General features: G+C 50.8%; 53 protein-coding genes and 1 tRNA gene (1 of these 54 running past the window's edge). 25 read left to right on the top strand and 29 right to left on the bottom strand.

All coding sequences use genetic code 11. The annotated features are described in order from the left end of the window. Nucleotides 1-76 precede the first annotated feature (76 nt). The 4 genes from DEV76_RS19610 to DEV76_RS19595 all read left to right on the top strand — a co-directional run bounded on the left by DEV76_RS19610 (nucleotide 77) and on the right by DEV76_RS19595 (nucleotide 3,459). The gene (locus tag DEV76_RS19610) at nucleotides 77-1,030 is read left to right on the top strand and encodes a glycoside hydrolase family 43 protein (protein ID WP_109699618.1); all 954 of its coding nucleotides are present in this window, start codon (nucleotides 77-79) and stop codon (nucleotides 1,028-1,030) included. Between the two features lie 220 nt (nucleotides 1,031-1,250). Continuing rightward, complete coding sequence (locus DEV76_RS19605) at nucleotides 1,251-2,102, top strand: YeiH family protein (protein ID WP_232826995.1); 852 nt, start codon at nucleotides 1,251-1,253, stop codon at nucleotides 2,100-2,102. Nucleotides 2,103-2,200: 98 nt separating this feature from the next. Next, entirely contained in the window at nucleotides 2,201-2,668 is a 468-nt protein-coding gene (locus DEV76_RS19600) for a DsrE family protein (protein ID WP_109699668.1), read from the top strand. Nucleotides 2,669-2,778: 110 nt separating this feature from the next. Beyond that, nucleotides 2,779-3,459, top strand: coding sequence for a DUF1826 domain-containing protein (locus DEV76_RS19595; RefSeq protein WP_232826994.1), 681 nt, complete (start codon nucleotides 2,779-2,781; stop codon nucleotides 3,457-3,459). Nucleotides 3,460-3,461: 2 nt separating this feature from the next. Here DEV76_RS19595 and DEV76_RS19590 read toward each other — a convergent pair whose 3' ends face one another. The 3 genes from DEV76_RS19590 to DEV76_RS19580 form a co-directional block, all read right to left on the bottom strand. Then, nucleotides 3,462-3,911 carry a GNAT family N-acetyltransferase gene (locus DEV76_RS19590; RefSeq protein ID WP_109699615.1) on the bottom strand — a complete coding sequence of 150 codons (450 nt, stop codon included), beginning with the start codon at nucleotides 3,909-3,911 and terminating at the stop codon, nucleotides 3,462-3,464. 125 nt (nucleotides 3,912-4,036) lie between these two features. Next, nucleotides 4,037-4,110, bottom strand: a tRNA-Pro gene (locus DEV76_RS19585). Between the two features lie 108 nt (nucleotides 4,111-4,218). After that, the gene (locus DEV76_RS19580; RefSeq protein ID WP_109699614.1) at nucleotides 4,219-5,445 is read right to left on the bottom strand and encodes an MFS transporter; all 1,227 of its coding nucleotides are present in this window, start codon (nucleotides 5,443-5,445) and stop codon (nucleotides 4,219-4,221) included. 140 nt (nucleotides 5,446-5,585) lie between these two features. Here DEV76_RS19580 and DEV76_RS19575 point away from each other — a divergent pair, with 140 nt between their 5' ends. Then, complete coding sequence (locus tag DEV76_RS19575) at nucleotides 5,586-6,485, top strand: LysR family transcriptional regulator (protein WP_109699613.1); 900 nt, start codon at nucleotides 5,586-5,588, stop codon at nucleotides 6,483-6,485. Between the two features lie 21 nt (nucleotides 6,486-6,506). Here the strand turns inward: DEV76_RS19575 and DEV76_RS19570 are convergent, their stop codons facing one another. Both DEV76_RS19570 and DEV76_RS19565 read right to left on the bottom strand, forming a co-directional pair. Next, nucleotides 6,507-6,953, bottom strand: a complete 447-nt coding sequence (locus DEV76_RS19570; protein WP_109699612.1) for a hypothetical protein — start codon at nucleotides 6,951-6,953, stop codon at nucleotides 6,507-6,509. Between the two features lie 40 nt (nucleotides 6,954-6,993). After that, nucleotides 6,994-7,869: a DMT family transporter gene (locus DEV76_RS19565; RefSeq protein WP_109699611.1), complete on the bottom strand. Its 876-nt coding sequence runs from the start codon at nucleotides 7,867-7,869 to the stop codon at nucleotides 6,994-6,996. A 72-nt stretch (nucleotides 7,870-7,941) separates the two neighbouring features. Between DEV76_RS19565 and DEV76_RS19560 the strand changes: the two genes are divergently transcribed. Continuing rightward, nucleotides 7,942-8,571 (top strand): hypothetical protein, encoded by a 630-nt coding sequence (locus DEV76_RS19560; RefSeq protein WP_109699610.1) that lies wholly within the window; start codon nucleotides 7,942-7,944, stop codon nucleotides 8,569-8,571. Nucleotides 8,572-8,573: 2 nt separating this feature from the next. On the opposite strand, the gene DEV76_RS19555 is transcribed toward DEV76_RS19560, so the two are convergent. From DEV76_RS19555 to DEV76_RS19545, 3 genes are all read right to left on the bottom strand, one after another. Then, on the bottom strand, nucleotides 8,574-10,160 hold the full coding sequence (locus tag DEV76_RS19555) for an ABC-F family ATP-binding cassette domain-containing protein (RefSeq protein WP_109699609.1): 1,587 nt from the start codon (nucleotides 10,158-10,160) through the stop codon (nucleotides 8,574-8,576). A 158-nt stretch (nucleotides 10,161-10,318) separates the two neighbouring features. After that, nucleotides 10,319-10,951, bottom strand: coding sequence for a DUF4253 domain-containing protein (locus tag DEV76_RS19550; protein ID WP_109699608.1), 633 nt, complete (start codon nucleotides 10,949-10,951; stop codon nucleotides 10,319-10,321). Nucleotides 10,952-11,216: 265 nt separating this feature from the next. Beyond that, nucleotides 11,217-12,191, bottom strand: coding sequence for a phosphatidylinositol-specific phospholipase C (locus tag DEV76_RS19545; protein WP_109699607.1), 975 nt, complete (start codon nucleotides 12,189-12,191; stop codon nucleotides 11,217-11,219). 254 nt (nucleotides 12,192-12,445) lie between these two features. Here DEV76_RS19545 and DEV76_RS19540 point away from each other — a divergent pair, with 254 nt between their 5' ends. Together DEV76_RS19540 and DEV76_RS19535 are read left to right on the top strand one after the other, a co-directional pair. Next, a complete protein-coding gene (locus tag DEV76_RS19540) occupies nucleotides 12,446-13,423 on the top strand; it encodes a 3-keto-disaccharide hydrolase (protein ID WP_109699606.1) in 978 nt (325 codons plus the stop codon). A 148-nt stretch (nucleotides 13,424-13,571) separates the two neighbouring features. Continuing rightward, nucleotides 13,572-14,312, top strand: coding sequence for an SDR family oxidoreductase (locus DEV76_RS19535; protein ID WP_109699605.1), 741 nt, complete (start codon nucleotides 13,572-13,574; stop codon nucleotides 14,310-14,312). A gap of 51 nt (nucleotides 14,313-14,363) precedes the next feature. Here the strand turns inward: DEV76_RS19535 and DEV76_RS19530 are convergent, their stop codons facing one another. The 7 genes from DEV76_RS19530 to DEV76_RS19500 form a co-directional block, all read right to left on the bottom strand. Beyond that, nucleotides 14,364-15,404 carry a Gfo/Idh/MocA family protein gene (locus DEV76_RS19530; protein WP_109699604.1) on the bottom strand — a complete coding sequence of 347 codons (1,041 nt, stop codon included), beginning with the start codon at nucleotides 15,402-15,404 and terminating at the stop codon, nucleotides 14,364-14,366. 111 nt (nucleotides 15,405-15,515) lie between these two features. Further along, entirely contained in the window at nucleotides 15,516-16,094 is a 579-nt protein-coding gene (locus tag DEV76_RS19525; protein WP_157963003.1) for a hypothetical protein, read from the bottom strand. Nucleotides 16,095-16,173: 79 nt separating this feature from the next. Next, a complete protein-coding gene (locus tag DEV76_RS19520; RefSeq protein WP_109699602.1) occupies nucleotides 16,174-16,560 on the bottom strand; it encodes a DoxX family protein in 387 nt (128 codons plus the stop codon). Nucleotides 16,561-16,659: 99 nt separating this feature from the next. Continuing rightward, entirely contained in the window at nucleotides 16,660-17,994 is a 1,335-nt protein-coding gene (locus DEV76_RS19515) for a metal-dependent hydrolase family protein (protein WP_109699601.1), read from the bottom strand. 66 nt (nucleotides 17,995-18,060) lie between these two features. Continuing rightward, entirely contained in the window at nucleotides 18,061-18,588 is a 528-nt protein-coding gene (locus DEV76_RS19510) for an anthrone oxygenase family protein (protein WP_109699600.1), read from the bottom strand. Next, the gene (locus tag DEV76_RS19505) at nucleotides 18,551-19,189 is read right to left on the bottom strand and encodes an NAD(P)-dependent oxidoreductase (protein ID WP_109699599.1); all 639 of its coding nucleotides are present in this window, start codon (nucleotides 19,187-19,189) and stop codon (nucleotides 18,551-18,553) included. Before DEV76_RS19505 ends, DEV76_RS19510 begins: the two co-directional genes overlap by 38 nt. A gap of 80 nt (nucleotides 19,190-19,269) precedes the next feature. After that, the gene (locus DEV76_RS19500; protein WP_109699598.1) at nucleotides 19,270-20,082 is read right to left on the bottom strand and encodes a helix-turn-helix transcriptional regulator; all 813 of its coding nucleotides are present in this window, start codon (nucleotides 20,080-20,082) and stop codon (nucleotides 19,270-19,272) included. Between the two features lie 97 nt (nucleotides 20,083-20,179). On the opposite strand from DEV76_RS19500, the gene DEV76_RS19495 reads away from it, so the two are divergent. The 5 genes from DEV76_RS19495 (at nucleotide 20,180) to DEV76_RS19475 (ending at nucleotide 24,940) form a co-directional block, all read left to right on the top strand. Next, nucleotides 20,180-20,818, top strand: coding sequence for a Type 1 glutamine amidotransferase-like domain-containing protein (locus DEV76_RS19495; RefSeq protein WP_109699597.1), 639 nt, complete (start codon nucleotides 20,180-20,182; stop codon nucleotides 20,816-20,818). A gap of 66 nt (nucleotides 20,819-20,884) precedes the next feature. Next, nucleotides 20,885-21,673, top strand: coding sequence for a HipA family kinase (locus tag DEV76_RS19490; protein WP_109699667.1), 789 nt, complete (start codon nucleotides 20,885-20,887; stop codon nucleotides 21,671-21,673). Beyond that, nucleotides 21,651-22,031, top strand: a complete 381-nt coding sequence (locus DEV76_RS19485; RefSeq protein WP_109699596.1) for a DUF3037 domain-containing protein — start codon at nucleotides 21,651-21,653, stop codon at nucleotides 22,029-22,031. The genes DEV76_RS19490 and DEV76_RS19485 overlap by 23 nt, the downstream gene beginning before the upstream one ends. Nucleotides 22,032-22,093: 62 nt before the next feature. After that, the gene (locus DEV76_RS19480; RefSeq protein ID WP_109699595.1) at nucleotides 22,094-23,959 is read left to right on the top strand and encodes an ABC transporter ATP-binding protein; all 1,866 of its coding nucleotides are present in this window, start codon (nucleotides 22,094-22,096) and stop codon (nucleotides 23,957-23,959) included. Between the two features lie 180 nt (nucleotides 23,960-24,139). Next, complete coding sequence (locus tag DEV76_RS19475) at nucleotides 24,140-24,940, top strand: glycosyltransferase family 2 protein (protein ID WP_109699594.1); 801 nt, start codon at nucleotides 24,140-24,142, stop codon at nucleotides 24,938-24,940. Here the strand turns inward: DEV76_RS19475 and DEV76_RS19470 are convergent. Then, nucleotides 24,925-26,046 carry a glycosyltransferase family 2 protein gene (locus DEV76_RS19470; protein WP_109699593.1) on the bottom strand — a complete coding sequence of 374 codons (1,122 nt, stop codon included), beginning with the start codon at nucleotides 26,044-26,046 and terminating at the stop codon, nucleotides 24,925-24,927. The genes DEV76_RS19475 and DEV76_RS19470 overlap by 16 nt on opposite strands. A 203-nt stretch (nucleotides 26,047-26,249) precedes the next feature. On the opposite strand from DEV76_RS19470, the gene DEV76_RS19465 reads away from it, so the two are divergent. Next, a complete protein-coding gene (locus DEV76_RS19465; protein ID WP_109699592.1) occupies nucleotides 26,250-27,065 on the top strand; it encodes a universal stress protein in 816 nt (271 codons plus the stop codon). 69 nt (nucleotides 27,066-27,134) lie between these two features. Here the strand turns inward: DEV76_RS19465 and DEV76_RS19460 are convergent, their stop codons facing one another. Continuing rightward, nucleotides 27,135-29,525, bottom strand: a complete 2,391-nt coding sequence (locus tag DEV76_RS19460; protein WP_198652133.1) for an ABC transporter permease — start codon at nucleotides 29,523-29,525, stop codon at nucleotides 27,135-27,137. Between the two features lie 339 nt (nucleotides 29,526-29,864). Here DEV76_RS19460 and DEV76_RS19455 point away from each other — a divergent pair, with 339 nt between their 5' ends. The 3 genes from DEV76_RS19455 to DEV76_RS19445 all read left to right on the top strand — a co-directional run bounded on the left by DEV76_RS19455 (nucleotide 29,865) and on the right by DEV76_RS19445 (nucleotide 33,031). After that, on the top strand, nucleotides 29,865-30,506 hold the full coding sequence (locus DEV76_RS19455) for a MarR family winged helix-turn-helix transcriptional regulator (protein ID WP_109699590.1): 642 nt from the start codon (nucleotides 29,865-29,867) through the stop codon (nucleotides 30,504-30,506). A 76-nt stretch (nucleotides 30,507-30,582) separates the two neighbouring features. After that, the gene (locus DEV76_RS19450) at nucleotides 30,583-32,391 is read left to right on the top strand and encodes a sensor histidine kinase (protein ID WP_198652132.1); all 1,809 of its coding nucleotides are present in this window, start codon (nucleotides 30,583-30,585) and stop codon (nucleotides 32,389-32,391) included. Between the two features lie 4 nt (nucleotides 32,392-32,395). Further along, a complete protein-coding gene (locus tag DEV76_RS19445; protein ID WP_109699588.1) occupies nucleotides 32,396-33,031 on the top strand; it encodes a response regulator in 636 nt (211 codons plus the stop codon). Here the strand turns inward: DEV76_RS19445 and DEV76_RS19440 are convergent. Continuing rightward, nucleotides 33,023-34,174 carry an AGE family epimerase/isomerase gene (locus DEV76_RS19440; RefSeq protein ID WP_157963002.1) on the bottom strand — a complete coding sequence of 384 codons (1,152 nt, stop codon included), beginning with the start codon at nucleotides 34,172-34,174 and terminating at the stop codon, nucleotides 33,023-33,025. The genes DEV76_RS19445 and DEV76_RS19440 overlap by 9 nt on opposite strands. Nucleotides 34,175-34,189: 15 nt before the next feature. Next, nucleotides 34,190-34,720, bottom strand: a complete 531-nt coding sequence (locus DEV76_RS19435; protein ID WP_157963001.1) for a hypothetical protein — start codon at nucleotides 34,718-34,720, stop codon at nucleotides 34,190-34,192. Between the two features lie 341 nt (nucleotides 34,721-35,061). Here DEV76_RS19435 and DEV76_RS19430 point away from each other — a divergent pair, with 341 nt between their 5' ends. From DEV76_RS19430 to DEV76_RS19410, 5 genes are all read left to right on the top strand, one after another. Further along, nucleotides 35,062-36,648: an FMN-binding glutamate synthase family protein gene (locus DEV76_RS19430; protein ID WP_109699585.1), complete on the top strand. Its 1,587-nt coding sequence runs from the start codon at nucleotides 35,062-35,064 to the stop codon at nucleotides 36,646-36,648. Between the two features lie 600 nt (nucleotides 36,649-37,248). Continuing rightward, on the top strand, nucleotides 37,249-37,767 hold the full coding sequence (locus DEV76_RS19425; RefSeq protein ID WP_109699584.1) for a class I SAM-dependent methyltransferase: 519 nt from the start codon (nucleotides 37,249-37,251) through the stop codon (nucleotides 37,765-37,767). A gap of 25 nt (nucleotides 37,768-37,792) precedes the next feature. Further along, a complete protein-coding gene (locus DEV76_RS19420) occupies nucleotides 37,793-39,037 on the top strand; it encodes a DEAD/DEAH box helicase (RefSeq protein ID WP_109699583.1) in 1,245 nt (414 codons plus the stop codon). 37 nt (nucleotides 39,038-39,074) lie between these two features. Next, nucleotides 39,075-39,860, top strand: coding sequence for a 3-keto-disaccharide hydrolase (locus DEV76_RS19415; protein ID WP_109699582.1), 786 nt, complete (start codon nucleotides 39,075-39,077; stop codon nucleotides 39,858-39,860). 224 nt (nucleotides 39,861-40,084) lie between these two features. Continuing rightward, nucleotides 40,085-40,648: a lipoprotein gene (locus DEV76_RS19410; RefSeq protein WP_109699581.1), complete on the top strand. Its 564-nt coding sequence runs from the start codon at nucleotides 40,085-40,087 to the stop codon at nucleotides 40,646-40,648. A 73-nt stretch (nucleotides 40,649-40,721) separates the two neighbouring features. On the opposite strand, the gene DEV76_RS19405 is transcribed toward DEV76_RS19410, so the two are convergent. Beyond that, entirely contained in the window at nucleotides 40,722-41,282 is a 561-nt protein-coding gene (locus tag DEV76_RS19405) for a 5' nucleotidase, NT5C type (RefSeq protein ID WP_109699580.1), read from the bottom strand. 95 nt (nucleotides 41,283-41,377) lie between these two features. Here DEV76_RS19405 and DEV76_RS19400 point away from each other — a divergent pair, with 95 nt between their 5' ends. Next, nucleotides 41,378-42,124 (top strand): DeoR/GlpR family DNA-binding transcription regulator, encoded by a 747-nt coding sequence (locus DEV76_RS19400; RefSeq protein WP_109699579.1) that lies wholly within the window; start codon nucleotides 41,378-41,380, stop codon nucleotides 42,122-42,124. On the opposite strand, the gene DEV76_RS19395 is transcribed toward DEV76_RS19400, so the two are convergent. The 5 genes from DEV76_RS19395 to DEV76_RS19375 all read right to left on the bottom strand — a co-directional run bounded on the left by DEV76_RS19395 (nucleotide 42,111) and on the right by DEV76_RS19375 (nucleotide 50,367). Next, entirely contained in the window at nucleotides 42,111-43,076 is a 966-nt protein-coding gene (locus DEV76_RS19395; protein ID WP_109699578.1) for a YihY/virulence factor BrkB family protein, read from the bottom strand. The genes DEV76_RS19400 and DEV76_RS19395 overlap by 14 nt on opposite strands. Nucleotides 43,077-43,184: 108 nt before the next feature. Continuing rightward, a complete protein-coding gene (locus DEV76_RS19390) occupies nucleotides 43,185-44,864 on the bottom strand; it encodes a SusD/RagB family nutrient-binding outer membrane lipoprotein (RefSeq protein WP_109699577.1) in 1,680 nt (559 codons plus the stop codon). A 24-nt stretch (nucleotides 44,865-44,888) separates the two neighbouring features. Continuing rightward, the gene (locus DEV76_RS19385; protein ID WP_198652131.1) at nucleotides 44,889-48,602 is read right to left on the bottom strand and encodes a SusC/RagA family TonB-linked outer membrane protein; all 3,714 of its coding nucleotides are present in this window, start codon (nucleotides 48,600-48,602) and stop codon (nucleotides 44,889-44,891) included. 64 nt (nucleotides 48,603-48,666) lie between these two features. After that, entirely contained in the window at nucleotides 48,667-49,704 is a 1,038-nt protein-coding gene (locus DEV76_RS19380; RefSeq protein WP_109699576.1) for a FecR family protein, read from the bottom strand. A 78-nt stretch (nucleotides 49,705-49,782) separates the two neighbouring features. Continuing rightward, the gene (locus DEV76_RS19375) at nucleotides 49,783-50,367 is read right to left on the bottom strand and encodes an RNA polymerase sigma factor (RefSeq protein WP_109699575.1); all 585 of its coding nucleotides are present in this window, start codon (nucleotides 50,365-50,367) and stop codon (nucleotides 49,783-49,785) included. Nucleotides 50,368-50,427: 60 nt separating this feature from the next. Between DEV76_RS19375 and DEV76_RS19370 the strand changes: the two genes are divergently transcribed. Continuing rightward, complete coding sequence (locus DEV76_RS19370) at nucleotides 50,428-51,474, top strand: NADP-dependent oxidoreductase (protein WP_198652130.1); 1,047 nt, start codon at nucleotides 50,428-50,430, stop codon at nucleotides 51,472-51,474. Between the two features lie 71 nt (nucleotides 51,475-51,545). Here DEV76_RS19370 and DEV76_RS19365 read toward each other — a convergent pair whose 3' ends face one another. Next, nucleotides 51,546-52,673 carry an aldose epimerase family protein gene (locus DEV76_RS19365; RefSeq protein ID WP_109699574.1) on the bottom strand — a complete coding sequence of 376 codons (1,128 nt, stop codon included), beginning with the start codon at nucleotides 52,671-52,673 and terminating at the stop codon, nucleotides 51,546-51,548. Nucleotides 52,674-52,820: 147 nt separating this feature from the next. Between DEV76_RS19365 and DEV76_RS19360 the strand changes: the two genes are divergently transcribed. Beyond that, complete coding sequence (locus DEV76_RS19360) at nucleotides 52,821-53,531, top strand: NUDIX hydrolase (protein WP_232826993.1); 711 nt, start codon at nucleotides 52,821-52,823, stop codon at nucleotides 53,529-53,531. Here the strand turns inward: DEV76_RS19360 and DEV76_RS19355 are convergent. The 3 genes from DEV76_RS19355 to pepE form a co-directional block, all read right to left on the bottom strand. Then, the gene (locus DEV76_RS19355; protein ID WP_198652129.1) at nucleotides 53,528-55,243 is read right to left on the bottom strand and encodes a DUF885 family protein; all 1,716 of its coding nucleotides are present in this window, start codon (nucleotides 55,241-55,243) and stop codon (nucleotides 53,528-53,530) included. The two genes, DEV76_RS19360 and DEV76_RS19355, sit on opposite strands and share 4 nt — an antisense overlap. 76 nt (nucleotides 55,244-55,319) lie before the next feature. Then, nucleotides 55,320-56,783, bottom strand: a complete 1,464-nt coding sequence (locus tag DEV76_RS19350; protein WP_109699573.1) for a Gfo/Idh/MocA family protein — start codon at nucleotides 56,781-56,783, stop codon at nucleotides 55,320-55,322. Between the two features lie 187 nt (nucleotides 56,784-56,970). Beyond that, on the bottom strand, nucleotides 56,971-57,671 hold the 3' portion of the coding sequence (pepE, locus tag DEV76_RS19345) for a dipeptidase PepE (protein ID WP_109699572.1). 4 nt of this gene lie beyond the right edge of the window; 701 of the gene's 705 nt are visible here — the last part of the coding sequence; its start codon lies off the right edge, out of view; the stop codon is at nucleotides 56,971-56,973.

Below are 57,671 nucleotides of genomic sequence, written 5' to 3'. Positions count from 1 at the left end.
TTCTGGCCAGTAACTATCTATGGTAACAAGACACTACACTCGGAAACCCATGATTAATTGTCTATATTGGGTTACTATGCTTCAATTTAAAACCCTCTTCCATACTGCCGCATTCATGGCTGCCACACTCCCCGTTGCAGCACAACAACCATCTGTGTTCCTTGCTGACCCCACTATCTTTTCTGATAAAGGGAAGTACTACATGTACGGTACCGGCAATAGCCAGGGCTTCATGGTGCATGAATCTACCGATGCAAAAAGCTGGCGCCTGCCAGATGACAGTACAAAGCGGTTTGCCTTGAAAAAAGGTGATTCCTATGGTACCAGTGGCTTCTGGGCACCGCATGTGTTTAAATACCGGGGCAGCTATTACATGGCCTATACTGCCAATGAACAGATCGCTATTGCAAAGGCGGCCGGTCCTGCAGGGCCTTTTATACAGGAGAAGCTTGTGGCAATTAGTGGCTCGGGGAAGCAGATAGATCCGTTTGTATTTTTTGATCCGGGAGGGAAGGTGTACCTCTACCACGTTAAACTCCAGAACGGCAACCGCATCTTTGTATCAGAAATGAAACCCGATTTATCGGACGTGATACCCGGAACTGAAAAAGAATGCATCGCCAGTACCAAAGGATGGGAAAACACCGCCAATGCGGAATGGCCGGTGGCTGAAGGGCCTACTGTGCTGAAGCATAACAACACTTACTACCTTATTTATTCCTCCAACGATTTCCGGAATAAGGATTACGCTGTGGGATATGCAACCTCAGCATCACCTACCGGCCCGTGGAAGAAGTACACCGGCAATCCCATCATCAGCAGGCATACCGTTGGCCAGAATGGCGCCGGGCATGGCGATGTGTTTTATGATAAAGCCGGTAAGATGTTTTATGTACTGCACACCCACCGTTCGGAAGAGCGCGTGGCGCCAAGGGCAACTGCGGTAGTGGCACTGAAGTGGCGAAAGGTTAAGGATGGAGAAGATGTATTGGAAGCGGATGGAAAATCGTTCGAATGGCTGCGGTTATAACCACAGGTAATGATACATTCCAAATTACAATTTCCCGGGTGATGAGATTTGAGGGAGCTTTGCACCAGCAAAACGGACATCATACATCATGGAAAAGTTACTGAGAACAAGCACAGTGCAGGGCGGAAAAGCAAAATTCCTGGATAGAAGTATCACTACGAGAGAATTGATTTTTATACTGGCAGTAGTTTTCTGCTTATCGCCATGGATTACACCCCCTATGGCATTATTACTGGGGTTGGTCATCGCGCAGTTCATCGGCCATCCTTATCTTCACCTCAACCATAAAGCCACCCATCTGATGTTACAAATATCTGTAGTGGGCCTTGGCTTCGGCATGCATGCAGGTAATGCTATACAGGCAGGCAAATCAGGCTTGTTGTTTACGGTCATTTCTATTGTCGGCACCATGATAACCGGGTATTTCTTAGGAAAATGCTTCCGGATCGACAAAAAGACATCTTACCTTATCAGTACAGGTACGGCCATTTGCGGCGGCAGCGCCATAGCCGCGGTTTCTCCGGTAATCGCAGCGGAAGAAAAACAGATTTCCGTTGCCTTGGGTACCGTGTTCATTCTAAATGCTGCTGCACTCTTTATATTCCCTTTAATTGGCCATGCCTTACAGCTATCGCAGATACAGTTCGGCATGTGGAGCGCCATCGCAATTCATGATACCAGTTCAGTAGTGGGCGCAGCCGGAAAATACGGCGCTCAGGCCCTGGAAGTAGCTACCACCGTAAAACTCGCAAGAGCATTATGGATTATACCAGTAGCCTTCCTATCCACCTATATTTTCAGGAACAGGAATGTGAAGGTCAAAATCCCTTACTTTATCGGCTTATTTGTACTGGCAATGCTTGCCAACACTTATGTACCGTTCATCCATCAATACAGTACATACCTTACAGGCCTGGGTAAAGCAGGATTAACACTAACCCTCTTCCTCATCGGATGCGGACTGAACCGCAAAGTGTGGGCCGAAGTAGGACTTACACCCATTCTGCAGGGCATTCTGCTGTGGGTACTGATCTCCGCCGCCGCACTAAGGGCCGTTATGAGCCTGGCCTGATGCTGATATCCGGCCTGCATTCATCCATAAAAACTTGGGCATCCGGACAGGCTGACTTATTATTGACCCGTACATCCAGCCATTTAAAAGCACAATACATGAAAAAAGCGACACTGCTTCTCATCAGCAGCTTCCTGATTACTTTGTCGGCATCCGCCCAATCTGCCGGCGGAGCATTGGAAAAGAACCGCACGTACACAGGAGCGAAGGCGGGTAAAAAGGCTTACCATGCCATTTACCAGTTAGATGTAAATGATCCGAAAAGAATTGAAAAAGCGATCCGGAATATCAATAACGCATTAAACGATCCCCGGCTGGCCGGGAAATTAACCATAGAGCTGGTCGCATTCAGTGGGGGGACAGACGCTTTCCTGAAAGGCGGCAAATACGAGCAGGACCTGATTGCACTGGTGGAGAGGGGCGTAATTGTAGCGCAATGTAATAATACACTGAAGGAAAGGAAGATTACCCGGGAAGATCTCTATGACTTCATAGCCATTGTACCCAGCGGGAATGGGGAACTCATTCTCCGGCAGGCAGAAGGGTGGTCGGTCGTTAAGCCATAATAACGATATTATGCAATAAAAAAGGCTACGTGGTGCAGCCCTTTTATTAACATTACCGTACTTCGTAGTCAATTGATTTTACAAAAACTATTATGATAGGGCTATCTCATATGGAGAAACAAATTCACTGTGTCACGAATTTTCAGGATCTGGTTTCTACCCCATATAAAGGAGAAATCAATGCAATATGCTGGACGCGTAATTTGAAAGGTGATTTTTCAGAGATAGTAAGAAAAGTAGCGCTCAACGGGAATATAACGACCATAGAACCAGTCGATCTCCATGAACTTCAGCTGAGCGAGCAAGGGCAACTTGCCCGTGAAATACTTTTAAGCGACCTGGAGCTACTAAAAGCACACGGTGCATCTCCCACCCTTAATGTGATCAGTCACTATGACCGCGATGATACTTTCCCGCTATTACCCACCGATGTCTACTCCTGGCACGTAGACCGCTCCCCCATTCCAACCCACACCTTTTTATGCACCTACTATGGTGCATCCAGTGATATATTGTCCAATGAACAGGGCAAAAAGAAAATCCTGATTCCGGAAATACGTGATGAACTTAAAAAACTATATGGTAGCGCGGATGAAGGCTTTGAAGCATTCCTGAGTGAACACTTCTTTGATTTGCACTATCAGGCTGATCCTGACGCACAGCCCATCAATTTAGGCCTGGGTCACCTGTGGAGGCTGGCGGTTGATCATCCCGGAAGCCAGGTTCCGCCCTGTATTCACCGGGCACCTGTGGAAAAACCCGGAGAGAGCAGGCTGTTGCTGATTTGTTGAAATCAATCCCTTGTCATTAAGAGGCAAGGTTTTAATCCCATGTTTAAAATTGGATACGCTTTGCCCTGTCCATCTAATGCATTTCTGCTTAATACACGAAACCCAACGTGTTTATAGAATTCAACTGCATGGGCATTTTGCTCATTCACATCTACTTTGGAAATCTTTAACTGATCTATCCCATACGAAACCAGCTTTTTCCCAATTCCTTTGCCGCGAAAATCGTTGTGAATGAAAAGCATTTCAAGATTCTCTCCTGCAACGCCTATAAACCCAATTAAAGCTCCATTTTCTTCATACCCAAACAAAGTAACATGTTCAAAGTATGTAGGAATATGCACCTTGTAATAGTGAAAATCTTCTTCTTTCAGGAAATCGTGCGTACTGCGCACTGCACTCTCCCAAATATCTATCAGGTTTTGATAATCTGATTCTTCAATTTTTCTAATCATAACTGTAAAATTTCATCTGCGCAAATTGCTGCAGATACCTATCGTCACTCAGACATTTATTAAACGAAAAAGCCCGCAAAACTTATGTCTTGCGGGCTTTTTCGTTTTTTGGATTTCTCCGAAAGTCGGGATGACTGGATTCGAACCAGCGGCCTCGTCGTCCCGAACGACGCGCGCTACCGGGCTGCGCTACATCCCGTACGGGGTCGCAAATCTACATTTTTATATCAAAATCCAAAAATATTTCTGATCCATTAAGACTGAATCGTTTAAAATCAGTCAGCCGTTTTTATGACAAATGAGCCCCTTATCTCCTGCTGATACGGGCGCTATACAAAGTCACCAGCACAGCCAGCAATACGAACAACGCCCCAACCCATGGCGTGGCTTCCAGTCCGAGGGGTGATACCACTACCAGTCCGCCTACGTAAGCTCCGATGGCGATACCGATATTGAAGGCTGCGATGTTGAAGGCGGAGGCCACATCCTCCGTACCGGGAAGATACTTTTCCGCCACCTGCACCACGTACAACTGCAACCCGGGCACATTGGCGAAGGATAAGCCCCCCAGTGCAAAAAGCGTTACAATACTCCACACTTTATCATGGGCTGTAAACGTGAAAATAAGCAGCACTACCGCCTGTAATACGAACATCCACAGCAGGGCCTTTAAAGGGTTCTTATTGGCCGCCTTACCGCCTGCCAGGTTCCCTATGGCAATGGCAATACCATACAACAGCAGGATCAGGCTTACGGCAGATTCACCCAAGCCGGTCACTTCCTGCAGAATGGGCGATAGGTAGGTGAATGCCACAAAAGTCCCCCCATATCCGAGTGCCGTCATCAGGAAGGCCAGTAACAGCCGCTTATTGGCCAGTACTTTCAACTGATCGGTGAGGGTAGCGGATTCGTTATTCTTCAGGTTATTGGGAACGAGGGCCGCGCTGGCTATCAGCCCTACCACTCCCAGTAAAGCCACGCCAATGAAAGTGGCCCGCCAGCCGAAATGCTGGCCTATGAATGTACCCAGTGGCACGCCAGTTACGATGGCCAGCGTAAGCCCCGCAAACATGATAGCAATGGCCGTGGCGCGCTTTTCCGGTGCAACCATCGCCGCCGCAATGGTAGCCCCTACTGCAAAGAACACCCCGTGCGCAAAGCCCGTTACAATACGGGCAAGCACCAGTGTATAGAAGCCCGGGGCTATGGAAGCCAGGCCATTCCCCAGAATGAAAAGTGCCATGAGGGAAATCAGTAACGTTTTTCTGGGGATACGGCTGGTAAGTGCGGTAAGTATTGGGGCGCCAACCGCTACCCCCATTGCATAAAGGCTCACCAGCAATCCTGCCGATGGAATGGTAATAGCCAGGTCCTCCGCAACGGTGGGTAGTAAACCCACAATCACGAATTCGGTGGTGCCGATGCCGAAAGCGGCTATAGTTAGCGCCCATAAAGCGGCCGGCAATCTGGTGCCTTTACTGACGGAAGATATTGGTATTGCCACTGCTTCGGGCTTTCCAGTAATGGTTTGCATATCTGATGATTTAACAGCTGCCGTTCAGTCATTACCTGCGTAAAACAGCATTTGATAATTTAACTGGACAAAATTCAGCCTATTTATAACCTCATCCTAATTATATAAATGATACCTTTACATCATCAAACTGATAGATTATGGCACTTAACCTGGAGTGGCTTCGTACTTTCAAAGCCATTTACGAGCTGGGCACCCTTACACAGGCAGCGGAAACGCTATTTATTTCCCAGCCGGGCGTGAGCCTGCACCTCAATTCACTGGAGACTTTTACGGGTTATAAATTGTTCGACCGCTCTGCCCGGCGGATGGTGCCTACAGAAAGGGGGAAGATCCTGTACAACTTTGTATTGGAACCACTCAGCAAACTGGAAACTGCAGAACAGATGTTCAGCCGCAGCTCCCGTTCGGAACGCTCTACCATCAGCGTAGGTATGTGTTTCGAAACGTTTCAGTATACATTGGAAGAGCACATTTCCCGGCTGCCATTCAATCTCATCATCAAATTCGGTGACTATCCCGAAATGCAGCACGATCTCGATAAAGGAGTGCTTGACATGATCGTTACACCACAAACGGGCGATCAGAAGAACCTGGAATATCAGCCCTTCTCCAAAGAACGCATCGTGCTGGTTGGTGGCCCGGACGTTGAGCTAAAGCCATTCCACGCATTGATTAAAAAGAAAGATGTAAAGGGTGCCATTGCATGGCTGAAGGAGCAATTGTGGTATAGCACAGCAGCCGATATGGAACACCTGAAGCGATTCTGGCAAATCAACTTCCAATGTCAGCTAGAGTTCAAGCCTAACTTCATTGTGCCAAATATCAGCTCTATAGTACGTTGCCTCGGTAGTGGTAACGGGCTGGCAGTAGTTCCCGACTTTTTATGCCGGGAAGAAATGAATGCGGGTAAAGTGAAACTTGTATGGGAAGGATATCATCCGATAGAGAACACACTGTATTTCGGTACGCGGAAGAAAACGATTTATGCAAAAGAAATAGAACAGATCAGAGACATCTTTCTCCACCGGATGCAATAATTGTATTTGCCACCCCGCAGGTTAAAGACCAAAAATATTTTTGCGCCTGAGCGTAGTTAAAATCTGATGAACATCATTGACCTGCTCAATCCGGGGAGATTCCGAACAAATAAAAGTGGAGAAAATAAAGTCTTTCCCGTTCGTTAGATGCCACACGGCTATGTAAGGGAAATCAGGTCTGCCGAACTGGACAAATCCATATTTGCCGAAACGGCAATTGCCTGATTCTTCATGGTTATGTTTCCCAAAATCATGCGTAATTCCTGCCTTCCTTGATAATCCGAGCAATGTATTATTATCAGCATCCGGCAACTCTCCGGATAAATATGCTGCAGTTGAAATTTGCAATACGCCGGAAGGCCTGATCAGCTCGTTAATAAAAGTAGGAGGACCATCAGGGTTCTCTTCAGAAACATTCACCCAGCCTTTGGGAAAACTGATTATGAACTTTTTAAGTCTATGATCCATACAATACTGTTGAGTCTGTAATTAAAACGTCCGCGCTCTCCTACTTCCTTAAACGCTGCACCATATAGAGTCCGCCTACTACCAGCAGTATACCTGCAAGGGTATAAAAACTGAGGGGTTCGTGCATGATAGCCGCGGAAATGGCGAATCCGAAAACCGGGCAGAGAAAGAGCCAGAAAGATGCTCTTACAGGATTATCCTTCAGCAAAAACAACCACAGTAATACCGCCACAATCGAAACGGGGCCCACCAGCCATAATGTGGAAAGCAGCCAGGCCAGGTTAAAATCATTCTTCGCAGGATCATACCATACAGCCATCAATGGCAGCAAAAAAATCCCCCCGAAAAGTGTTTGCCATCCGTTGATGGTAAAGATGTGCAGATCATCCCATTTACTGACGGAAAAATAGATCGCCCCTACGGAATAAGTAACCATACTAAACAGCACAAGTCCCAGCCCAAACGGCGTTGCATAACTATCTGCCAGCAACGGCCAGGCAGCCACGCCAATACCTGCAAGGCATAATACAAGACTTAATACCGTAACCGGCTGCAATGGTTTGCGCAGCCAGAAGGTACTGATCAGGCTTATAAATACCGGGTTGGTAGCCGTGGCAAGGGCGCCCAGTCCGGCAGACACTTCCATCATCCCCACCACATAAATCCCGAGGTAAAGGGATACGTTGAATAAGCCGTACACCGCGGTTTGCATCCACTCCTTTCCTTTCGGCATCCGCTTCTTCAGTAACACGTGCGATACAAACAACATAATGCCTGCAGCGAGGAAAAAGCGCGGCACAAATAATACGAAAGGCTGAACCGCTCCTAATCCTATTTTGGTAGCGGCAGCAGCGGAAGCCCAGAGGAAGGCAAAGATGATCCCTGCCAGAATAAGTTGAATACGACGGTTTTGCACAGCAGGGTAAAGCTAGAAAACGGTTTCCGGAAAAAAACCGGTATTTTAGGCAGAATTACGATCTCCAAACCTATGCGCATCTTCCTTTTATCCCTGATGATGCTGGTGTTTTTGCAGGTACAGGGCCAACACCGCAAGACCTATTTTCCACTCTGGACCTACCACCAGTCTGACATCCGTATTTATGGCGTGGGCGTTGGCTGGCTACCCATCTACGAAACCGTCAATACGACCACCACCGGTCTCCGGCTGGAAGTACCCGGGCCCGGACTGTTCCTTGCATTTATACCCCGTGCTCCCTGGGATACCGCGCACGGAAATACGAATCCTGCACCGCCTGCGAATAAGCAACCTGAAAAAGTGAACGGACTCAATCTCTCCGCATTGGGTTCTATGTGTTACAGGGTAAACGGTATTTCGCTGGGTGCCATCGGGCAGATCAACTGGCGCGTGAACGGCATATCGGTTTCCGGAGGCATGAATATCGCGGAAAAACATAACGGCATACAGGTGGCCGCTGCGTCTCTCAGTGAGGAAATGCATGGACTGCAGATCGGTATCAGTGTAGCATCAGAAACTATGCGTGGCATACAGATCGGGTTCATGACTTCCAGCAAAAACACCCGTGGTTTACAATTCGGTTTATGGAATAAAAATGAGAAGCGGAAACTGCCTTTTATCAACTGGAATTTCAAATCCTGAAGCTACAGCTCAATCTCCCCGTCTACACCCAGCATCTCCAGAAACTCCGTGTCGTGCGATACTACGATTAACGTACCGTCGTATCCGTTCATGGCAGCGGTGAGAATCTCCACATTCTGCATATCGAGGTTATTAGTAGGCTCATCGAGAATAATGACATCGGGCGCTTTTGTTCCGATCCCTAATACGCATAGCAGCAGGCGCATCCTTTCCCCGCCGCTAAGGGCGGAAGATGGCTTGTTCCAGTCTGCCGGTCCGAATAAAAACCTATAGAGCCGTGTTTTAATCTCATGCTCTTCCAGATGCCCGGGGTTGTGTTTCTGCGCCTGCTCATACACGGTTAATCCGCCGTCGATATAGGAGTAATCCTGATCAATATACACCGCACTGAAATCCGCATGCGTCAGCGCTCCTTCGGAAGGTTTCATTTCACCGAGCAGCAGCCTGATGAGCGTGGTTTTCCCGGAACCATTACCACCCCGGATGGCCAGCCTGTTGCCACTGCGTATCTGGAAGGTCAATCCTTCATCCCAGAGGCGCCTTTCCCCGAAACGGTGGTTGAGTTCTTCCGCAGTTACCAGCACTTTGCCTTTATGCAATGCAGAATCATCCACATTTAGTTTCATCTTATCGATATCCGGCAATGCCTTGCGTAAGCGGTTCACTTCATCTGCAATACCATCCATCTTTTCAGTATGTACTTTTTTCAGGCTGGCAGCACTCTTCTCTGCTCCGTTACGGAGCGTATTCAGCATGATAGTGGGTACGCCTGATTTCTCCTGCTTCTTCCTGCCACGGGCATCCAGCTTCTGCTTACGCTCCATTGCCTCCCGTTCCGTTTCCCGTGCTTTGCGCAGGGCTTTTTCCTGGCTGCGCAGATCCTGGTGCAGGGCTTCCTGCTCCAGTTCTTTCTGTGCTTTGTAGAAATCGAAATCGCCGCCATATACGGTTATCCCCTTCTTACCCAGCTCATATACTACAGGCAGCAGGCGTAACAGCGATGCATCGTGGCTCACCAGCACTAAAGTCTGGCGCCAGCCGGAGATGAGTGTACGCAGTAATCCGCGGCCTTCAGCATCGAGGTGGTTGCCCGGCTCGTCGAGTAACAGAAAAGAGGGCTGGTTTACCGTAATACCGGCAAGGAATACACGCGTTTTTTGTCCACCGCTCAGGCCAGCCAGCTTCTGATCCAGAGACAGGCCTGCCAGTTGCCAGTGAGCGAGGGCTTCTTCACAGCGTTCCTCGATGGTCCAGTCGTCGTTCAGGTCAGCCATGAGGTCATCGGTTACGTTGCCCGCAAGTATTTCGCGGAGGGCATGCAGGCGCTTCCCCGCACGCAGGGCCTCGCCTACCGTTAGTTCATCGAACTGCCCGAAGTGCTGTGGAATGTAATACGGGGGCTCTTCCCGGCGGATGGTGCCGCTAGAAGGCATCAGTTCACCAGCCATCAGGCGCAGCAAAGTAGATTTACCTGCTCCGTTATGGCCGGTCAGTGCAATTTTATCCCCGCGGCTTATAGTCATATGAAGCCCGGAAAACAATATGTCTTTATTGGGATGCGCGTAAGAAACGTCTTGAAACGCCAACATGATTTCTTTCTTTAACAGTGAAGAATAACGGCCGCCGTATTCAGCAGGCAGCGCAGTTATGGGTTAATTCGGAAAGAAATTGAATCTCACATGTTGGTATAAATGCAGTTTGGTTTGAGATGCAAAAATACAAAAAATCCGGAAAATGCAAATGGCCGTCAGTCCCACCACAGGTACAGCATGCTGGTACCTTTCATTTCGGCAGCCAGCGCTTCTACTGTTCCCGTTCCCTGATCTACCACATCCGGACAAAAAGCATATACTTTTTCCGCCATTGCATCCCAGTTGGCTGGCTGCTCCTGAAAGCGGGCTTCCAGCCAGTCGTAGTCAGCACCGATAATCTCAAAAGGAGTTTCTGCATGCCAGATTTTAAGCGTGGAAATGAGGGCTTCATTATCAATGCCATGGTTTTGTCCGTCGGTTCCTTTACACCGCAGAATGTCGAACTGGTCACCGGTTTTAAGGATGGCAATTTCGTCGGGAGAATGACCGAAGTTTTGTTCGGAATGGAATACGATATAATCCTTTCCGCGTAGCGCAGCTTTCAGTTGTGAAATTATCCTTCCTGCATCGGCCTGCGATGTTGTAAACTGCAGCGCGTCCGGGCGGTATCCCGCAGCGCCGTTGGATGCTTTCATCCGCTCCAGCGGTGCATCCGTAAGCTGACGGATAACGTGCAGCACGAAGTGATCGAAATGAACAGCTTCTGCCAGTTCATAATCGTCTGCCGGCTGTGAGGATAAAGCGGATGGAGCGCCCATCAGCCGGCGAAAAAAATCTCTGATACCCATTTGTAAAGGTTCGATTGATTGTCATTCAGATGTACCCCTCCCTGTGATCAGCAGGTGGATGGTTCCTAATCATTGGCGTCGTACGGTTTCCGGGAAATACCGGCAAGATTTAGTGTATGATTTTCAGCGGTCAGGGAAAACTTGAATTGTATCTGGCAGACAAAATACAGTTTTTCTGATACAACCCATAATAAAGGCTCCCGGAATGTATCCGGGAGCCTTCACAGTATGATCCGGGCGGGACCTGACCACCGCCCCATCCTGTTTAGAAATTAGATTCCACGATCAGCTGCGCGCGTGTGGCATCCACGAAATCCATGGGGATAATACCGTAATGACCGTACGTATTGTTTGTGAAATAGGTATTAATGCGCGGATTAATGTTGTTAGACACAGTAGTGATGCTGGGAATACCGAAGATCAATGATTTATACCCGCTGGTGAAATTGATATACAGCGTATTGCCTGTGCTGGCATATGCTTCGTTGAAGAGATTTGTGACGCCAGTCCACTTATTGTTGTTATCCGGTACCACGTACTGATCCTGTACGCGCAATGTGGCGTCGGCATTGGAGCTGGTAAACGTTGTATTATCTGCCCAGTTGGTAGCGTCGATGCCTTTGGGAGTAGAGGATGCACCGAAGCGGCGGAGCAGTACAATCTTATTGCGTACGGTACCGAGGTTGGGTACAGTAGCGCCCATGTGCCAGCGGCCGGGATTCTGCGCCACATAGCTGTCGAACGTTTGCTCAAAGCTGCGCGTATTGCCGGTAGGGTCGTATTCTTCCTTTACGCACATTACGATGGTTTCGCCGGGGTGACTGTCCAGGAAACCTAGGCAGGCGTTCAGTACATCCTGGAAGTTGAGGTTCTGGTAAATACTGCCGTGATGGATAGCGAAGCCATCGCCAATGTGGCGGCAGCGGATGTCGAGGAAGCGCACGCCGGCTTCCAGCTGCTCGGCGATGGTGAGGTTCTGGCATTTGGCGGTCCCTCCGACAGGTTCCACACGGGCGCCGGAATCGTGGGTACCGGGGATGGAGATCCGGGCGATGGATGTGTTGTCGGGCATACCCGTCATCCAGCTGTTCATAACGGCCAGGGTGGTAAAATTGCCTGATGCGGAAACATTCTCAGGCCGGAGGGCAGGCTCCGCGTCGCGGAGGTTCTTGCTGCAACTGGTGCTAAAAATGGTAATGACCGCGAAGGTGGCGGCTTGTAACCGGGTTTTGAAGTTCATAACGTAAAGTGGGTTTGAGAAGGGTTATCCTATCGCTGCGTCAGGCCTGGTGTTACATTGAAAATAAGGATGATTTTCCAGCTAAAACTGCGTCTATATCGGTTTAGCACTATAAATTAAGACAAATGTCATATGGCCATTCCCGTAAATGGGGTTTGCGAAAAAACAAATATGTCCTATCTTGTTCGCCTTCCCCGCCCGCATGGCAGCTTGCGGTAGCGGAAACCATTGATACAAAGGCAAAAACGACAACGATGCATAAAAAATTCCTCGCGCTGGGTCTTGGCCTGGCAACGATCCTTGGAACCACCGGTACGGTGGCCGCTCAGGAGCAGCAACATGCCAACTCCGTTAAGGCGGCGGCAGACCAGAAAGAACTGATTGGCCGGTGGGATATCACCATCGATCAGAATGGTAAGCCCTCCCCTTCCTGGCTGGAAGTGAAGCTCTCCGGTTTCCGTACACTGGTAGGCCATTTCGTTGCCACTTCCGGCAGCTCACGCCCCGTTTCTGAAGTTAAATTCGAAAACGGCAAGTTCAGCTTCACCATTCCTCCGCAATGGGAAAGCGGGAAAGGCGACCTCACCGTGAACGGCGAAGTAACTAACGGCGGCCTTAAAGGCACCATCTCCTACCCCGATGGCAGCTCTTTTAACTGGACAGCTGTAAAGGCCCCAGAAATGAAACGTACCACCGCACCGGTATGGGGCAAACCCATCCAGCTGTTTAATGGTAAAGACCTTACCGGCTGGAAAGCTGTAGGTAACACCAACCAGTGGGAAGTAATCAACGGCATCCTTACCAGTGCTAAATCCGGTGCCAACCTCATTTCTGAAAAGAAATTCACCGACTTCAAACTGCATGTTGAATTCCGTTACAAAGAAGGCAGCAACTCCGGCGTATACCTGAGAGGCCGCCATGAAGTGCAGATCGAAGACAGCCCGAAAGATGCGCATCCATCTTCCACACTTTTCAGCGGCGTTTACGGCTTCATCGCTCCCAGCGAGATCTATGCCCTCGGCCCTGATAAATGGCAGACGTTCGACATCACGCTTGTTGGCCGCCTTGTAACCATCGTGGTGAATGGCAAAACCGTGGTAACCAAACAGGAAATCCCCGGCATCACCGGTGGTGCACTCGACAGCAACGAAGGTGAACCCGGTCCTATCTACTTCCAGGGCGACCATGGTCCCATCGAGTTCCGCAAAATCATTATCACCCCCGCGAAATAAGTTTTCAAGGATTTGATATCAAGGCCCGTCCCGGTAATACCAGGACGGGCTTTTTATTACCCTCCCAATAAGGGCGATTCTTTGAATTTTACAATTCCTTCTTTCCGGTCTGCAATTTTAGTCCCGCAGCAATGTGGAATTTTGTACCATGCAAAACTTAACAGAAAAAGTGATTCTGGTGACCGGCGCCTCCCGGGGCATCGGTGCAGCCGTAGCCCGCAGTCTGGCCGCAGCGGGAGCCAAAGTAATTGTTAACTATGCCGGCAGCAGGGCTGATGCGGAAAACGTGGTATCCACCATCCGCGAATCAGGGGGAGATGCATTTGCTGTTCAGGCTGATGTGAGCAATCCCGCCCAGGTTACCCACCTGTTTGACGAAGCCATTACCCGTTATGGCAGAATCGATGTACTGGTCAATAATGCCGGCATCATGATTACGAAACTGATAAAAGACACGACAGACGAAGATTTCAGCCGGATGTTCGACATCAATGTAAAAGGCGTCTTCAACACGCTCCGCGAAGCGGCAACCCGCCTCGCAGATAAAGGCTCCATCATTAACTTCTCCACTTCGGTGAACCGCATCATGATTCCCGGATACGCCAGTTATGTGGCAACCAAAGCTGCGGTTGAACAACTGACCCGTGTATTTGCCAAAGAAGTGGGAAGTTGTGGCATCAACGTCAATTCCCTTTCGCCCGGCCCTACCAATACAGAACTGTTCACCAATGGCAAATCAGAAGAAACCATCGCACGGCTGGCAGGCATGTCTGCCTTCGGGCGCATCGCGGAGCCTGAAGATATCTCGCGCATCGTATGCTTCCTGGCCAGCGACGAAGCCAAATGGATCTCAGCACAAAACATCGGTGCCAACGGCGGTATGGCGTAATAAAAAAGTCCCGGCAGGTATGGCCTGCCGGGACTATATAACCGCAAAGTATTAAATGCTTTTCTTCATCGCAGCTTTCTGTGCCTTCTTCATGATATCGGCAACCAGAACGGGGGCGCCCTTCTTTATATGGCTTTCCTGTGCGGCATCCATGAAGGCGTAAATACCGATGGTTTCTGCTTCAGGAGCCGGAGGCACACTCTTCTGGAAAAACTCGATGATCGGGGGCATCAGGGGAGCATAGCCCGTGAAATCGCCAAGGGGCATATGACCTTTGTCTCCATAAGCATGTCCACCGAAGTTCCACATACCGGAACGTACGCCACGGAGGGTACCCGTGCGGCCTCCCTCCCATTCACCTACCACCATATCCGTATCACCAGCCTGGAAGTGCGTTACCCGGCGGCAATCAGGGCCAAGCATGGTAAAGAGCATTTCCACACCATGAATACCGTACCAATACAGATCAGGGTGCGAAGGTTCTGTAGGCGTGGGCGTGAATATATCTGCCGCTTTCACCTTTCCTATTTTACCATTGCGTACTTCCTGCACGCTCTCAATGTAGCGCAGGGTGCTGGAAGAGAATACCGGTACTTTGTAATGATGCGCTGCGCGGTATATTGTGAGCACATCCGTGAGCGAAGCGGCCACCGGCTTATCGATAAACACGGGCTTGCCGGAACGGAACACTTCCAGCGCCTGTGCCAGATGCTCCGTGCCATCGTTGGTTTCCAGCATCACGAGATCGCACTGCTGCAGTAGCGCAGCGATGGAATCCACCACGGTTACTCCCTGCTCCTTTATAGCCGCCGTGTTTTTGGGAATCATGTCCATACTGGATTTGATGGTGCGGCTCCCATGGGGGTAAGCTACTGTAACGCGCATGCCGCCAAACTTGTCGCCCGCATCTGCAGCGTTGAGGATCCGTGCGAAGTGAGGGCCATGCTCTGTGTCCAGCCCTATTACACCGATGCGCTTGCCCGAAGTGCCGGCGAGTGACTGTAGTGCTGATAATTTACCGGAAAAAGCCAGGCCCAGCCCGGAAAGGGCGGCCGTTTTGAGGAATGTCCTGCGGGGATGTCCTTGTTGCATACGGGATATCTATTTTTATGTTTTTACTAACGTGGTCCCTATTTAAACATAAAAATATATTTATCCTGCGATCTTTTTAATATTTATTATAAACGGTAAGACTTATAGAATTCATGATCCGGGCGCTGCCGGTTGAGGCATGCGGGATACTTCCTCCAATGCCGATCCCTGCCATTTGTACCTTACATCCCAGATGAGACCTTTCTCAAACTCCGCCTCATTTCCCTGAATAATACCATTTTCATCGATATGATGGAATGTAAGGAGTGATTTGGACTCGCTAGTGCCGCGAGGCACAACATGTACCAGCCGCAATTTGCCGTTATCGCGCTGGAAAACCGCGTAGTTTAACTTTTCATCCTGAGGAGTAACCACAGAATAGGCTGATATTATATCCTCCGCGTTGTCGGCATTAAAATCTCCGAATAACAGCGGTGCTTCACGGGTCAGTAACTTCACCTGGTTTTCACCACCGCTGCCTATCATCTTTGAAAGCGCAGTATCTGACCGGGCGGCATCAAATGCTGTCACCACTTCGGCCATGGCATCCAGGTATTCATTACCCTCCTGATTGACAGCTGCCGGCGTATCTGCAGCGGGTTGGGGACGGGAAGGTGACTGGCAGGCTATCGCAAGGCTGATACCCGCAAAAGCACATAACGTGTAAAGGGATACAGGAGAATTTTTCATATACTGAATATACAAAATAAAAATGCCGGCCTGCTTGAAAAACAGACCGGCGGTTGTCAATATGCAAACGCATTGCGGCTCAGGCAATAGCGTATCTTACCTGCTCATACTTTTTCCAGAAATAGTACGGTACAAACATTACAGCGAGCATAATAATGGGGAAGATCACTTCGAAAGTGGGATCCCCCATAAAAGCGCGGGAAGCGAATGCACCGATGAAATTGAATGCAAACCCGGCATAAGCCCATTCCTTAATAGCCCGGAAGCGGGTCTGCAAAATGGCCGCGGCACCCAGTAATTTCGCAACACCTACAATGCTAAGGAAGTACACCGGGTAGCCCAGGTGGTTCATGACATCGATACCGGCCTGCTGGCGGGTAACGCCGCCAATGCCATCCATTAAGGCCATGAGTGCGAATATTACAGTGGTGATCCAGTACGAGGTTTTGATTGTGTTAGGTTTCATTGGTAGTGTTTTTAGCGTTATTGTCTGATACAAAACTACCGCACTAATTCCGCACAAGCCGCGTACGTTTCAGCCAAAATAAGGGGTTAAATGCGACACTCAGGGTTGTGAAAGGGTATTCTTATAGATCACTCCGTCTTTCATAATGAGTGAAAGGTTCTTTTCCGGGTCTTCCATCAGTTTGATCTCCTTCGTGGGGTCGCCATTGACCAGTATCATATCAGCCAGCGCACCTTCTTCCAGCACGCCCAGCTTACCTTTATAGGGTGCCCTGCGCCCGGAGAGCGCCAGCAGTTCGCCATTGTTCTTCGTGGCTATTCGCAAGATCTCCGCGGGCTGAAACCACCGCGTCATCGCCACCAGCCTTGCACCCTGCCGCTTTGCAAGTTTGGCGTTAAACAATGCATCCGTACCCCAGGCCATTTTCACTTTATATTTCTTTGCAAATGCAAATGCTTCATCGGTTCCGCTGTACATTTCCAGCTGCTTCTCCCGGTTCTCTCCGGTAGCCGGGTTGCTGTCTTCATCATCGATAAAAGGCTGCAGCGACCACCACACTCCTTTCTCCGCAATCAGTTTCGCGGTAGCTTCATCCGCAAGCTGTCCATGCTCAATACACTTTACCCCGGCTTTGATAGCAGTCTGTATCGCTTTGGGCGTATAGGCGTGAACGGTTACATAGGTCCCCCAGTTGTCTGCCGCTTCCACGGCAGCGTGAAACTCTGCTTCGGTATACTGGCTTACATCGATAGGATCGTAGGTAGACATAACGCCACCTCCCGCCATGAGCTTCAGCTGGCTGGCTCCGGCCATCAGCTGCTCCCGCGAACGTAGCAGCACGGCATTTGTGCCATCCGCAATAGCAGCGGCACGGATACGTTCTGAGTAACTGAGGGGATCGTTGCCGGACTTAGGAATTTCATATGGCAGCCGGAAGTCGCCATGCCCGCCCGTTTGACTGATAAACGCCCCGGAAGGCCATATCCTCGGGCCGGGCGTAATACCTGCGTCTATCGCATCTTTTAGTCCGAACACAGGACCACCCATATCCCTGACACTGGTGAACCCGCGCATGAGCACATCTTTCGCATTGGCTGCAGCCATAATTGCTACGAATCCAAAATCTTTGGTAAGCGCTGCCATCTGCGGAACATTGGCGAACATACAATGGTAATGCGCATCAATGAGGCCGGGCATCAGGAACTGGCCTTTCCCGTCAATGATCGTGGTATTCATACTCCGGTCTGTCGCAATTGGCCCGGCAGATATTTTAGTGATAATGTTACCCGTCACCAATACATTCCCGGAGAAGGGTGCGGCGTCTTTACCGGTAAATATGCGGACGTTGGTGAGCAGGGTAACAGGAGGTTTCCTGTCCTGCGCGGTTGACATGCCTGTTGCCAGGAGCATACAGCTTAAGAGGATCCATTTCATATCGGATAGTTTTGGGGCCTGGGGCCGTGTTCCGAAATTAAACGGATGACGCTGCATAAAGGTTCACTACCGCAGCCGCAGCGTGGCCCAAACCGAAAGTAGCGCTGCCAGAACGGAAGCTACCGTGCGCACGAGGTTCCACCGGTTCCAGGGTGCCTCAAAGCGGAGCCGCCACTCTTTCAGCGTACCCTCTCCAGCCGCAGCAAGATCCTGCTTATCCAGCCACTCGTTCAACGGCACATTGCATGCTACCGTTACTCCGAATACACCAATAATATACAGAGCTGCTGCCGCAACCAACATCCACCAGGCTGCATCTGCCGGCCGGGTAAATTGTTGCCATGCGCTGAAAGGCAGTAGGAATACCGGCGCCATAAATACTATCAGAAACCAGGGATTAAGGATAGCCCGGTTAATGGACTGGATCGCGGAAAGATAAGCGCCATCTTTCAACCGCCCAATGCCAGGCACAACTGACACTGCGTAGGCATAAAAGATACCGGCGGAAAGGCAGGTAGCCACCGTTGCCGCAAGCAGTACGATGCCGGGGAAGCCCTCAGTAAGAGATACCGGGTGTTTGTCTGAGATATGCATGTGATTTGATTTGCTGTAACATAAAATGGGCTACATCGGCACGGGAAACCTTCACCTGAATTCTGGAATCGGTGGGTGCAAATCCATGCCGGTACTGTTCTGTTAAAGGCCCGTCTGTCAGGTTGCCGGGGCGCACAATCACCCAGTCCAGCCCGCTGTTGCGCACATGCATTTCCTGCAGGGCATGGTCGGCGAAGCCTTTCTTCAATATAAAAGGTACAATGATATACCGGAACACAAAAGGTGTGCGGCGCAGTGCCGGCCGACTGTCTCCATACCCCAGCGATGTCTGGCATACAAAACGGCGGATACCGGCCGACTGCATGGCCTTTACAATATTGAGGGTGCCCTGTGAACGGATGGTACCGATTTTATTGGCCGGTGAACCTAATGTAGAAAGTACTGCATCGTGCCCTTTCACTGCCTCCCGTACTGCTGCTTCATCCAGCGCATCACCGGCTACTTTGGTTAGCAGCGGATGATTGATTCCGAGCTTTTCAGGATTGCGTACAAAAGCAGTAACACGGTGGCCCGCGGCAAGAGCCTGTTCTGTAAGGTGGCGGCCTGTACCGCCACTGGCGCCGAAAATGATGAGTTGCATGGGTGCTTAATTTTTAACAAAGCTACCATCGCCGAAACGGCACAAATAGAACAAAACCGACAAAGTAAACGGAAAAGCCCTTAGCGGGAAAGTACGGCGGAAAAGTTATCCGTAACCGGCCCTGCATCGCGGAAGCGCTGGGGACTGCACCCTGCAAACTCACGGAAGGCGCGGATGAAATGCGACTGGTCTGCATAATCATTACCATAAGCCAGATCAGACAGTTTATCGAACTGCTGGCCTCTCAGCTGCTGCAAAGATGCCTGGAACTGGGCAATGCGGGAAAACAGTTTGGGGGTGATACCGGTGTATTGCTTGAACCGGCGCTCGAAGCTCCGCTCGGTAATACGCAACTCATCACGCAGGTCTTTCAGTGACAGTGTACCCTGCTCCATTTGTATCCTTTCAAGGGCAGTTTCCATGGCGGTGTCGTGCTGCCTTTGGTTACGCTCCATTTGTCCGGCTACGAATGTAAAAAGCCCCTGCAGTTGTGCTGTTCCCGGCACAGGACCGGCAGCGGTATCTTCCAGCCATCCTGCCAGCGCAGGCTGCAGTTCACATGCGTCTATGCAACCATCAGTCAGCTCCCCTGCATTGAGTCCGAATACTGATCTCAAAGCACCGGGGCGAAGCACCATACCGCTGATAGAAAAGGTTCCTTCGAGGCGGAGACCGGCGTGGCGGGTAGATTGGCCGTAAAGGAAAACGGGCGGGAGAATTTTCTGTTCCTGATAGAGTACGCCTTTCTCCGGATGTTGGAAAATTAGGCCTGGTGAGGCATCGGCCAGCGTCCGGAACATTTGCACATCTTCACCGGCATGGCTCTCCAGCGTCCAGCAATATTGTACATGCTGGCGCAGGGCCGGGGGTGGAGGAAGTTGCCGGTAATTCATTGTAAACAAATGTAACAAAATATTATGTCGTAAATACCCCGCTAATTTGTCGATAATACAACCTGTCCGCCATCTTAAATGAGCATAGCTTTACATTATGCCCGAACAGCCCAAACTATTGCTCTATTCCCTGTCCATCAACGAACGGCAGTTTACCGCGCTGGACAAGCTTGTCGGAAAAGAGGCTTCCGCCATCCGTATTGCTTTCATAGAAAACGCGGCCGATGTGATCCCCGACTCAGAAGAATGGGTTTTATCCATCCGTCAATCTTTCAAACGCCGTGGTTATCAGGTAGATCCCATCGACCTCCGTATATGGCAGCGGAGGCCCCAGCAGCTGATGCAGCGGCTCACCGGAAAAGATGTAATCTGGATCGGCGGAGGCAACACTTTTTACCTGCGCTGGATACTGAAAAACAGCGGAGCGGATGAAATGATCCGGCGGCTCGTGCGGAGCGGTATTGTATTTTGCGGCTGGAGCGCAGGCGCCATTGTTGCCGGACCCACTATAGAATATTTTGAAGCGATGGATAATGTGGAAGACGCGCCTGAACTGATACTGGACGGTCTCAATCTCACCCAGATCATCATTATTCCCCATATCGATAATGCTGATTTTATACAGGGCGCTCACCTCGCAAATATGCAGCTGCAGGCTGCTGGATACAGCACCCTTCCCCTCGGCGACACCGAGGCCTTAGTCATCGATGGTGGCAACCAGCGTATCATCGATTAGGGTTTTAAGCGGGATGTCCTGTTTTTATGTTAATTTTCCGCCGATTACATGTGGAAGGATATGCTCATGACTCATTTAAATGAAATGCGGACCGTCAATGTTACCCGCTATGTGACGCCACTGCGCGAAGGAGGGTCTCTGCCCGCCATCGCCGAGGCCGACGACGGATTCCTCTACGTCCTGAAATTCCGGGGTGCGGGGCAGGGCGTGAAATCCCTCATTGCCGAACTTATTGGCGGTGAAATAGCCCGTGTGCTGGGCCTGCGGGTGCCGGAACTCGTTTTTGCCAACCTCGATGAGGCTTTTGGCCGGACGGAGGGCGACGAAGAGATACAGGATCTGCTCAAAGCCAGCACAGGCCTCAACCTGGCATTACACTACCTTTCCGGCGCTGTTACCTTCGATCCTAATGCCACCGAGGTGGATTCTATGCTGGCATCAAAGATCGTATGGCTCGACTGCCTGCTGACCAATGTGGATCGTACTGCCCGGAATACTAACATGCTCTGGTGGAACCGTGAGCTTTGGCTCATCGACCATGGCGCCTCTCTATACTTTCACCATTCCTGGGATAATTGGGAGGAACAGTCTCTCAAGCCCTTCGTACAGGTGAAGGATCATGTGCTGCTACCCTTTGCCACGCAAATACGGGAAGCCGACGCGCTGCTTCGCCCGCTGCTCACGCCGGAGCGCATTGGTGCCATAACCGCCCTGCTGCCTTCAGAATGGCTCACTACCCACGGGGAACCGGCAGATGCCGTCAGGGAAGTGTATTTCAGCTTCCTCACCAACCGGCTTGCCAATGCCGATAACTTTTTAAATGCCGCCCTGCATGCCAGAACAGCCCTTATTTGAATACGCCGTGATCCGTGTAGTGCCGAAAGTTGAGCGGGAAGAGTTCATGAACGTGGGCGTAATCCTGTTCTGCCGGCCAAAACGTTATCTGGACTGCAAAATCACGCTGGATGAAGCCCGGTTGCGAGCATTCAGTCCCACTCTCGATCTTGAGGCGCTGAAGGCCTTCGTGACCGGTTTCGAGAAAACCTGCCGCGGCGAAGGCCCTATCGGCCAGCTGGACCCCGCCAGCCGGTTCCGCTGGCTCACCGCCATGCGCAGCACCATTTTACAAACTTCCCGGGTGCATCCCGGGCTGTGCTCCGCGCCTGAGGATACCCTCGACAGGCTGCACCGCGAGCTGGTGCTGCAGGCGTAATTTCCGGGGTGCCATATGGCAAATAATGCATAACTTCGCACGTTTTACCAGAGCAACAGTACATGAAGACATATTTCCGGCTATTGTCGTTTGCCAAACCGATTGAGAAATACGCAATTCCCTATATACTTTTTACCATTATCGCAGTGGTGTTCGGCACCCTCAACCTCGCACTGGTTGCCCCCCTGCTTTCCACCCTGTTTGATGCCAACAAAGCCGTGCAAACTGCTGCCGATGGTTCAGTAACGCCCGCTCCCCTTCCTGAGCCGCCTACCGGCTTCGATTTGTTCGACATCATGAACTATCACGCCGCCCGCCTGAACAATGAGCTCGGCCTGTCCACTACCCTTATTTACGTGTGCGCCGTGATCGTAATTTCCGTGGTAATCAGTAACATTTTTAAATACTTCGGGGAAAGGACGATGGAAAACCTCCGCATCCACACCCTTCTTAACCTGCGTAAAACCGTTTTCAAAAACGTCATGAACCTCGATATCGCCTTTTTCAACAACGAAAGGAAAGGCGACATCCTGGCGAAAGTAGCCTCCGATGTCCAGGTGGTACAGTTCTCCGTTACCAGTACTCTGCAGGTGGTTTTTAAAGAACCACTGCAGCTGATTGCGTATCTCGTAATGCTGTTCATGATCTCCGTGAAACTGACGCTGTTCTCCATGCTGGTAATACCAGTTGCAGGATGGCTCATCTCTCTTATCGTGAAAAGACTGAAGGCACAGGCAGCCGCCTCGCACTCAACCTACGGCCTCATGATCAGTTACCTCGACGAAGCACTTTCCGGTATCAAGATCATCAAAGCGTACAATGCAGTCCCTTTCATCCGGAAGCGCTTCGACGATCAGAACCAGCAATACAGCAATATCATGCGTTCTATGGCGCGCCGCCAGCAATTGGCCAGTCCTGTTTCAGAAACACTGGGCGTAATGATGGTGGCAGGCATCGTGCTGTATGGTGGTATGCTGATAGCCAATACCCAGCCGGGTACTACGCCTGAATTGGCCCCCGGCGATTTTATCGCTTACATCGCTATTTTCTCACAAATTATGCGCCCGGCGAAAGCTATTTCGCAGGCGTTTACCAATATCCATTCCGGTATAGCCGCCGGCGAAAGAGTATTGTCCCTCATCGATGAAAAACCGACCATCGTGGATAAACCCGACGCCAAAGTTATCACCGAATTCCGTGATACCCTGGAGTTCCGTAACGTAACATTCGGGTACCAGGAAAAGAAAGTGCTTGATAACGTGAACTTTACCATTCCCAGAGGCTCATCGGTTGCACTGGTAGGCCCTTCCGGGGGAGGTAAATCCACGCTGATGGACCTCATCCCCCGGTTCACCCAGCCCTGGAGCGGGGAAATCCGGATAGACGGGCATAATATCCAGGACTACACCCTCGAATCACTGCGTTCCCTGCTGGGTACCGTGAACCAGGAATCCATTCTTTTCAACGATACTATATTCAATAATATCGCTTTCGCCCTGCCCGATGCAACGCAGGAACAGGTGGAAGCTGCTGCCCGTATCGCCAATGCACACGATTTCATCGTAGCGTCTGACGAAGGGTACCAGACAAGGATCGGCGACCGTGGGGTGAAACTCAGCGGCGGCCAGCGCCAGCGTATCTGTATTGCCCGTGCCGTACTGCGCAACCCGCCCATTATGCTGCTGGACGAAGCCACTTCCGCACTCGATACCGAATCGGAACGCCTGGTACAGGACGCGCTGAACAACCTTATGAAGAACCGTACCTCTCTCGTGATCGCCCACAGGCTCAGCACGATACAGAGTGCAGACGTAATTATCGTGCTGGAAGGAGGTAAAATCGTAGAAACCGGCACCCATTTTGAGTTATTGGAAAGAAACGGACTTTACCGGAAGCTGATAGAAATGCAGACTTTCGGGGTTAGTTAAAAAATAAATTATATATAGGCTTTTTTTATAACTTATATATTGTATTTTTAAAGTCGATTGTAACATATAAGGTGAGGCTATCGTTAAATAAGTATTGCGAACTACCTGACTATAAGCGAAAAAGACAGGTGAAAGAAGCAACCGGTCTTTACAACACAACCCGTATTTAATCAACCTGGAATGGAGAAGAAAGCATTCACAGTAGGATTATTGATATCTACCTACAACTGGCCCAGAGCACTGGATGCCGTATTAAAAAGCGCGATGCGCCAAACCCGGATGCCGGATGAGATCATCATCGCGGACGACGGTTCAGGCGTAGCAACAGAAGCTATCATCCGTAAGTATGCCACATTGATGGGCATACCTTTCCGTCATGCCTGGCATGAAGATGACGGATTCAGAAAAAGCCTCATTCTCAACAAAGCAGTTAAACTTTCCGAATCAGATTATATCATTGAAGTGGATGGCGATATCGTCATGCACCCTAAGTTTGTGGAAGATCATATCCGCCACGCGCAGAAAGGTATTTTTATACAGGGCGCACGCACCATGGTACAGGAAAACCGGACTACCCGTATCCTGAACACCGGCAGCTTCGATCCTATTAATTTCTTTTCTCTGGGTATCGGGAACCGCTTTAATTCACTGCGTATCCCCTTCCTTTCCTGGATCTTCAAACTATCTAAGCAGGATGCCACTAAAACCCGTGGCTGCAACCTCGCCTTCTGGAAAGACGATTTTATTAAAGTAAACGGCTATAACAATACTTTCAGCGGCTGGGGTTCGGAAGACAATGAGTTTGCCGCAAGGCTGATCAACGCAGGTATTAAAAAGGTAAGACTGAAATGGTCTGCCAACTGCTACCATCTCCACCACAACTGTAATTCTAAATCAGAAGTAGAAGCTAACGAATACCGTTACATGGAAACGATCCGGTACAACCTGATCTCCTGCATGAACGGCTATGCTGAAGTATAAACACTCCACGCCGCCCAAACGAGTAACGGGTATAAAATCCATTTTACAATTTTATAGGTATTCGTCCGGAGCATATTGCTTTTCCGGAACCCGCCGTTGTCATTGAAGCGGCGGGTAATCCCCTGCAGCTTACGACGGCGGAGGTTGCCCCACAGCAGGCCCGCATCGTGACTCAGACGCAGCAATATCACGTACCAGTACACCCTCACATCCGCTTTCGCTTTCCGCTTGATGGACTGTACCGTCGTGGCTATACACTCTATTACAAGTATTCCCGCCATGAACAGAGCGATGGGTACCAGCAGTGCAGGTTTTACCACTGCAGCCACCAATGCCGCTACAACAGTGAGCAGTAAAGTTTCAACCGTATTCGGTAATTCACGCGAAGCATGTTGGGGCAATTGCTCCGGCAGCAGGGCGTTTCCCGTACCGTACCTGAACGGCCGTTTGAAATCGGGCGCTTCATCCTTCCACCAGGGGTGGTTCACAGCGGCCTGCGGCAACGTCTGGTAATTGCGGTAATCATTGGCGGCCCGCACTTTCAGGAAAAAGTCCACATCCTCTCCACCACCCGATTTGGGATATACTTCCGAAAAACGAATGTTCCCGATGGCCGAGCGGCGTACCATGATATTAGCAGTGGCGCCCCAGGCAAAATCTTTCCGGTGTTCAGCAATTGTAAAAATATCCATACTTCCGCTGGCCAGGATGGCGTCGGAGAAAGGCTTCCCCGGAGGCGGCAGGCGCACCAGGCCTATGAATCCTGTGGCATCAGGCGCCCCCGCTGCGGCGTTCGCATAAGTAAGCAGTAAATCATTGGGCACAGTAATATCATCATCGAGGAACAATACCCAGTCTCCGTTTCCGGACTCAATGCCGCGGTTGCGGGTATACGCTGCACCCATGTTTTGGGGATTCACTTCGAGGAACACATCCGTTCCGTTCACCATCTCCGCAATAGCAGGGGCCACCGCTACCGCAGGATTGTCTGACAGCAGATAAAACCTTACCCTTACGCCCGCGGGCCTTTCGAGCCGCAGAATGGGCACCAGGTAATGTTCAATAAGCCGGAAAGATGGTATAACTACGTCGATACTGATCCCCATACAGGATTTTTATGAATGATTTAACTTGCCCGGATAATGGGCGCGGCGCAAAAATAGTTTTTTTCCTCGCTATGTTATCATAAGGCACCCAGCTACGTAAGGGATTTCTTTTCCCCCATAAACGTAACTTTCAGAAGCGTCATACGTTGGCGGATGCCATAACAATATGCAAAAATGATTGTTAAATCTGAAAAACAATCCGCATGCAAAGAATCCTCGTCCCGGTAGACTTCTCAGAAACAGCCTTCCATGCCGCACGGTACGCCATTTCAATTGCCCGTCAGTTACAACCGACGTCGATTACCTTATTTCATGCTTACGGCCTACCTCCATCCGCAAATGCCACCGTGATAGCCATGATGCCGGGCGATTCGCCTGAATATATCCATGGTGTGGAAATTGAAATGGCTAAATGGAAACAGGAGCTGCAGTCCGAACTGGTGGAATATGTACAGCTTGATACACACATCAGCGGCCTTCCTTTTATGGAAGCCGTTAAAGAAGCTACAGACAAGACCCGGTTTGCTCTGATTGTGATGGGCATAACCGGCAAAAGCCCCCTCGGCCAGCGCTTCATTGGCTCCAATGCACTCGATGTGGCGCATAGTACACATGTTCCGCTCATTATTGTGCCCGCCGGTGCGGAGCTGCGTAAGATTAAACGCATCCTTTTCGCTTACGACCGTAAACAAACACTACAGCCCACACAGGCGGAAACTATTTTGAGACTGCAAAACGATTTCGAGGGACAGATAGAAGTCGTTCACATTACTCCGGGTGAACCTGACAACAATGCACCTGCAGCCCTCATGGAAGCCCTCCAACTGGCCCCTTCCCACTACCGGGAGCTGCAGCATACTGATTTGGTTACCGCCATCCAGGAATATGCAGGTGAAACTAATGCCGATCTCCTTCTCGCCATACCCGGTGAATATGGACTGTTTGCGGAATTATTCCACCGCAGCATTACCAAAAAGCTGGCTTTCAATGTAGGGCTCCCGGTGGTAGTGATCCGGTAAGATCTTTTAACATAAACGGCCCGCAGATACCAGTTATCCGCGGGCCGTTTACTATTTGCAGTAAAAGGATTAATCTTTCAGATGCTTCACCGGGTTTACCCGCGAAGCCTTCAGCGCCTGGCTCCCTACTGTCAGCCATGCGGTCAGCAAAGCCAGAACGCCTGCCAGTGCAAAGTACCACCACCGCAGCTCAATGCGGTAAACAAAGGTATCCAGCCACGAACGGGCTACAAAGTAGCCTACAGGCAATGCAATGAGAATGGCAGCCACTACCAGCTTCGTAAAATCAGCAGAAAGCAGATATATGATATGGGAACTGCTGCCACCCAGCACTTTGCGTATACTCATCTCCTTCATCCGGCGCTCTGCCGTGAAAGCAGCCAGCCCCAGCAAACCAAGGCAGGATATAATCACCGCCAGCCCCGCGAAGTAGCGCGACAATACGCCTACCCTCATTTCAGTCTGATATACCGTCTGAAAATCCGTATCAATAAAATTCAATTCCAGTACACTGCCCGGGTTCAGTTCCCTGAACAATGCATTGATCCGGGCAATTGTCGTTTGCATATCTACCGGCGAAAGCCTTGCTATTATAGCTCCTGCCTGATCCGGACCGAAGTAATAAATCCAGGGGGTAACCGCTTTATGAACGGTTCTGAAATGAAAGTTCTTTACGACACCTACAATCCGGCGCTGCTCACCCCAGAAATTAATTTCTTTACCAACAGGATCCTGCATCCCCATAGCTGCAGCGGCTACTTCATTGATGATGACGCCGGCACTGTCTGTTCGGAAATCTGCGGAGAAAGACCGGCCCTTAGCCATCGTCATCCCCATCGTTTCTATTAACCCCACATCAATAGCCTGGCAACCAAACTCCATGTTCAGTTCCTTGCTTTTGCCCGGCCAATCCACACCTGTGGTAGTTCCCCAATGCGAGGTTACATTCCCGGTGGCATTGGCTGCACTCACCACTCCCGGCAACTCACGCAGCCGTTGAAGAAACTGCCGGCTGTCTTCCTTCAGCTTCCCCTCCTTGAAAAAGTAGACCACGTTTTCACGGTCGTATCCCATGTTCTTATGCTGTACAAACTGTATTTGCAGGAATACTACAATTACCGCTAAAATGAGTACGATGGAAATCGAGAACTGGAATACTACCAGTCCTTTTCTTACCCAAAGTTCCCGCAGGGAAGACGTGTACTGACCTTTCAATATGGCTGCCGGCCTGAATCCGGATAGATATAATGCCGGGTAACTGCCTGCCAGCAGGCCTGTAGCCAGCGTGAGCAGCAACAGGAAAAACAACACCTGCCTATCTGCGAAAAGAGTTAGTGATTTCCCTGTAATGGTATTAAAGAACGGAAGGATGAAATAAACCGCCAGTAACGCCACCCCAAGTGAAATCAACGAAAGCAGCACTGCTTCTCCGAGGAACTGGAGAATGAGCGATGCCTGCCTGGCCCCGATGGCTTTTTTCACGCCTACTTCCTTCATCCGCCGCGATGTGCGGGCGGTAGAGAGGTTCATGAAATTTATGCTGGCGATGAGCAGGATAAATATTGCGATCAGGGAAAACAACCTTACATATTCAATACGCCCGCCATCCTGCACGCCATTGGTATATTTTCCGAAAAGATAAGTTTCTGTATGAGGTTGCGTACTAAGCGTAACCCGCGACGTGGATACCTTCTGCTGCAGCAGCCCTTTGATTTTGGCATTGAACTGTGCTATGTCTGCTCCTAGTTTGAGCAGTACAAAAGTCTGCACATTGTGATTATCCCAATGCACATTAAATTCTTTTAAAAATGCATCGTAAGAGAGCAGATAATCATATTGTTCGGAAACGTTGGACGGGAGGTCTTTGAAAATGCCGGTGATGGTGAATTGATGTTCCTGTTGCCAGGTTACCGGTTTGCCGATGAGGTTTTCTGTGGTTTTGAACATTTTCATCGCCATGGATTCTGAGAGCAGAATGGCATTGCTGGCCACTAAAACCTTATCCGGGTCACCATCTGCCAGCGGAAAAGGAAATACCTTAAAGTAATCGCGGCTGGCAAACATAGGCCGCGCTTTAAAGCTTTCCTGGCCACTGCTGATGGTAAACTTTGGCATTGTACCCGGTGGACGGGTAGCCACGGCGTACTCCACTTCCGGAAACTGCGCCTTCAATTCATCTGCCAGCGGCGCAGGAGTCTGCATCGTTGTCTTAATTCCGTCATCCTGATGGTGTTGCCCCAGGATGTGCATGATTCGCGCGTCGTGCCGGAAATTTTTATTCATCTGCCACTCGTCGGTCACCCATAAACAAATGAGCATTGCACAGGCAAGGCCGCTTGAAAGCCCGGCGAGGTTGATGAAGAAAGTGGTTTTGAACTTACTGAAGTTGCGGATTATAAGGAGCAGGGAATGCCTGAACATAAGCGGTACTTTGGTCGGAATGAGCGAAACAATCCCCATGCCGACAGTAAAACCTGCCACCATGGCCCATGTTACAAACTCCCTGCGTTCACTGGCGAACAGGATCGTCCGCTTCCGGACACCTGGAGCCCCGCCCTGCAGGCAGATATTTCCTGGAAAGTGAAAAAAATAACCGCTCCAGGAGTGAAGCGGTCTCTACACTCCATCTGAATGACTTTTCGCCATCAAACCCGTTTCCGGGCGGGATCGCAATCAGCCGTAATGAATACAATTGCATTCATTATAGTATAAAAATAGTCTATTTTTGGATATAATAAAATGTTTATACACTAATTGATTGCAGATTATCTGTTAACTTGACGCGGGAAACACTTAAAATTGAATTACAGTTTAATCAAGCAACTGATCGATCTGGCGGAGGAATACGAGCAATCGGCGGGAAAAGGCACAGGTGATATCAAGGATTTTGTGCGCTGGCTGCGGGAAGGCGATGCCCCGGAAACGGTCAGGACCACGGATCACTACAGCGACGACCATATTCCGGGTCTGATCAGCAAATTGCTGGTGTATATGCACCGGTATGCTAAACTGTATTTCAAACGCGCCCTCGCCAACAGGCCTATTCAGTCGCTCGACGAATTCGGATATATGGTTTCCCTCCTGCAATACGGCCCGATGAATAAAACCGGCCTTATCCATCAGAATATACAGGAAAAGCCTACCGGCATGGAAATCATCAACCGGCTCATCAAACTTGGCTTTATTGAAGAAACGCCTGACCCTGGTGATAAGCGCAGCAAACTCATCCAGGTCAGCGAAAAGGGCCAGATGATGATGGGCGAATTGTTTGGCGATATGGATAAAATCTCCAAACTCATCCTGGGCGATCTCCTGCCCAGTGAACAATACCGCCTCCTCGAAATGCTGGAACGCCTGCATTGTTACCATAAGCCCATCTTCCGCGACGACCTGCAGCAGCTCGACGATCTGCTGGATAAAAATTCCCACGGCCTCGCCTGATACAATATTCCGCATCAGGAAATTCCTATCTTGTAGCCTCAACCATTTCCCTTACCGGATGAATAGAGGGCTATTCTTGTCGATTGTATTGTTGTTGTCTGGCTGGTTGTCCGCAAACGGGCAGCAAAGCTTTTATGTACTGGAAGACAGCTCCCGGCTCCTCTCACCTGCCGCTATACTGGAAGCCTTCGAAAATGGCCGGTTTAAGCCGTTGCAGCCCTCTTATCTCAATCCCGGCTATACCACCTCCGATTACTGGATCGCTGTTACCGCACCGGATATTTCTTTTGCGGAAAACATGCTGCTGATTACCGATAACCCGCACATCAACAGGCTGGAATGGTATGCGGCAGGGCATCATGCCATGCAACTCTTGTCTGTTACCGGCGACTACTACCCCTTCCGGCAGCGCCCGGTGCGAGATCCTTCGTTTATCTTCCGCTTCAGCAACGGCCCGGGCCTTTACCTCCTTAAGATCGAGAAACATCATGAATCCCTGCAGGCACCGTTAAGACTGATCGACAGGCAATCGTATTACGAAGAGAAGGAAAGATCCACCCTCATCAACGGCATCTTAACCGGCATCGTTTTACTCATCATATTGTTCGGTGTATTCCTGTACGCCAATACTTTGGATGCCGTGTATGGCTGGTATGCCTTATATGTGCTCAGCACCCTTTGCTGGATATGGGCCAACAGCGGACTGGGATATCAATACATCTGGCCCGACTCTGTTTACTTCCCCAGCAGATCGCGCCCCATCTTCGTCCTGTTCAACTTCATCTTTACCGTACAGTTCCTCAAAGTATTTACCGGCCTCTGCCAGCCAGGCAGCAGGCTGCGGCAGCCATTATTGTTCGTACAGGGCGTATGGATGGCTATGTTATTGGTAGTACTTTGGCCCATACATTACCAGCGCTACGCCATAGCCACTATGTACCTGCTGAAAGCTCTCCCTTTCTTTTCGCTTGCAGCACTGAGTATGCTTGGGGCGGGTGTGTTGTATAAGGTGGTGAAAGGCAACCGTCCGTCGATGGTATACCTCGCGGCAGTTTCAGTACTCATGTTTTTTGTGGTGGCGGAAAACCTGTATCATCTTGGCACCGTTCAGCTGCCTTCCTATTTCGCGCATTATGGTCTGTTCACAGGCATTGTACTCGAGATGATCATCATCACATTCGGGCTTGCCGCGCGCTTTTCTCATTACAGGAAAGAAAAGGAAACTATTCTGAAGGCCATGCACGAACAGCAGAAAAAGCTGACGGATACAATTGTAACCGTGGAGGAGAACGAAAGAAAGGTACTGGCAGACCGGTTACATGATGAAATAGGATCACTCCTCGCACTCGCATCGCTCCAGCTGGATGCAGTACAGGGAAATGCGCCAACAGGCGCACCTGCCGCCGCACGCGCAGGCAATCTCATCCGGGAGATCAGTGAAACCGTACGTACCATCAGCCATCAGCTCACTCCAGTTGCCATGGAGAAATACGGACTGGTCAAAGCTGTCACCGATCTTACCGGCATCGCCAATGCTTCGGGAAAGATTCATATTGAGCTGGTGATTATCGGCTTCGAAAAAGAAGCTGCTTTCCCCCGCAATTTCCGCAACATACTTTACCGCATCATACAGGAACTGCTGCAGAACGTTCTCCGCCACGCAGAAGCAGGGCATGTACTCATCCAGCTCATAGAGCACGATGATCATTGCACGCTGCTGGTGGAAGACGATGGCAAAGGCATCCCCGGCGACCTGCCCGATCCCCAGCTGCTGCGCAGCATCCGCTCGAAAGTAGATTACCTGGAAGGCATGATGCAGATTGAACATCAAACAACCACCGGCGCACTGGTCAATATAGAATTACCGCTGCCGAAAATGAACTGAACCTATGTCTGACCTGAGACTTTTAATAGCCGACGATCACCAGCTCCTGATAGACGGAATGCTTGCCCTGCTGCGAGAAGCAGGAGGCTACACCCTGCTGGAACCTGTGAACGACGGGCGCGCCCTGCTCGAAAAGCTGTCCACTACACCGGTAGACATCATCCTGCTGGATCTCAACATGCCGCATCTCGACGGTATCCGTGCATTGGAAATGATCCGCCGGCAATACGCCAAAGTGCGCATCCTCGTACTTACCAATTACAACCAGCCGCAACTCGTGGCAGAAGTACGCCGGCTCGGCGCTAACGGATATATGCTTAAAAGTGCATCTGCAGGAGAATTGCAGAAAGTGATACGCCACATTGCCGATGGGGGCAGCTGGTTCGAAGAACCCACAACCGATGAAATAGCCCTCCCGTCCTATTTCCTCGACGAGTTCATGCGTAAGTATCATCTCACAAAAAGAGAAGTGGAGATCATCCGGATGGTAGGCAGCGAGCTTACCAGTAAGGAAATAGGATCGAAGTTGTCTATCAGCGAGTTTACCGTTAACACTCACCGTAAAAACATCATGCGCAAGCTGGAAGTCCGCAATATTGCGGGCATCCTCAACTTCGCTCGAACACACGGATTACTGTAACCGACTTACGATTTCCATACAGGCGCGACTGTTATGACAGGGGCCTTTCCTGAAGCCCGCTTTTTCTTCCCCGATAGGATCAAGATTCCTGTCTACCCCCCACCGCCATTCTCCCAGTTGCTGATCGAGGATATGCTGGTCAATAAAGCTCCAGGTTTCACCTGCCCTGATGAGGTACTTTTCATCGCCGCTGATCTGCCAGGCGTTTACCAGTGCCACCAACGCTTCGGCCTGAGGCCACCAGCGTTTTTCTTCTACCAGTTGTTTTGTTTCCGTATCAGCAGCATACCACACCCCTCCATCGGCATCCATGCCTTCCAGTGCCGCGTCGGTGAGGCGGATGGCAGCTTCGCGGCACCTGGTGGTAAGGGCTTCGTCTTCCAGCGCTTCTGCGGCACGGAGCAGTTGCCAGGATGCCTGGAAATCGTGCCCGTAAGAAACTTTGTTCCCGTCGGGCTTCCATTCATTATCGAACATCAGGCGAAGGTGGCCTGTTTCAGGATCAATAATTTTATCGAGGAAGAGCGTGGTAAGGTCCTGCAGGTGATGGCGCAGGGAATCGTCGGGCCAAACGCCGTAAAGTGCGGTGAACCCTTCGAGTATATGCAGCTGGATGTAAGCCGATTTCTCATCAGGATTTTCCGGCTCCCAGTTACGTGCGCAGCCGCCATTGTATCCCCCGCGGACGGGGTCGTGGGTATAAAGCTGGAGCAGGCTGTAAATGCCTTTGGCGATGTTTAAAGTTTCGGTGGAAGGGCTTACCTGTTGCCATGTGGCCAGTGCATATAATGCCAGGCCCATGGCATGCGGCTCTTTTCGGGGGTTCTGACAACGACCGGCATAATCCGTATCCCATACCACGCCGCCAAATTCGGGATCAATGCAATGGTCGCGGAACCAGTTATAGGCACGCCCGGCAGCAGCCAGCCATTCCGCCCGGCCGGTTTGAAGGGCACCGGCAGAAAAGCTTTGCAGAATGCGCGACATAAGTACCGAGCCTTTCAGCGCAAAAGGGTCTGGCTGGCCATCGGCGGCCATTTTACCGTAAAATCCGCCGAAGCGGTGATCCGTCATTTCCTGGTCCCAGAAGGTGAGGATATTGTCTCTTTCCCGTTCAATTGATTGCCTGAGGGTTGTTTGCATACTTTCCATATCGTATTAGTGACCGGGCGGTTGCAACCTGGTGGCGGCGAGGCGGCGGCCTGTTTCCAGCTCACGGATGAAAGGCAGCCCGTTTTGCAGGTAGAGCCGTTCGCTTTGATCCAGGTAGTTGTCGAGCTGAAAAAACATCGCCGCGCGGCTGGCTCCCAACAGTTTTACCATCCGCCGGTGATAGCGGGTTTGCAGATCCACAAATTCACGGTCGTTTTTAAGAATACTTTTCGTTAGGTTGTGCAGAACGGGTTCGTCCAGCATCTGGAACTTCTCGTTATACTCCCGGAGCAATACCCCGCGCATTTGAGCGATAGGCATTTTCTCCTGTGCATATTCGTAGAAAGTTTCCAGGAAAACGGGCTGTTCACCACGGCCTACGCGGAGTATTTCGGTAAATACCGCTTCGCGCGTGCGGCCAAACAGCCGGAGTACCACATCTTCCGAAAAAGGCACCTCGGCCTGCGCAGTGTCCTGCGCAAAAAGGGAAACACTGCTTATCAGCGTACCCAGTAACGTCATCATCAGTTTGCTCATACCAAAGGTTTTGAGCGGTGGATGGTCCATCGCCATGTAACTAAAATGGGATCAGGGACTGTTTAATGATGGAGGGGTATAATTTCATCCATACGCAACTGAATATTTGACGGGCCAACGATATTAACATAACAACCAAAAGGTGCCTGTTGTTGTAATGAGTGAATTTCTGAAGGAAAAGAGGATATCTAAGTTTCCTTCCCTTTTTTGGACAAAAGTCAAGGAAAGTGCGGATTGAATGAATAGTATTTTGAAAAGCAGGAAGAAGTGGGAAAATCCTCCAAAACACGCGCCAATACTAATATTCACTATTTTTGCAGTTGTTTTAAAAAGAACAAATTATGCGGAAAGGATTTATTATCAGCGCCGTCATCGCACTTGCCGGCACCTTCCTCCTCGGCTGGTACGCCAGCGCCTGGTGGTACGTGCTCACGGCTATGACGGCCGGATTGACAGCCATGGGAATCAACGACATGATGCAGACGAGACATTCCATTATGCGGACCTACCCTGTTGTTGGGCGGATGCGCTACTGGATGGAAGCCCTCCGCCCCAAAATGTACCAGTACTTCGTAGAGTCTGACATCGACGGGCGCCCCGTTAACCGGATCGACCGTTCCACTATTTACCAGCGTGCCAAGAAAGAAACAGACACCATGCCTTTCGGTACGCAGCTCGATGTATATGAAGAAGGCTATGAATGGATGAGCCACTCCATAGCCCCCAAAGATTTTCATAAACTGAATCACGACCCGCGCGTAATGATCGGGAATAAGGATTGCAAACAGCCCTATTCCGCCAGTATCTTCAACGTATCGGCCATGAGCTTCGGCTCCCTCAGCAGCAACGCTATTGAAGCCCTCAATGCAGGTGCTAAAATCGGCAACTTCGCCCATAACACCGGCGAAGGCGGTATCAGCCCATATCACCTGAAACATGAAGGCGATATCATCTGGCAGATCGGTACCGGTTATTTCGGTTGCCGCGACGATGAAGGGAAGTTCTCCGACGAAGTGTTCAAACAGAACGCCCTGAAGCCCCAGATCAAAATGATAGAGCTGAAGCTGAGCCAGGGCGCCAAGCCCGGCCATGGTGGTATCCTCCCGGCTAAGAAGAACACCCCGGAGATCGCCGCCATCCGTCACGTACAGCCCGGCACTACTATTTATTCCCCGCCTTATCACACGGCTTTCAACAGCCCGAAAGAACTGGTGCTTTTCATTCACCGTATGCGCGAACTCTCCGGCGGCAAGCCCGTTGGCTTCAAACTCTGCATCGGCCGTAAAAGCGAATTCATAGGTATATGTAAAGCCATGATAGAGCTGGATATCTACCCCGACTTCATTACCGTTGACGGTGGCGAAGGCGGAACCGGTGCCGCTCCTCAGGAATTCAGCAACCACGTGGGTGCTCCCCTACTCGATGGACTGGCATTCGTACACAACATGCTCAATGGCTTCAACATCCGCCAGCATGTGAAAGTGATTGCTTCCGGTAAGATCCTATCCGGTTTCCATCTGGTACGTGCTGTGGCCCTCGGGGCAGATTCCTGCAACAGCGCCCGCGCCATGATGATGGCTATTGGATGTATTCAGGCACTCCAGTGCAACTCCAACAAGTGCCCCACCGGTGTAGCCACACAAGACCCCGCACTTACCGTGGGCCTCGTGGTAGCCGATAAGAAACAGCGAGTAGCCAATTATCATGACAACACGGTTAAAACCTTCGTGGAACTCATGGGTGCCGCCGGTATCGATGATTACAAGAAGCTGACGCGCTCCCATATCTACCGCCGGGTATTTATGAATGAAGTGCGCACCTTTGAAGATATCTTCCCCAGTCTGGAACCGAGCTGTATGCGCGAAAACCGCATCCCGGAAAAATATAAGCAAGACTTCGAACAGGCGTTCGCAGACCGCTGGATGTAACATCCCACATCCATTTCCCAAAGGGGGCACTTCTGTTGAAGTGCCCCCTTTGTAATTTCCATGCTTCCCCGAACGCTTCATTGAGATGATCGCAGCATAATACCAGCCTCCCTTTCAACTCCCGCTTAAACACCTGCCATCCTCCATCGATCCTCCATCCATCCTCCACCCAAACACCTTCAAACCCGCTCCAATGCTGAGCACTGATGGAGGATCGATGGAGGATCGATGGAGGATGGCAGTAGGTTTTGCAAATCGTTCTGCATGAAGCAGTAAATAAAGAAAAACGCATATTTAATTGAATTTCAGCACTTAAAGAGGCCATCAATCGTTTTCTAAAAGTTCCCGGCGAAACTTGAGGAGCTGGTAATGCTGGAATTTTAAGAATTAGAAGAGGTGATCCGGAGGTTTGTGCTGTAATGATGCTAATAAGTACCTCAACCCACCGCATTTTCACCCTTTCCCACCATCCTGCCATCAATTACGGGCATCCTTTTCAACCCAATTTTTCGTATATTCATTGAGAATCAACCAAATCACACTGCAGCGCACATAATTCAAAAAAATAATATATTTATATCCCAACATTCGCATACAAGCATGAAAGTGAACGACCGATTTATTTGGGCAGTTGAAATGCTGCATATTAACCCGGACGACCATATCCTCGAGATCGGTTGCGGCCATGGTATTGCCGTTTCTCTTATTGCCCCAAGGCTAAAAACAGGATCTATCACCGCGATAGACAGTTCCCGCGCTATGATCGACAAGGCACAGCGTAAAAATGAAGGAGTTGAGGCTGATTTCATTCATCAAACCTTCTGCGACACCAGCCTCGAGCAGCAGTTCGACAAGATTTTCGCCTTTAACGTGAACATCTTCCTCAATGATGCCTGCCGGGAATTATCCCTTATCCGGAACTACCTGGCGCCGCTGGGGGCGCTGTACGTATTCCATCAGCCGCCACCTACAGACAGTATGGAAACGGCCAAAGGATTTGCGGACCGTATTTCCGCACAACTGGAAAGCGGGGGCTATGTAATCCGGGATGTATTGTTTAAAAAACTGGCTCCGGCGCCCTGCGTGTGTATCATATCGCAACCATCGCCCGCACCGTGATGGAATTTGCCTACCTTTGTGCCGCATGAAATTCGAACAATACCGTATATCGGAAGAGCTGAAGCGTAGCCTGGAGGAACTGGGCTTCAAAAGGCCGACAGACATTCAATATAAAGCCATCCCCTCCATTCTGAAGGGCGATGACGTACTGGCCATCGCACAAACCGGCACCGGTAAAACTGCCGCCTTCGCCATTCCCATCATCCAACTCATGCAGCAGCGCCACCGTTCTAAACGAACCCGTGGCGAAGTGAAATGCCTCGTTATGGTACCTACCCGCGAACTGGCCATTCAGATCGCGGATGTGTTTAAGCAGCTGGGCAAATACACCCCAGTTGATATCCTCGGCCTCGTTGGCGGGGTAGACCAGGATGCACAAATCAAGAAACTGAATAAGGGAGTAGATATTCTGATCGCCACTCCCGGCCGCATGTTTGACCTGCGCGCCCAGGGCCACCTCGATCTCTCCCATGTACAAACCCTCATCCTCGATGAGGCCGATCACATGCTCGATCTTGGTTTTATCCGTGATATCCGCGATGTTATCAAACACATCCACCACAATCACCAGACGCTTTTCTTCTCTGCAACTATCGACGAACATATTAAAGACCTCGCCTATTCCGTGGTCCGCAATCCTATCCGTATCCAGATATCGCCTGATGATCCCGTTTCCAAGAACGTGAGCCATGCCGTGGCCTGGGTGGATATGGACGATAAACGCTTTTTCCTCGAACGCCTCGTGCGCGAGTTCCCCGATAAAAAGATCCTCGTATTCGTACGCACCAAAGTGCGCGCAGAGCGCGTAGTGGCCGCCATGGAAAGGGTGGAAATCAAAAGTCTTTCCATGCACGGCGGTAAAGAGCAGGACGACCGCCTGAATGTGATGAACGAGTTCCGCAAGGGCGATATCAAACTGCTGATCACCACCGATGTAAACGCCCGAGGGATCGATATTCCCAATGTGGATTACGTGGTGAACTACGACCTTCCGGAAGACCCCGAAAGCTATGTGCACCGCATTGGCCGTACTGGCCGCGGTACGCAGAAAGGCCAGGCCATCAGCTTCTGCAGCAAGGAAGAAAAGCCGCTGCTCGATGCCATACAGGAATACATCGGCAAGCCTGTTAGCCAGATGACTATCTCCAAATCCGATTACGAAGCCACCATCCAGTTCTCAGAGGAAGTACCCAACGAAAACGTGCAGCTGCTTATCGAGCAGCACGAAGCCCAGATGAAGGCTGCAAAAAAGAAGAAGAAAAAGAAGTAATTGCTTATTTTGGAAGCCGATCTACTCTTTTAACTGTATGAAAAAACTTTGGATCGGCCTCCTGGCCTGCGTTGCACTTTCCGCTTCCGCACCCGCCCCCGGCGATGGTGAATGGACCTCCCTGTTCAATGGTAAGAACCTGAAAAACTGGATCGTGAAGATCCATCATCACCCCGTTGGGAAAAACTTCGGTAATACTTTCCGGGTGAAGGATGGCATGATACAGGTGCGGTACGATCAGTACGGCGATTTCAATGAGCAATACGGCCACCTTTACTATAAAACACCCTTTTCCCACTACCACCTCCAGATGGAGTACCGCTTCGTAGACCCATGGGAAAAAACCGCGCCTTCCTATACCATCCTCAACAGTGGTGTCATGTTCCATTCACAGGACCCTCGCACCATGCCGGTGGAACAGGACTGGCCCATATCCGTGGAAATGCAGTTCCTGGCAGGCCTGGGCGACGGGCAGCCGCGCCCTACAGGCAATATGTGCTCTCCCGGTACCAACATCGTGTACCAGGGCAAGTTCAACACCCAGCATTGCATTAATTCCAGCTCCAAAACCTATGAGAAAGGGGAATGGGTGAAAGCAGAACTCATCGTTTACGGCGACTCCCTCATCCAGCATATCATTAACGGTGATACGGTGCTCCAATACAGCAAGCCTTCTATTGGTGGCGGCGTAGCTAACCGGTATGATCCTGCACAGAAGATCGACGGCAAGGCACTTACCTCAGGGCACATAGCACTGCAGAGCGAAGGCCAGCCCATTGATTTCCGGAACATCCGCATCCGTAAGCTGCCGGGCAACAAGTAATTTTTCAGGTATTAGTACGCTTGGGGTACACCCGGGCTTCATGTAGTTTAGTACTGAAGATGTACTCCCGTATATCTCCGGTATGAATGGCAGTTTTTTGCCATTACATACCGCCTTTCCTCCGAAAACCGCCGGATATGCAATCGCGTGCCATTTGCTGCGGTATTTGGAACCACTTTGGTATTTTAAGCCCCGTCAATTCATATCCCTAATCCAATCCCCACATGAAAAAGCTCTTATTCCCCGCTATTGCCGCATTAATGCTGGCCGCCTGTTCCAAAGAAGGTCCTGCAGGGCCTGCCGGACCACAGGGCCAGCAGGGAAATCCCGGCGCCCAGGGTACACCTGGCGCACAGGGCCCGCAAGGAACACCCGGTACTCCCGGCACCAACGGCAACGCCAACGTCATCGTCAAAACGTTTTCTTCCACAGCCTACACCTGGAATAAGGAAACGATACTGGGCATCAATTACCGCACGATCCAGGTGCCTGTTCCTGAAATCACGGCAGACATTATAAACACCGGTATGGTACTCGTATATGTAGCTGCCAACACGGATTCCTGGACGCCCCTGCCGCTTACCCTCGGTACTGATCCAAAACTGCTTTTCGTCTCCTTTGGCAACAGCGTGGGGATGCTTCGTATCCGTACCCGGTATTCTGATAATACCGACACCGGTGTCATTGGCATCAACTGCAAACTGGTTATTGTTCAGGGCAACAGCTTCCGGCGTGCTGCACCACCGTCCTGGAGCGAACTGCAACGGACATACGGACTTACCAACTAAGCAAAAAAATAGCCGGCAATGATTTGCCGGCTCTTCTTTCCTTACCCAATATCATGGGTATATGTCCATTCTATTATACTAATTGTTGCTGTGCTGCGGGCACCTGCTGTGCAGCGAAGAACTTCGCCACATCATCCCAGGTATCGTAGCGATTGTAATCCTCATAACCCGAGTTGTGGGGAGCGGAGAATAACATGCGCTCTCCATCGAAATAGCGCAGGTTCTTATCGTAGTCGTCGATCATATAATCGGCTTTAACGATGGTTTTAAGGCCGCAGAACACAATGTTCTTCCAGCTGATGAAGGGAAAATGCTCCTTCAGCCAGTCTATCTTCTCTACAAGCGATTGCGGGAATTCCACGGCAGCAGAAACGATGAATACTTCATAGTTCTCCATCAGCTCCAGGATCACCCGCTGGCTGCCTTCCATTACCGGGGCGGTGCGGAAAAAACCCGGGGTATGCAGGAAATGATGCACGATCCCTTCCTGCGGGAAGCCTGTGGTTTCCGGCAGGCCTTTCAGCTGCTCCTTAGTTACCCGCTCGCCTGTGCGCTCAAAGTACCAGTCGCAATAATGCTGATTCAGATCTGCCATCACCCCGTCCATATCGATTGCTATACGTTTCTTTGCCATATTCTGCTATTTAATGCAAAGTTATGCAACATTTCGGAATAATAAAATCTGAATATTGCTATTTATCGCATAAATTTGCAAGAAACCGCAGGAATATGTTAAAAGAAGAAAGGCTGGATTATATCCTGAAGAAGCTCAAAGCCGACCAGAAAGTGCTCCAGACAGAGCTAAGTACGGATCTGCAGGTGTCGGAAGACACGGTTCGCCGCGACCTGGAATCCCTGGCGCAGAGCGGACTGCTGATAAAAGTGCGTGGCGGGGCCATCCCCCACTCACCCAACCCCTATTCTTTCAAGGAGCGCAGTCTTTTACATACCGACGATAAGATGAATATGGCCCGAAAGGCCCTGGATATGCTGCACGACGGGCAAACGGTAATCCTGGATGGTGGCACCTCCACCCTTTCCATCGTGAAGATATTCCCGCCCAGCCTGAAGATAACTGTAATCACCAACAGCGTTCCCATTGCTTCCTTACTGATAGAACACCCCAAAACCGAAGTGATCTTTACCGGCGGGAGGGTTAATAAAGATGCACAGACCGCAGGCGGGCAGGACACTATGCGTATGCTGCGCCGTGTGCGGGCAGACCTCTGTTTCATGGGCATCTGCAGCCTGCACCCTATTTTAGGCGTAACGGGCCTGGATCTGGAAGAATCAGAAGTAAAAACGACGATGGTGGAATCTGCCAACCGCATTGTAGCATTGGCTACCAGCGATAAAATGGGCACGGCAGAACCGTTTAAGGTTTGCGACATTACCGATATCGATACGATTATTACCGACAATCCTGAACTGGAAATGCTGGAAGCTTACCGCCAGCTGGGAATCAGGGTGGTGTAGTGGTGGTGGTAGCAGCCTGTTTTTCAGGGATCAGGCCTTTCGATTCCAGCTCTACCTGTTCCACCCAAACTGCATAATCATTGGGGTAAATGCGTTCCCCTTTCTTTTGCACGTATTGCCTTGTGAATTCCGCTCCGAAGTACAGGATGGCGGCAGAATAATATACCCATACCAATAACACTACCAGCGAGCCTGCTGCGCCATATGTGGTGCCAATACTGCTGGAGCCGAGATACATTCCGATCAGGCTCTTACCTAACATAAACAGTACCGCGGTAACCATAGCCCCCACCCACACATGCCGCCACTTCACTTTGGCATCGGGCAATACTTTGAAGATAATAGCAAATAATGCCGTAATCACCGTGAAAGTAAACACGAGGTTCACAACATATATGATCACCACCGTAACGTCAGGGAAAAGGGCTGTAAGACGGTCCATTAATACCTCAATAAGCCCGTGCAGTACCAGCGATACCACCAGCACAAAACCTAAACTGGCTACAAGTGAGAAGGAAAGCAACCGGGTGAGGAGAATTTTCAACAGTCCTTTCCCTTTCCTTGGCTTTGCTTTCAGCCGCCAGATGAGGTTGATGGAGTCCTGTATTTCCGTGAACACACCTGTGGCACCAATAATCAGGGTCAGGAAACCGATGATGGTAGACCATCCGATGTCAGGAGAGAGGTAGGATTTGGCCACCACATCCTGTATCTGTACGGCGGCCGAAGCCCCCACCAGGTCGCGCAACTGGGCGTAGAGATTGCCTTCCAGCGCTTCGCGCCCCAGGAATATATCACTGAAAAACAGGATAATGATGAGCATGGGGGCAATGGAAAAGATGGTGGAATATGCAAGGGAGGCGCTAAGCTTCAGCACTTTATCTTCCATAAAATCATTGCCTGCACACTTCAGCAATTGCCATCCATGACGGATAATGAACGGTATCTCCATACCACCCTTAACACAAAAAGAAGGCCATGTGTTAAAAAAAGGCCGTCCCCCGGAAGAGGGACGGCGTTGTGTGAATGATCGTTTATATCAACAATAAACAAGGCGTGGTTAATTCCCCTGCCCGAAAGCCGGACTGTTCTTATCGAACCACAGGCGTTGAGCCGCCAGCGTGGTGGCCGTACGGTCGTTAGGCGTAAAGCCCTGCTCCTGCTGTGCCTTCAGCCAGTTGGCATTGTTGGTGCCAAGCGCAGGCTCTTCCAGCGGATAACGCCGCGGAATAGGCTCGTTCCAGGCATTGCGGGGGTAGTAGGTGGAATTGTTCCTTGGATATCCCGTCCGGCGGCAGAAGGTAAACGCTTCGTTGGCCAGGCGGTAGAAGTTCAGATATTGCTGGATATAAATCCTTTCAAGTTTGTTGACGCCATTGAATTTCACATTGGCATGATTCAGATATGCCTGCACCTGTGCATCACCATTACCGGTAAGGCCGGTAGTGCTGGCTGCAGCCACAGCAATGGTGTTCATGGTACGCAGCGATGATTCCACTCCGCGTTTGTACCAGTCTTCGGCAGTGCCTTTCGTATCAAAACCGGCACCATATCCTTTCTGTACCATCTCTGCGATGTAGAAACATACTTCTGCACGGGTCACCATATAATCCAGCAGCTCGCCTGTAGCATTACCGCCATAGCGGGGTGCGAAGAACTTCTTATTGATGAAACCAATGAGGCGCCATTTGTTATTAGCACTTACATCGAAAGTGGATTTGTACCAGGTGGCTTTTACCGGGTCGGTAGTCCAGTCTGCCGGACCGCCCTGCCAGCGTACCAGCGGATCATTTACGTCGATGAATGCTGGAAGGGTTTTACCGTATTTGGTAAGGGTATCCTTGAAAGAACCTACCAGGTCGTTGGGTGTGAAATAAATCGGCAACCGCGGATCGTTGGTGGATTTCATGAAATTGATGATAGACGAAGTGCCGAAACGCGGACTGCGGTAATCAATATCATTGCCAATGGGGTTCCACTGCGGGCGTGTATATACAAACTGCGATTCATCGGTATCGATAGGACCGGCAGCACTTTCCATTACTTCCCGGAATACCCTTTTTGTCACATTTACATCGGCCCGTTCGTACCGAACTGCTATTCGCAATTTCAGTGTATTGGCCAGCTTAGACCAGTGCAGCCAGTTGTTCTTGTAGTAAATATCCGATTGCCCGAACAGAATCTGGTTACCGGCCGGCATTGCCAGTGAATCGAGGGCTTTAGACAGCTCGTTCAGCCAGGTATCATACAATTGCTGCTGTGAATCGTACACAGGTCTGATTTCCCCGGTAGTACGTGCCTGCATGGCCTGCGTGTAAGGCATGGAGCCATTCATGTCCGTAGTTTTCAATGCCTGCACAATACCAAGAACGTAAGTAGCTGCACGGATATTACGGTAACGGTCCCTGTCGGGCAAACCGCTGGTGTACCTGCGGATCTCCACGAGGTTGGGAAGTACGTTGTTATACAGTACGCGGTAGCGGCTGTTGATGTTATTCGACAACTCATAAGGATCTGTGGTGAGGTGCTGTGAAAACCGCAGCAATTGCTCCAGGTTTTCCCAAACCCATTCAGCACCCTGATAATTCTCCAGGCTTTCGGCCGAATAGGCAAACAGCGCACCTACGTCTGGTGTAGACACCACGCTGGGATCGGTATTCGTTTCCGCGAAGTCCTTCTTACAGGAGGCGGAAAAGAGCGCGGCGGCTGATATGATGGAAAGGATCGTTAACTTTTTCATGTGATGCGTTTAATGGGTGAACAACTAGAATCCGGCGCGGATGGTGAACACAAATGAGCGCGTCATTGGCGGCACAAAACCTTCTTCCTTATTCACACTCGTTCTGTTGGAATTATTGGCGGCCGGGTTGAAATTGTTTGGCAGCGTATTATGCAGGTATCCCAGATCGCGGCCCAGCAGACTCACCTGCAGATTATTCAGGTGAAGCTTTGCAGCCACAGAAGCAGGCAGTGTATAATTCAATGCCACCTGCCGCAATGCAATCCAGGAGTTTTCAACTACCCAGTAATCGCCCACCGCAGTGGAGAAGGAACCATAACGGTAACTGAACTGCGGAAGATGCGTAGGTTCTACATAGCCTTTCTCATAAGCTTCGCGGAAGGTCATACCAGACACATCTACGGAAGAACCATCGGGCTGCTCAATGCGCTGTCCGTTATCAAACACGCCTTCCGGAAGGATGCCGTCGTCGTAAGTACCCAGGTCATTAGGGTACTTGCTGGTCCAGGAGATACCGCCATGAGAAGCATCGCGGCCCTGCAGAGACGATTTGAAGATACCGGTGTGCGTACCATAACGCATGGAGTGCATCACCATATCGCCGCCAAACTTGGCATCGAATAGTACGTTCAGCGAAATATTCTTATACCGGAATGTATTATCGAAGCTGGAACGGAAATCGGGGTTGATATCCCCTACATCCATCCATTCATTGCTGCGCTGAGGGAATGCTGCTCTTGCATCGGAGCGCCAGGCCAGTACTGTCTTACCATTATTGGGATGGTCAATCGGTTTGCCGCTGGCATCAAATGCCTGGTAGCTTTTGGAATGAATCCTTGTACGGATCACACCGTATGCTCCTCCAACTTTAGCGTAAGGGATCTGGTCGTTACCGCCAAGGCCTTCCGCGTCGAGCGGATAGTATTCCCGGTCGCCATACAGCTCTATGATCTTGTTACGGTTCCTTGTGAAGGTGAGCGTTGTATTCCAGTTAAAGCTGTTTGATTGAATGGGGGTTGCCGTCAGCGCCACTTCTATCCCGCGGTTCTGGATATTACCGGCGTTGATAAGCTGGCTGTTCACGCCAGACTCAGCAGCTGCCGGGATGAGGATACCCTGGTTGAAGGTATTATCCTTATACACGGTTACATCAAAGCCCAGTCTGTCTTTCAGGAAGCGCACATCCAACCCCGCTTCTATGGCGCGTTTACGCAGGGGCTTGATGTTCTTATCCACGGTATAAGACTGACCTTCTGCATTCAGGATATAGGCCAGCATGGGGTTATTACCGCCATTTGCCTGCGAGAATCCTCTCAGCTGGAAGCCGGGGTTGATCAGGAAAGGATCAAGGTCTCCACCCAGCCAGGCCACGTTACCACGCAGTTTACCGAACGATATGAAAGAGGGCAGTTTAAACGATTCGGAGAATATCCACGAAAGGCTCACCGCCGGATAGTTGTAGAAGTTGTTACCCGTTCCGTCGGAATAGGTAAGTGCAGATGACCAGTCGCCACGCCAGGTGGTTTGCAGATACAATTGCTCTTTCCAGGCAAGGTCGGCACTGGCGTAGATAGAATTGATCGTTTTACGGTTGCGGATACCGCCGTTTGCGATGGGCAGGCGTTTTGAGTTGCCGAGGAAATAGTTGTCGGGGAAGATGAGGCCGCCATCGGTTTCCGAGTAGTTATAGGTAGTGAAGTAACGTTGTGTTTCACCGCCTACATAACCGTTCAGGGAAAGATCTTTCGTCAGCTGTTTGGTAACGATGCCCATCCACTTCATGAACCATGCGCGCTTCTGTGAATGGCCGAGGCCATATTTACCGCCGTTCAGGTTATCATCGCCCTTGAATTCATAACCCTGTCCCAGCTCTTTCGTTTCATTCTTGATGGCGATGTTGCTGAAGTTCCCTTCCAGCTGCAAACGCAGCCAGTTGGTAAGGGTAGCGTTGATAGTAAGGCGCCCGCGGAACATCTGTTCATCCTGCAGATAATCGTTCTCGAAGATGCGGAACCAGTAGTCGGCCCCGGGAACGAAATTAGTTTCGTTGGGATCGTATACTTTAGGCACCCCGCCCAGTGTACTGGTGTACTTGCTGCGCTGCATCCAGTATTTGGTATCGTAGTTACGGGGGAAGATCCAGATGTAGTTATTGAGGCCCAGCTGAGGGGGATTCTCTCCTTTCAGCGAGGTGTAATCCGCGCCGGCATCCAGACTGATAAAACTGGTGAGGTTATGCGTGGCACGCAGCGAGAAGGCATTTTTGTTCATCTTGTTACGGAAGTTGATGCCTTCTGCCTGGTTGCGGGAATAGGATAATCGGAAGCTGGATTTATCCGTTGCCCCGTCTACCGCTACGCTCGTGAGGTAGCCTACGCCTGTCTGGAATGCGTCGAGGTAGTTGTTGGGAACTGCTTTATACTCGGTCCAGGTACCATCGTAATTCTTTACGCGCTGGTTGGCGAATCTGGGTCCCCAGTTTTCCAGTTCGCGGTTCTTCTGCGGGTCTATATATGGTTCGCCTGCGGAGTTGGAAGGGAACACCTTTGTTTGCCAGTTGGTACCGTTGGGATATCCGGGATCGCGGGTATCGGTGAAGAAAGCACCTACAGTACCGCCGCCATATTCATTCTGAAAATCGGGCCCGCGGTAAGGGTCCTGGATGTTGACGGACTGGCTCACGGATACGCCCCATCCTTTTTTGGTACGCCCTTTCTTGGTAGTGATGAGCACTACGCCGTTAATAGCGCGGGTGCCGTAGAGGGCTGCGGCAGCAGAACCTTTCAGGATGGATACGCTTTCGAACTCTTCCATGTTGAGGTTCTTCAGATCGTTCCCGAAATCGCGGCCTTTACCATCGAAGGCGTCGTTATCGAGGATCACCCCGTCGATCACGAAAATAGGCTGGTTATTGACGCTGAGGGTGGAGTTACCACGGAGCAGGATACGCGAGTTGCCGAAGAGGCCGCCCGAACCCTGATCGATATTAATACCGGGTGCTTTACCCTGCAGTGCGTTGATGGGATTTACTTCATTGGTAACAGCGAGGTCGGCCCCTTTTACTTCCGACACGGAATAACCCAGCGAGCGTTTTTCTTTACGCTGTCCGAGAGCGGTTACCACTACTTCGGAAAGCTCCCGTTTGGATTCGAGGAGCGCCACATCATAGGTGCTGCCTGTACCGATGGTTATTTCCTGTGTGGCGAAGCCAATGGCGGTGAATACGAGTACGGCGCCTTCTTCGGCATCGATCTCGAAATAGCCGTCCACATTTGTAACGGTACCTTTGGAGGTACCTTTAACGGTAACGGTAACACCGGGAACGCTGGTGCCGTCGGCCGCTTTTACCCGGCCGGTAATTTTCTTGAATGCGGCATCTTCGGTGAGTACCACCTTCACCCCGTTACGCTGGATGATGATCTGGTTGCCCACTACTTCATACGCCACTTTGTAAGGGGAAAGGAGTGATTGCAGTACGTCGCCCAGACGTGTATCCTGTACGTTAAGGCTGACGAGATTGGACAGTGGAATGGTTTGGGTAGCATAAGCGAATTTGACGGAAGCCGCCTCTTCGATACGCCCGAGCACATTTTTCAATTCCTTGTTGGCTACGGTAAGGGAAATCTTCTTGTCGAGCACGCCCTGTATACCGGTGGCCGCAGCGGAAGCAGTCATCAGGAATATGCACAGGAAAGTGTTCAACAGCGCTACCCGCATCATGAAACGATAGGTGTTCATACGCTTGTTATTTGGTTGATATTAAATGCTATTGCTCTCTGTCTTTCAGTTACGGAGGGGGAGGCTATTGGCAGCCAGGACCGGCGATCCGCACTTCATAGTTCACTATTTCATATGTTGCGCCCAGTACTTTACAGAGCACATCCAGTTTATCGTAGAAAGTGCCTTCTTCTAAAGACACGGTGATTTTACATTTCTCGAACAGCCGCCTGTCGTACCGGAAATCCACACCATACGTGGCAGCCAGCGCATCCACAATGGCGGGAGCGGGCGTTTCGTCGAAGCTAAACCGGGGAGCGGGCAGATTGGGGTTCTCAAGGATCGCTTTATGTATAACAACCGACTTGTCGATCGTGTTGCGTCCGGCATCAAATACTGCCTGTTCATTGGGCAAAAGTATCCATGACCTGCGTTCCCCATCGTGTGAAACAGACACTTTCCCCGTGCGTACCGCTACCGTAATGGTACCCTCCCCGCTGATACGGAAACTGGTTCCCAGCACACGCGTTACCAGTTTACCGGCAAATACCGTGAATGGCCGCTGCGCATCTGGCGCTACTTCGAAGAAGGCAGACCCTTCAAGCCGTACATTTCGGGCATCCGGCCCGGGGAGGCTTTTGTAGTGTACTTTAGCACCCGGACTGAGCGTGATCCGCGATCCGTCTACCATTAATACGGTCTGCAGCCCTTTTCCGTTGTTTACGGCCAGTATTTCACCATTTCCTTCCCGCATAATGGCAGGCATGGCTGCCACAGGGGTTTCCTGCTGCCCTGCCCCTTTTATCCACCACCATCCGGCCCCGGCCAACAGCAGTAGTATGGTAGCGGCAGCCACATAGCGCATAAAATGCATTTTAGGGCGCAATTCAGCCTGCATCTCCTCCCATATCTCCCCAGCCAGCATTTCTGCAGGAACGGCGCCTTCCGCCGCCTGTAAATCCAGCACAATGCGTTTGCAACGGGCAATCAGTGCCGGCCTGTCGGCATGCTCGTGCATCCAGGCTTCCCAGCGGCTGTTGCCAGCCGCATCCGGCCGAAGTACCCACTGTACAAATTCGTCGTTCTGCAATAATGCTTCCAGTTCCGCTTGGGTGTATGACATACGCTACGATGGTCTTTCCAGTATAGGTGACAAAAAATGCCGCCCAATACTCAGTAAAAACAAACTTTCTTTAAAAAATTATCCTTCCCGGTATAAAATGAGGAGCGTGAGGGCACCGGGACCCAGTATTTTACGGAGCTGGTCTACCGCCCTGTGGAGGAGATTGGCGGCCGACTGGTAATTCACCGCCATGATTTCAGCGGCTTCTTCGGTGGACAGGCCCTGGTAGAAGCGCAGATTGACCACTTCCTGCTGGCGGCGGGGTAAACGGTCTACCGCACGGCGGATGAGCTGTCGGCGGATAATTTCGTCTTCATGTTCGAGGATGATGGCTTCGGGGTTAACGGGGTCTGCCTGTTCGGGTAATTCTTCTTTGTATAACAGGCGTACGGCAGCCTTCCGCATGAGTTTATAGCGGAGGGCTTTCAGTAAATAACCCCTTACGGAGCGGACAGACTGTAATTGCGCGCGGGAGCGCCATAGCTCTACGAAAAGATCCTGGACCACATCTTTCACCACTGCTTCTTCTCCACTTACCCGCATGCCGTAAACAATCAGCGGCGGAGCGTGTTCATCATACAATTTCGCAAATGCATCCCGGTCGCCCTTTTTAAAATCCTCCCAGCCCGGATCTGTGGCTGGAGGTAAATTGTCTTGAGACATGCTGTTTTGGCTGCTTTCGTGCAGGTAAGGTATGCATTATTCGTAAAAAATTCACTTTCCGTGAAAGCCCTTCAACCAAACCGCATACCAGTTGGTTATTTCATCATGAAACAGGTAAAACAGATAACGCTGGCAGCACGCCCTTCCGGCCTCCCGGATGCTTCCATTTTCAGGATAGACACTGTTGTGCTGCCCGATGCGAAAGAAGGAGAACTACAGCTGAAAGGCTTGTACTATTCAGTAGACCCTTATATGCGCGGCCGTATGAACGATGCCAAATCGTATGTACCGCCATTCCAGATCGATCAGGCACTTGAAGGAGGTGTAGTAGCGGAAGTAACCACCTCCCGGGCAGCCGATTTCTCCCCGGGTGATATAGTCATCGGCCCTTACTTACCCTGGCGCACTGAAATGACCGTACCAGCAGGTACTGTCAAGAAGATAGACGCCTCCATTGCACCGCCCAGCTATTACCTTGGCGTACTGGGCATGACGGGCCTTACCGCCTACATCGGCCTCATGGACATAGGGAAACCTAAAGCCGGTGAAACGGTAGTAGTTTCCGGCGCCGCTGGTGCCGTAGGCTCCGTGGTGGGACAAATCGCCAGACACCTCGGCTGCCGCGCTGTAGGTATTGCAGGATCAGCCGATAAAGTGAAACTGCTCACAGAAGAATTCGGCTTCGATGCCGCCATAAATTATAACGAACCCGGCCTCGACGACCGCCTTTCCACCGCATGCCCCGATGGCGTGGATATCTATTTCGACAACGTAGGCGGCACCGTGTCAGATGCAGTGATGAAACAACTCAATTTCTTCGCCCGCGTGCCCTTATGCGGACAAATATCCTACTACAACGCTACCGAAGTACCCACCGGCCCCCGCTGGCAGGGATTGATGGTGACGCGCAGCATCCTCATGCAGGGCTTCATCATCCGCAACTACGCTTCCCGCTTCCGTGAAGGCATTGAGTTCCTCGCCCCGCTCGTGAAAGCCGGTAAAATAAAGTCGGAAGAAACCATCGCAGAAGGATTCGAGAAACTACCCGAAGCCCTGCTCGGCCTCTTCTCCGGCAAAAACAAAGGGAAAATGATCGTAAAGGCCTGAGCCTGGTAAGCTATAAACAACAAAGCCGTCTGTAACTGGTACAGACGGCTTTGTTGTTGTATGCAATTCCGTTATTTACGCACGCCAAAGCGGTAAACCGTGGTTTGCTTATATGTTTCGCCCGGGCGCAGAATAGTGCTCGGGAACGATGGCTGATTGGGAGAATCCGGGAAGTGCTGTGTTTCCAGGCACATACCGGCATGCTTGCCGTATACAGCGTTATTACGTGTATTCTTCAATGAACCATCGAGGAAGTTGCCGCTGTAGAACTGAACGCCCGGCTCGGTAGTAGCCACGGTCATAACACGGCCTGAAACAGAATCGTACAGCATACCAAACTCCTGCAGCCCCTCACCTGCTTCGATCACCCAGTTATGGTCGTAACCACCCTGTACCTGGCTGATGCGCTCCCCGATCTTATGGGGCGTGGTGAAATCCATGGGCGTACCGCTCACTGAATCATGACGCCCCACCGGGATGAGCTTATCATCCACCGGTGTATACTGCGGCGCGCGCAGCTGCAGCTCATGCCCCAGGATATCAGGCGCCCCGCCGGCAGAAAGGTTAAAGTAACTGTGATTCGTCAGGTTTACATGGGTAGCCTTGTCTGTGGTAGCTGTATAATCGATCTGAAGGGCATTATCTGCCGTGAGGGTATACACCACTTTCACATCGAGGTTACCGGGGTAGCCTTCTTCACCGTCGGCACTGCGGTATTCGAGCACCAGGCTGCTGTCGCCCGCCTGCGGGGTGGCTTTCCAGATAACCTTATCGAATCCTTTGATACCGCCGTGGAGAGTATTGCCATTGTTATTGGGTGCCAGCTTGTAGGTAACACTGTCCAGCGTAAACTGAGCTTTGGCAATGCGGTTGGCATAACGGCCCACGAGCGTCCCGAAATAGGGGTTGCCGCCCTGCAGGTAACCGCTCAGACTGTCGAACGACAGCACCACGTTTCCGGGAGCGCCGCTCTTGTCGGGCGTAATAATGTCGGTGATCACACCACCGTAGTTCAGGACTTTGACGATCATGCCGTTGGCATTGGTCAGGGTGTACTGGGTCACCTCAGCGCCGCCGGTTTCCCCGTACTTAGCACTGGTGAGTGATACGGCCGGAGCCTTGCCGCCGCCTTCGCCACAGGCGGTAAAAGCCATGATGCCGCCGGTAGACAACGCCATGAGGGTGGATAGCTTTTTCATGCAGAACGTGAAATTTTAAAATTGTAACATGGTTTGATCCTTTAAATATCAGGATTAAATCCCGAAAATTTCAGGCAAACTTTCAGGAATGTTTGATAAATTGTCTGCACGACATTTAAATCGTTACCACGAAAAAACTGATCCGCTTTGAAAATCGCCCAATATGCCAGCAAAAACAGGATGCTGGTGGCAGTAGACTGCATTATTTTTGGATTTGACGGAACAGAGCTTAAGCTGCTGCTCATCAAAAGGGGCTTTGAGCCCGAGAAGGGCCGATGGAGCCTAATGGGCGGACTCATGAAGCGCGACGAAACCATCGACCACGCCGCCTCCCGAGTACTTAAGGAACTCACAGGCCTTGAAAATGTGTATATGGAACAATTGTGCACCTTCGGGGAAGTAGAGCGCGATCCGGTAGACCGTACCCTGTCGGTATTATACAGCAGCCTGATCGATATTAACCGTTACACGCAGCAGATCAACCAGGATTACCATGCCGAATGGTTCCCCCTTAAAAAACTCCCTTCCCTCATCTTCGACCATCGCGATATGGTGACTTTAGCCCAGCAGAAGCTGCGTTACAAAGCCGCCTTCCATCCCATCGTATTCGAATTGCTCCCGGAGAAGTTCACACTGCCCCAGTTGCAGCACCTTTACGAAGGCATTTTCGATACGCTGATGGACAAACGTAACTTCTCCCGGAAGGTACTCTCAACCGGCCTGCTGGTAAAGCAGAAAGACAAAGAAAGAACCTCTTCGAAAAGAGGCGCTTTCTATTACAAACTTGATAAAAGGAAGTATCAGACGAAGTTCAACGCTTTCCTCAATTTCATTCCCAATCCGGACTCCCTCCGTTAGAGCGGATAAAACCGCCAGGAAGTTTTAAAGTCCTTCGACGGTAATTTGTTCAGTAGTATGGCTCTCACCATTTCTACCGGCATGGCGTTTTCACGAATGATAGCATCGTGGAAAGCGCGGATATCCATCTTTCCGCTGTCTACCAACTCCTTCTTCAGCGCTTCGAACTGTAACCCGCCGATCATGTAAGCGATCTGGTAAAGGGGGCCGTAGCCACCGGTAAATGAGCGGCGCACTTCTCCTTCCGCATTGGCACGTTCATGATTCACACGGTCTACGAGGAAGTCGATACACTGCTGCGGCGTCCATTTGTGGGTATGGTAACTGAGTGAGAAGATGATGCGTGCGCAGCGGTGCATGCGCCAGAAGAGCATGCCCACTTTATCTTCCGGCCCGCGGGGGAAGCCCTTATCCCAGAGGAGGCGCTCCCAGTACAATGCCCAGCCTTCTGTCCAGAAAGGGGTATCAAAGCGGCGGTAAGATTTGTAGCGGTCGTTCATAAACTGCTGCAGGCCATGGCCCGCCAACAGCTCGTGGTGCACCACAGCACGGGAATAATGGGGGTTATTTCCGCGGATAGACATCATTTTATCATCGTGCTGCATAGTATTGGTCGGGAATGCAATCAGCAGCTCTTCCCCACCGAGGAAGAACGGGGCTATCAATTGTCTTTCGGGCGACAGCATATTCATTCGCCAGGTTTCTGCTGCCAGCGGAGGCAACGATATCAGGTTGTGCTTTTTCAGGAACGCAACGGATTCATTGTATAATCCCAGCATAGCCTCCGGCTGGTTACCCGGCTCCACGGAGGTACCTTTCACTTTCTCCATGGCAGCTTTCCAGTCGGTACCGAAGCCCATTTCCTTTGTGGCTTTCAGCATCTCCTGTTCGCACCAGGCAAATTCTTTATTCGCGATATCGATCAGCTCTTCGGGGGTGTAGGGGATCATTTCATGCTGCAGCAATACCTGTATGGCTACACGGCCAATGGGCTGGCCGATGATGCCGGAGCCATCGTCTTTCTGAGAGGGTGCTTTCCGTGCAATTTGCTGGAAGGTATTTGCGTAATCGTTCAGCAGGCTGTCGAGGCGCCGGTATGGTGCAGGCATCCACCAGGAGAATTGAGGGTCGAAGCCGGAATAGAAATCATAGGTGCTTTTAATAGCCTGTTGTAATCCCCGGGTGATACCAAGCCCCCTTTGGGCAAAGGCCGGCGCCAGTGTACTGTCTTTCCCCAGCAGGGCTTTCTGCTTTATGACTTCTTTCCCCGCAGCGTTCCATGCTGCGGCGAGCGCACGTGCATCCGGGGTAAGCCCTCTGCGCCTGCGGGCTTCTGCGGCATATAAGGAATCTGCAAAAGGAAAGTATTGCTTTACTGCTTCAGATTCTACCTTCTCACTAGTCAATGCATTCCGCTCCTGCTGCAGGTTGCGGCGGAAGAGAATATAATCCGCGCGGGAGCCGGTGGGCAGCTTGTCCCAGTTCAGCGCACTGAGCCTTTGCATATAATCCGCCTGCAGCTTTTCGAGCCGCTGGCGCCTTTCGGGAGCGTTACGGATAGCATAAAACCGCTGGAGGATACCCCGGTCGGCCTCGTATTGCACCATGATGTTGTTGACTTCGCTCGATTGGGCATAGAGGTCGGTATCGGATTGCTGTGCCGTGGCGGAAGCGGCAACGAACAAGAGGCAGCAGGTAAAGAATTGTTTCATAAAGGGTAGCAGGATTGGAATAAAAAAAAGGCGCTCTCCTGGTGTGGAGAGCGCCAAATATAAGATACATGCGTGATTAGTGCACGTTCAGTTGCTTGGACTCACCTTTCTTTCCTACGCCGATAACACCGGTAGTGCCGCCGCCTTTCAGCGTCAGTTCAACAGGAGCGTTGGTTTTCCAGGCGCCACGGGTAAAGTCAGGAATATCCACGCTGGAAGAGCGTTTGGCAATAGACTTTCCGCTGAGCGGGAAGATGCTGCTCCAGGAAACACCATCGTATACGTCCTGATCCAGGGGAAGACCGTTGCGGAGACAGTCAATCAGGCGCCAGTCCATCATGAAGTCCATACCACCGTGGCCGCCGATCTGCTTAGCCATTTCACCGATCTTCTGAACGATTTCGGGGGTGTACTGGGTGTACAGTTTCTTCAGTTCATCTTCCTTGATCCAACCGTGACCGAAAGCGATACGCTCAGGATCGGGCCATTTGCTGGCAACACCTTTGGTGCCGCTCACAAGGTGGATGCGGGAATAAGGGCGCGGCGTGGTAACGTCGTGCTGCACCATCATGGTTTTGCCTTTGGCTGTTTTGATGGTAGTGGTATTCATGTTACCACGGTATTTAACGCCTACGAACTCATTGAAGAACGGATCTTCAGCAGCTTTGGCTTTCGCCATATCTGCCATCATGAAATCGTTAGACGACATGGAAACGAGGTAATCCATTTTATCGCCGCGGTTGATGTTCATGCACTGGGCGATGGGGCCAAGACCGTGTGTAGGGTAAAGGCTGCCGTTGTGCGCGATGTTCTCGCGGAGGCGCCACATGTTCTGGTAACCTTTCTTGGAGAAGTTAAGGTCGCGCAGATCGTGGATATAAGCGCCCTCTGCATGTACGATTTCGCCGAGGAGGCCCTGGCGCGCCATGTTGAGGGTAAGCAGTTCGAAGAAGTCGTAGCAGCAGTTTTCCAGCATCATACAATGCTTTTTGGTACGCTCTGATGTTTCCACCAGTTTCCAGCAATCTTCCAGTGTGAGTGCGATGGGCACTTCGGAAGCTGCGTGGCTGCCGTGTTCCATGGCGTAAAGGCACATGGGGGTGTGGAGATGCCAAGGAGTGGTAATGTATACCAGGTCCAGCTTCTCCTTATCGATCATTTCCTTCCAGCCATTTTCGCCGGAATACTCTTTTGCGGCAGGGCGGCCGGCTTTGGTAACAATGCCATTGGATTTGGTGGCACGCTCAGGCATCAGGTCGCAGATGGCAACGATCTCAACGCCGTCGATATACGACATACGCTGAACCGCACCGGGACCACGCATCCCCTGACCAATAAAGCCGATACGGACTTTATCGATTTTGGGAGCAGCATAACCGCTCATGTTAAAGCGTTGTGCTTTTTTAGACTGATCGAGAGCATGTTTCAGTTCCGCATCAGTTGGCGTAGCCGCCGGGGATGCAAAAGAAGGGATGCCTGCAACAAGGGCGCCAGAGCCGATCGCCAGGTGGCGAAGGAAATTTCTCCGATTTGAACTCATAATGAATTGGTTGAGCTTTATTGACAATAAAGAGCCGGTTAAATTAATAAACATTTCCACTTTTTTCTGATTTCCTCCACTAACGGTGAAAATTCTGGAAGAAATAATCAATTCAGCAGATAGAACGGCATAAAAAAACAACAAGCGGTATTAACCGCCTGTGGTCATATGATTTTCATTATCAGGATCAGATCAGGGAAAGATTACCGCCGGCAGCCAGTTCGTAAGGCTCATGGCCGGCTTTAAAGATCCTGGCGCTGTGAGGGCCGCGGAGGGCTATTTCCGTACCTTCCACTGCTATCCAGCTGCCTTCCCGCAAACCTACCACCGGTATGTTCTGCTGGGTATGGAACTCACGGATGCGTGTTTCCCGCGTTTCTCCCATATGATTTAGTCCTGGAATAGGATCGAGGTAATGCGGGTTGAGATTGAAAGGCACCAGGTTCATGGTCTGGAAACTGGGCGGGAGAACAATGGGCATGTCGTTGGTGGTCTGCATATTCACCCCGCCGATATTACTGCCTGCACTCGTACCAAGGTAGGGCTTCCCTCCTTCCACTTCGGCCGCCAGCAAATCCATCAGCTTTAGATTATGTAACTGCTTTACCAGCAGGAAGGTATTACCGCCGCCGGTGAAATACCCCTTCGCATGACGGATGGCTACTTCCGGATCAGGAAAGGTATGCAGGCCCTTTACGGCTATGCCCCATTCGCCAAATGCTTCCGCTGCACGTGCGGTATATTCATCATGACTGATACCGCCGGGGCGCGCATACGGGATAAAAACAATCTCCGGGATACCGGCAAAAAGTTCACGGATAGCCGGCCCGAGGTAAGCAAGGTATTCCTCTCCGGATAATGTTGATGTACTGGCTAAAACAATCTTTC

The sequence above is a fragment of the Chitinophaga deserti genome (assembly GCF_003149455.1).
Lineage (GTDB): Bacteria > Bacteroidota > Bacteroidia > Chitinophagales > Chitinophagaceae > Chitinophaga > Chitinophaga deserti.
This window is presented reverse-complemented; position numbering and strand designations above follow the sequence as displayed.

Bases quoted from the DNA above. Each gene is read 5' to 3' on its own strand.
- DEV76_RS19610 (WP_109699618.1), top strand. From the start codon at position 77: ATGCTTCAATTTAAAACCCTCTTCCATACTGCCGCATTCATGGCTGCC.
- DEV76_RS19605 (WP_232826995.1), top strand. From the start codon at position 1,251: ATGGCATTATTACTGGGGTTGGTCATCGCGCAGTTCATCGGCCATCCT.
- DEV76_RS19600 (WP_109699668.1), top strand. From the start codon at position 2,201: ATGAAAAAAGCGACACTGCTTCTCATCAGCAGCTTCCTGATTACTTTG.
- DEV76_RS19595 (WP_232826994.1), top strand. From the start codon at position 2,779: ATGGAGAAACAAATTCACTGTGTCACGAATTTTCAGGATCTGGTTTCT.
- DEV76_RS19590 (WP_109699615.1), bottom strand. From the start codon at position 3,911: ATGATTAGAAAAATTGAAGAATCAGATTATCAAAACCTGATAGATATT.
- DEV76_RS19580 (WP_109699614.1), bottom strand. From the start codon at position 5,445: ATGCAAACCATTACTGGAAAGCCCGAAGCAGTGGCAATACCAATATCT.
- DEV76_RS19575 (WP_109699613.1), top strand. From the start codon at position 5,586: ATGGCACTTAACCTGGAGTGGCTTCGTACTTTCAAAGCCATTTACGAG.
- DEV76_RS19570 (WP_109699612.1), bottom strand. From the start codon at position 6,953: ATGGATCATAGACTTAAAAAGTTCATAATCAGTTTTCCCAAAGGCTGG.
- DEV76_RS19560 (WP_109699610.1), top strand. From the start codon at position 7,942: ATGCGCATCTTCCTTTTATCCCTGATGATGCTGGTGTTTTTGCAGGTA.
- DEV76_RS19555 (WP_109699609.1), bottom strand. From the start codon at position 10,160: ATGTTGGCGTTTCAAGACGTTTCTTACGCGCATCCCAATAAAGACATA.
- DEV76_RS19550 (WP_109699608.1), bottom strand. From the start codon at position 10,951: ATGGGTATCAGAGATTTTTTTCGCCGGCTGATGGGCGCTCCATCCGCT.
- DEV76_RS19545 (WP_109699607.1), bottom strand. From the start codon at position 12,191: ATGAACTTCAAAACCCGGTTACAAGCCGCCACCTTCGCGGTCATTACC.
- DEV76_RS19540 (WP_109699606.1), top strand. From the start codon at position 12,446: ATGCATAAAAAATTCCTCGCGCTGGGTCTTGGCCTGGCAACGATCCTT.
- DEV76_RS19535 (WP_109699605.1), top strand. From the start codon at position 13,572: ATGCAAAACTTAACAGAAAAAGTGATTCTGGTGACCGGCGCCTCCCGG.
- DEV76_RS19530 (WP_109699604.1), bottom strand. From the start codon at position 15,404: ATGCAACAAGGACATCCCCGCAGGACATTCCTCAAAACGGCCGCCCTT.
- DEV76_RS19525 (WP_157963003.1), bottom strand. From the start codon at position 16,094: ATGAAAAATTCTCCTGTATCCCTTTACACGTTATGTGCTTTTGCGGGT.
- DEV76_RS19520 (WP_109699602.1), bottom strand. From the start codon at position 16,560: ATGAAACCTAACACAATCAAAACCTCGTACTGGATCACCACTGTAATA.
- DEV76_RS19515 (WP_109699601.1), bottom strand. From the start codon at position 17,994: ATGAAATGGATCCTCTTAAGCTGTATGCTCCTGGCAACAGGCATGTCA.
- DEV76_RS19510 (WP_109699600.1), bottom strand. From the start codon at position 18,588: ATGCATATCTCAGACAAACACCCGGTATCTCTTACTGAGGGCTTCCCC.
- DEV76_RS19505 (WP_109699599.1), bottom strand. From the start codon at position 19,189: ATGCAACTCATCATTTTCGGCGCCAGTGGCGGTACAGGCCGCCACCTT.
- DEV76_RS19500 (WP_109699598.1), bottom strand. From the start codon at position 20,082: ATGAATTACCGGCAACTTCCTCCACCCCCGGCCCTGCGCCAGCATGTA.
- DEV76_RS19495 (WP_109699597.1), top strand. From the start codon at position 20,180: ATGCCCGAACAGCCCAAACTATTGCTCTATTCCCTGTCCATCAACGAA.
- DEV76_RS19490 (WP_109699667.1), top strand. From the start codon at position 20,885: ATGACTCATTTAAATGAAATGCGGACCGTCAATGTTACCCGCTATGTG.
- DEV76_RS19485 (WP_109699596.1), top strand. From the start codon at position 21,651: ATGCCAGAACAGCCCTTATTTGAATACGCCGTGATCCGTGTAGTGCCG.
- DEV76_RS19480 (WP_109699595.1), top strand. From the start codon at position 22,094: ATGAAGACATATTTCCGGCTATTGTCGTTTGCCAAACCGATTGAGAAA.
- DEV76_RS19475 (WP_109699594.1), top strand. From the start codon at position 24,140: ATGGAGAAGAAAGCATTCACAGTAGGATTATTGATATCTACCTACAAC.
- DEV76_RS19470 (WP_109699593.1), bottom strand. From the start codon at position 26,046: ATGGGGATCAGTATCGACGTAGTTATACCATCTTTCCGGCTTATTGAA.
- DEV76_RS19465 (WP_109699592.1), top strand. From the start codon at position 26,250: ATGCAAAGAATCCTCGTCCCGGTAGACTTCTCAGAAACAGCCTTCCAT.
- DEV76_RS19460 (WP_198652133.1), bottom strand. From the start codon at position 29,525: ATGGGGATTGTTTCGCTCATTCCGACCAAAGTACCGCTTATGTTCAGG.
- DEV76_RS19445 (WP_109699588.1), top strand. From the start codon at position 32,396: ATGTCTGACCTGAGACTTTTAATAGCCGACGATCACCAGCTCCTGATA.
- DEV76_RS19440 (WP_157963002.1), bottom strand. From the start codon at position 34,174: ATGCAAACAACCCTCAGGCAATCAATTGAACGGGAAAGAGACAATATC.
- DEV76_RS19435 (WP_157963001.1), bottom strand. From the start codon at position 34,720: ATGAGCAAACTGATGATGACGTTACTGGGTACGCTGATAAGCAGTGTT.
- DEV76_RS19430 (WP_109699585.1), top strand. From the start codon at position 35,062: ATGCGGAAAGGATTTATTATCAGCGCCGTCATCGCACTTGCCGGCACC.
- DEV76_RS19425 (WP_109699584.1), top strand. From the start codon at position 37,249: ATGAAAGTGAACGACCGATTTATTTGGGCAGTTGAAATGCTGCATATT.
- DEV76_RS19420 (WP_109699583.1), top strand. From the start codon at position 37,793: ATGAAATTCGAACAATACCGTATATCGGAAGAGCTGAAGCGTAGCCTG.
- DEV76_RS19415 (WP_109699582.1), top strand. From the start codon at position 39,075: ATGAAAAAACTTTGGATCGGCCTCCTGGCCTGCGTTGCACTTTCCGCT.
- DEV76_RS19410 (WP_109699581.1), top strand. From the start codon at position 40,085: ATGAAAAAGCTCTTATTCCCCGCTATTGCCGCATTAATGCTGGCCGCC.
- DEV76_RS19405 (WP_109699580.1), bottom strand. From the start codon at position 41,282: ATGGCAAAGAAACGTATAGCAATCGATATGGACGGGGTGATGGCAGAT.
- DEV76_RS19400 (WP_109699579.1), top strand. From the start codon at position 41,378: ATGTTAAAAGAAGAAAGGCTGGATTATATCCTGAAGAAGCTCAAAGCC.
- DEV76_RS19395 (WP_109699578.1), bottom strand. From the start codon at position 43,076: ATGGAGATACCGTTCATTATCCGTCATGGATGGCAATTGCTGAAGTGT.
- DEV76_RS19390 (WP_109699577.1), bottom strand. From the start codon at position 44,864: ATGAAAAAGTTAACGATCCTTTCCATCATATCAGCCGCCGCGCTCTTT.
- DEV76_RS19385 (WP_198652131.1), bottom strand. From the start codon at position 48,602: ATGAACACCTATCGTTTCATGATGCGGGTAGCGCTGTTGAACACTTTC.
- DEV76_RS19380 (WP_109699576.1), bottom strand. From the start codon at position 49,704: ATGTCATACACCCAAGCGGAACTGGAAGCATTATTGCAGAACGACGAA.
- DEV76_RS19375 (WP_109699575.1), bottom strand. From the start codon at position 50,367: ATGTCTCAAGACAATTTACCTCCAGCCACAGATCCGGGCTGGGAGGAT.
- DEV76_RS19365 (WP_109699574.1), bottom strand. From the start codon at position 52,673: ATGAAAAAGCTATCCACCCTCATGGCGTTGTCTACCGGCGGCATCATG.
- DEV76_RS19355 (WP_198652129.1), bottom strand. From the start codon at position 55,243: ATGAAACAATTCTTTACCTGCTGCCTCTTGTTCGTTGCCGCTTCCGCC.
- DEV76_RS19350 (WP_109699573.1), bottom strand. From the start codon at position 56,783: ATGAGTTCAAATCGGAGAAATTTCCTTCGCCACCTGGCGATCGGCTCT.